The organism is Pseudomonas sp. HMSC063H08 (assembly GCF_001813645.1).
In the GTDB taxonomy this organism is placed as follows: Bacteria; Pseudomonadota; Gammaproteobacteria; order Pseudomonadales; family Pseudomonadaceae; genus Pseudomonas; species Pseudomonas aeruginosa.
This window is the reverse complement of record NZ_KV813372.1, coordinates 1-56,817: the sequence shown is the minus strand read 5'-3', so window position 1 is coordinate 56,817 and position 56,817 is coordinate 1. Positions and strand designations below refer to the sequence as shown.

Below are 56,817 nucleotides of genomic sequence, written 5' to 3'. Positions count from 1 at the left end.
CTCGACCGTGGTGATCGCCCTGATCCTCCTCGGCAAGTACCTGGAAAGCCGCGCCAAGCGCCAGACCGCCAGCGCCATCCGCGCCCTCGAGGCGTTGCGCCCGGAGCGCGCGGTGCGCCTGCGCGACGGTCGCGAGGAAGAGGTGGCGATCGCCGAGTTGCGCCTCGGCGACGAGGTGGTGGTGCGTCCCGGCGAACGCTTCCCGGTGGACGGCGAGGTGCTCGACGGCAGCAGCCACGCCGACGAGGCGCTGATCACCGGCGAGAGCCTGCCGGTGCCCAAGGCTCCCGGCGACAAGGTCACCGGCGGCGCGATCAACGGCGAAGGCCGCCTGCTCCTGCGCACCACCGCGCTCGGCGGGGAAACGGTGCTGGCGAAGATCATCCGCCTGGTGGAAGACGCCCAGGCCGCCAAAGCGCCGATCCAGAAGCTGGTGGACAAGGTCAGCCAGGTCTTCGTCCCGGTGGTGATCCTCATCGCGCTGGTCACCCTCGGCGCCTGGCTGGTCGCCGGGGTCGGCCTGGAGCAGGCCCTGGTTAACGCCGTGGCGGTGCTGGTGATCGCCTGCCCCTGCGCCCTCGGCCTGGCCACCCCGACCGCGATCATGGCCGGCACCGGCGTGGCCGCACGCCACGGCATCCTGATCAAGGACGCCGAGTCCCTGGAAGTCGCCCATGCGGTCACCAGCGTGGCCTTCGACAAGACCGGCACCCTGACCTCCGGGCGACCGCAGATCATCCACCTCGGCGGCGACGACCAGGAGCAGCTGCTCAGGCTCGCCGGCGCCCTACAACGCGGCAGCGAGCACCCGCTGGCCAAGGCCGTGCTCGAGCGCTGCGCCGAGCGCGACCTGGAGGTTCCGCCGGTGAACGCCAGCCAGGCCCTCAGCGGTCGCGGCATCCAGGGCGAGGTCGAGGGTCGCCGGCTGGCCCTGGGCAACCGCCGCCTGCTCGACGAGCAGGAACTCAAGCCCGGCGCGCTGGCGAGTGCCGCCGCGGACTGGGAGGCCGAGGGCCGCACCCTGTCCTGGCTGCTGGAACTGGCTCCGGAGAAACGCGTGCTCGGCCTGTTCGCCTTCGGCGACAGCCTCAAGGACGGCGCCGCCGAAGCGGTGGAGGCCCTGCGCGAACGGGATATCCACAGCCACCTGATCACCGGCGACAACCGCGGCAGCGCGGCGGTGGTGGCCAAGGCCCTGGGCATCGACGACGTACACGCGGAAGTGCTGCCGGCGGACAAGGCCGCCACGGTCGCCGAGCTGAAAGGCCGGGGCCGGGTGGTGGCGATGGTCGGCGACGGCATCAACGACGCCCCGGCGCTGGCCGCCGCAGACGTCGGCATCGCCATGGGTGGCGGCACCGACGTGGCCATGCACGCCGCCGGCATCACCCTGATGCGCGGCGACCCGCGCCTGGTGCCGGCGGCGCTGGACATCTCGCGGCGGACCTACGCGAAGATCCGCCAGAACCTGTTCTGGGCGTTCATCTACAACGTGATCGGCATCCCGCTGGCGGCCTTCGGCCTGCTCAACCCGATGGTGGCGGGCGCGGCGATGGCCTTCTCCAGCGTCAGCGTGGTCGGCAACGCCCTGCTCCTGCGACGCTGGAAGCCCTGAGCCAGCACGCCAGGCACATGGGGTGGCGCGCCTAGCGCAACAACCCCATGTGCTTGGCCCGCGCCACCGCCTGGGTGCGGCGCTCGACGCCGAGCTTGTCGTTGATATGGCGGGCGTGGCTCTTCACCGTATGCAGCGAGATGAACAGCCGCTCGCTGATCTCCTGGTTGGACAACCCCTGGGCGATCAGCTCCAGCACCGCCAGTTCGCGCCCGCTGAGCACCTCGCCCGCACTGCCCGCGGGCTCGGCGGGCGGCTCCGGCAACAGCGCGCGCATGCGCTGGGCGCCGGGACAGGCAGGGAAGCGCTGCAACTGTTCGCGCAACCATTCCGGCTGCTGCACGAGCAATTCGTGGAGCGGCAGCAAGGCTCCGCCGACTGCGCCCTCCATGGCCTGTTGCAGGGTCGCCAGCGCCTCGCGCTCGCGGCCCTGCTCCAGGTGCAGCGCAGCCAGTTGGCCGAGGGCCAGGCGAGCCGGCAGCAACGCGCCGTTCTCCCGCGTCGAGCGGGCCAGCCGGTCCAGGCGCCGGGCGGCTTCCTCCGGGCGTCCTTCGCGGCGCTCCAGGCCGGCCTGGAGCAACTCCACATGCAGCGGCAGCAGCGGACTGCATTCCGGCGGCGTGGCCGCCTGCCCGCCGTAGGTGCCGCCCAGGCGCTGTAGCCAGACGCCGGCCAGTTCGGTCTGGCCCTGGGCCAGCCAGAGTTCGCACTTGATCAGGGTGATCGCCGCCAGGTAGTAGATCGGCGGGATATCCCAGGCATGCATCAACCGCTCGACGTCGCCAAGCCGGGCGAACGCCGCCGCGTAGTTGCCCAGGCGCCCTTCCAGGCTGGCCAGGACGCAATAGCCGATCACCAGGCTGACATCCCGGCAGCTGCGGGTTTCCTCGATTCCCTGCTTGATCCACTTGCGCGCTTCGTCCGGCTGCAGCGCCAGGCTGCGCAGGTAGCCGCGGTACAGCAGGAGCCGCCCGCGCACCGCGTAGCGGCGTTGCGCCGGCAGGTGCTGGAGGCGTTCCAGGCCCTGGCGCACCTCCTCCTCGGCGCGCGCCACCTCGCCGCGCGCCTGGAGGACGCGGGCGCGGTCGTAATGGACCAGTGCCTCGAACAGCGGGTTGCCGTAGCGCTGGGCGAACTCCAGGGCGTCGCGGTTGTAGTTGCGCGCCTGCCAGAAGTCGCCACGGGTCACCGCCAGGTTGCTCAGCGTCGACAGGCATTGCAGGCGGGTGCCATAGCGCTCCCCGGCGAGGTCCTGCAAGGCCTCGCGGCAGTGCGCCTCGGCCTTGTCGATATCGCCGCGGCCGCGCGCGATCACCCCGCTCAGGGCCTGCCACTGGGCCAGCAGGTCGCGCTGCGCGGACTCGTCCGGCGCCGGCAGGAAACGCGCCAGTTGGCCGGCCAGTTCTTCCGCGGCATCCAACTGGCAGGCCAGCGCCAGCGCCCAGCCGTACAGCAGGATCAGGCGCGGCGTGCTCGCCAGGAGGCTGTCCGGCAGGTCCATCTTCCAGCGCAGCAGGGTGGCGATGTTCTGCTCCGCCAGCAGTTGCTCTTCCGACAGGTTCTGCACCAGGCTCGCCGCCACGTCCGGCTGGCCGGCGCGCAGCGCCTGCTCCACCGCCTGGTCGAGCAGGCCATGGCGGCTGAACCAGCCGCAGGCGCGCAGGTGCAGGGAGCCGGCGGACGGACCGAAGTCGGGCAAGGGACGCGCCAGCAGCAGGTCGGAGAACAGGTGGTGGTAGCGGAACCACTGGCCGTTTTCGTCCAGCGGCACGAGGAAGACCTGGTGCTGCTGCAGGTGGTCGAGGATCGCCGCGCTGTCGCCGGCCTCGCGCACGGTATCGCAGAGTTCGGCGCAGAAGCGCTCGAAGCGCGCGGTCTGGGCGAGGAACGCCTGGACCTCGGGCGGCTGCCGCTCGATCACCTCCTCCAGCAGGTAGTCGCGGATCAGCTCGTCGGCGCCGTGTACCCCGGGACTGACCTGCTCCTCTGGATCGCCGCGCGCCAGCAGCCAGAGGCGCAGCCCGGCGACCCAGCCTTCGCTGCGCTCGAGCAGCGCGTCCAGCGCGTCCTCGTCGAGTTCGAGGCCGCTGGCGGCCATCAGCGCCCCGCTCTCCTCGGCGGTCAGGCGCAGGTCCTGTTCGCTGAGTTCGAGCAATTGCCGCGACAGGCGCAGGCGCGCCAGGTGCCAGTCCGGCCGCTGCCGGCTGGTGACCAGCAGCACCAGGCCCTCGGGCAGGTGATTGAGGAGGAATTGCAGGCAACGGTCGAGCACCGCGCCCTGGGCCAGGTGGTAGTCGTCCAGCACCAGTAGCAGGGGACGCTGCGGGTCCAGGCAGGGGGCGAGTTCGTCGAGCAGGTCGTCGAGCCAGGTCTCGAAGGCGAACGGCTGGTGGCGCTGGCGCATCTTCAGCAGGCCGAGGGCCTCTTCGCCCAGGGTCGGGTGGTACTGTCGCAAGCCATCGAGCAGGCGTTCGAGGAAACGTCCGGGATCGCTCTCGCGGCTGCTCAGTCCCAGCCAGAGGCTCTGCCAGCGCGGGTCGAGGCTTTCGCAGAACTCGATGGCCAGGGAACTCTTGCCAAATCCGGCGGGCGCGGCGATCAGCAGCAGGCGACCGTCCAGTCCGTCGCGCAGTCGACGGCAAAGACGCGGGCGCGCCACATGGGCCGACGGCAGCGGGGGGCGGAAAAAGCGGTTGGCCGTCGGCAGGACGGCGGATGGAGTGCCCGAGAAGGTACGCGAGAAGTCAGTCATCACCCGGTTTCTTGGTTTATGTATGGGGCGTGAACGCTCCGGAGACTAACCACAAGTGATGGCTATTTGAAGCACTATCCATCGGCTCGGACGAAATAGCGCACCGGCGCTTCAGCTCGATAACCAAGGAAAGACCGGTTTCCCGGCGCGGTCCAGGCGCGGCAAACGTTTCCCGGCCACACAGGTGCCCGCCGGGAGGATGGCGACGACGGAATCCGCGGGCGAGGTGGGAAAACACTTTGTAATGAATTGACGGCCGGAGCGGCAGCGCCACCCGCGAAAACGAAGAAACCGGCACAAGGCCGGTTTCTTCGTGGCTAGGAACGCCGTTTCTCAGCGTACCCCTTCCTGGCGCAGCGCCGCCGGGGTGTAGTCGCTTTCCGAAGCGCTGTAGTTGAAGTCGTAGGCCTGTTTCTCCTCGTTCTTCATGCCCAGCGCCAGGTAGCGGCCGGAGAGCAGGTCGTAGAGGGTTTCCACCGCGTACCAGGGCACCTGCTTGTCGTAGTACTGCTCGGCATGCGCCTCGGCCACGCGCCACAGGGTGCCGCGACCGTCGTAATGGTCGATCTCGGCGGCCTGCCAGGTGTCCTCGTCGATGTAGAAGTCACGCTTGGCGTAGATGTGCCGCTCGCCCGGCTTCAGGGTCGCGACCACATGCCAGACGCGGTGCAGCTCGTAGCGGGTCAGGTCCTGGTTGATGTGGCCGGCCTTGACGATTTCGCTGTACTTGATCTTCGGATCGTCGAGCTTGTAGCTGTTGTAGGGAATGTAGATTTCCTTCTTGCCTTCCAGCTTCCAGTCGTAGCGGTCCGGCGCACCGTTGTACATGTCGAAGTTGTCCGAGGTGCGCAGGCCGTCGGCGGCGGTGCCGGGACCGTCGTAGGACACCTGCGGAGCCCGCCGCACGCGGCGCTGGCCGGCGTTGTAGAGCCACGCCAGGCGCGGCTCCTTGACCTGGTTGAGGGTCTCGTGGACCAGCAGCACGTTACCGGCCAGGCGCGAGGGCGCGGTGACCCGCTGCTTGAAGTAGAACAGCACGTTGCTCGGCTTGTTCGGGTTGTAGTCCTTCAGGTTGGTACGGAAGGTGAAGGCATCCTGGAAGTAGACCAGCTGGTAGGAGCCGTTGACCTGCGGAGTGGCCTGGGTCACCAGGCGCCGGACGCTGCCGCCGCGATAGCGGGTGATGTGGTTCCAGATCACCTCCAGGCCGTTCTGCGGGATCGGGAACGGGTTGGCGGTATCGAAGTTCTCCAGGCCGTTGCCGCCTTCCACCAGCTTGGTGGTGGTGGCGTTGCGCTTGGCCGCCTCCTGCACCGCCGCCGGGACGGTGGCGCTGCGGTGGGTCTTGTATACCGGGATCTTGTAGGTATCCGGGTAGCGCTTGAACATGGCCAGTTGGCCGGGAGTCAGCTTGTCCTTGTACTGGTCGACGTTCTGCGCGGTGATGGTGAACAGCGGTTGCTCGCTGGCATAGGGGTTGGCGAGGAAGCCACGGCTGTCGACGCTGCCGGCGTTGGTCGCCAGGCCGCCGTCCCAGGCGGGGATGCTGCCGTCGGCGTTGCCGGCCTTCTCCGCCCCCAACGGAGTCAGGCTGGTGCCGAGCTTGGCCGCCTCGTCGGCGGATACCGCCGCCATCACCTGGGTGGCCAGCAGGCTCAGGGCCAGTACACCGGTATGCAGAAGAATCTTCGTTGTTTTCATTCGCTCGTCGTCCTCGTTAAGTCCTGCTCGCCGGCCCGGTTCGCACCGGGCCGGCGTACATCAGAAGTTCATGCCGAAGCTGAGCGCGACGAAGTCGCGATCGTCCACGGTGGTGTACTTGCCGTCGAAGAAGTTGGTGTAGGAGAGGCTCGCGGTGTAGGTGTTCTGGTACTCCGCGTCCACCCCCAGGCTGACCGCCTTGCGGCCTTCCTCGAAGTTGGCGCCGGGGCCGGGCGAATAGCCATCGACGTCGTGCGACCAGGCCACACTGGGCTTGAGGTTCACGCCCATGAACACGTCGTTGTAGTCCCAGATCGCACGGGCGCGATAACCCCAGGCGTCCGAGGTGGTATAGCCATCGTTCTCGCAGTAGCGGCTGACGTTGTTCGCTTCGGCGGTGCCCAGCGTGCTGATGTTCAGCGCCTGGCAGCTGGCCAGGCCGGAGATGGTCCCCGGCAGCGGCCCCGGTCCGAAGACCGGGTCACGCCCGTAGCGTGCCTTGGAGGTGCTTTCCAGGCCGCCGACGTGGGTCCAGCCGATCTCGCCCACCAGGGTCAGGCGCTCGGCGCCCATCACCTGGTCGAAGAAGTGCGTCAGGGTGGTCTGCAGTTGGGTGATCTCCTTGCGCCGATAGCCGTGCAGGTCCTGCCCGGCCTGGCCGTTCAGCACCGAGGCGTTGTCGTAGGGGCGGTTGCCGCCGATGCTCACCGGGTCGAGGCCGGCGAAGAGGATGTCGGTGGTGTTCAGCTGCACCGGCGCGTTGGGCCGGTAGCTGACTTCGCCGCTCCACGCGGTGCCGTTGGGCAACGTGGTGGAGAAGCTCAGGCCGAACATGCGGATATCTTCCGGGTACTCGATGAAGTAGCTGGAGTTGCCGGCGGTGGCCGCCGCCGCGGCCTGGGCGGCCAGTGCCGGGTTGATCGCGGCGAGGCGGGTGGCGAGGTCATTGATCGCCGCCATGGTGCTGGCCGAGGCGCCCTGGCCGCTGAAGATCGGCAGGCGGCTGTGGTAGTTCATGTAGTAGGCGCCGAACTCGGTGTTCAGTTCGTCGGCGAAGTAGCGCAGGGCGAAGCCGTACTGGCCGCTGTCGCGAGCGTCGCGGTCCGGCCCGCGGCGGACCAGGATGCCCTCGTCCCAGGGCGACGGGGTAACGCTCAGGCCAGCCCCGGCGAGCACGTTGTTGAGCAGGTTGATGGAGGCCTTGTTGTTGGTCAGCACCGCCAGGTTCTGGTCGCAGCCATCGGCCACCACGTCCGGCTGGGAGAAGAAGGTGCCGCAGTTGTCGACCACCGTCTGGTCCCACTCGATCTGGTAGAAGCCTTCGGCGGACAGGTTGTCGGTGAGGTTCTGCGACAGGTAGAACATGTTCACCGGGATCAGGCCTTCCTTGATCTCCGAGCCGGGCCGGCGGAAGGCGGTGACGTCGATCGGGTTGATGGCGCTGATGCCGTTCTGGATGAAGGTGCTCTCGCCCCAGTTCACCACCTGCTTGCCCAGGCGCACGCTGCCCGGCAGATCGCCGATGGCATAGTTGTGGTAGATGAAGGCGTCGAGCAGTTCGGCGCCGGAGGACTTGGCCAGGGTCTTGCGGCCGCTGTCGTCGATGTCCTTGAACTCGCGGTGCTCGTCCTTCAGTTCGAAGTCGTACCAGTACTTGCCGCGCAGGAACACACCGGTATCGCCGTACTTCAGTTCGAGGTCATGGATGCCCTTGAAGACCTTCGAGAACGTTTCCCCACGCTTGAAGTTCAAGTGGCTGTCGTCGGAGGTCTGGAAAAGTCCCTTGCCGCCGTTGTTCACACCGATCAGGTTCTTGTTCGGCTTGGCGGTCGACCAACTGGCCCCGACCGACAACGCCGAGTCGAAGGAACCTTCGATTTCCCCGATGTTGAAGGTCACCCCAAAGGCCGGAGCCGCCAGCGAGGAAGCCAGGCTGACGGCCAACGGCAACCGGGCCCGACGCGAGAACGGATTACGGGTTGTCATCGACGCTACTCCATGTGTGTTTTTTGTTATGAGTGCGTGGACTATAGCTAGCGCTGCCTGCCGCTTGATCCCTCGAAAGTGTGATTTGCGCGGCGCAACCACTCTGGCTCGCGCCTTTGCGGCGGATGGAGAATGACCGGGCGGTCGCGAAAACGCGGAGACCAAGCGTTTGCTTGGCCTCCGGGCGTTTCAGCGGTGTAGGAAAGCCCCGTCAGACGGTCGACAGGAAGGCGCTGCCGGCTTCCTGCCACTGGGCGATCTCGATACGGATGCGCTTCTTGTCCAGCTTGCCGACGCTGGTCTTGGGAATATCGGTAACAACCGCGATCTGCGAGGGGATCGCCCACTTGTTGATGTTGCCCTGCTCGACGAAAGGCTTGAGGTGCTCCTTCAGACCCCGGGCGTCCAGTTGCTGGCCCTCGCGCACCACCAGCAGGGCGAACGGGCGCTCGCCCCATTGCGGATCGGGCACCCCGACCACCGCCACTTCGCGTACCGCCGGATGGCGGCTGATCAGGTCTTCCAGCTCCAGGGAGGACAGCCACTCGCCGCCGGTCTTGATCACGTCCTTGATGCGGTCGCGGATCTCGATGAAGCCCATGCCGTCCAGGGTCGCCACGTCGCCGGTATGCATCCAGCCGCCGCGCCACAACTCCTCGCCGCGCTCGGGTTCGCGGAAATACCCCTGGGTCAGCCATGGCGAGCGCAACACCAGCTCGCCCTGGGACTCGCCGTCGGCCGGGAGGAAGCGGCCCTGTTCGTCCATGATCGCCGCATCCACCAGCGGCACCGGCACGCCGGCCTTGATCCGGTAGGTGGTGCGCTCGTCCTCGCTTCCGGCCAGCAGTTCGTCGTTGAGGTAGGCGCAGGAAATCAGCGGACAGGTCTCCGACATGCCGTAGGCGGCGGTCAGTTGGATGCCGCGCGCCTTGGCCGCCTCGTAGAGCGAGCGGTTCAGCGCGCTCCCGCCGATGATCACCTTCCAGCCCTTGAAGTCCACGCCCTGGGCAGCCCTGGCGTTCATCACCATCTGCAGGATGGTCGGCACGCAGTGGGAGAAGGTGACCTTCTCGCGCTTCCACAGTTCGACCAGCAGTTCCGGATCGTAACGCCCGGGATAGACCTGCTTGACCCCGAGCATGGTCGCCACGTACGGAGTGCCCCAGGCGTGGACATGGAACATCGGGGTGATCGGCATGTACACGTCGCTGGTACCGAGCAGGCGGATGCTGTCCAGGCTGCCGATGGTCGAAGCCATCGCCAGGGTGTGCAGGACCAGTTGCCGGTGGCTGAAATACACACCTTTCGGATTGCCGGTGGTGCCGGTGGTGTAGAAGGTGGTGGCGATGGAGTTCTCGTCGAAATCGGGGAAGTCGTAGCGCGGGCTGGCCGCGGCCAGCAGCGACTCGTATTCGCCGACCAGGCCGGGCAGTTCCGCGCTCTTCTCCGCGCCGTCGGTGAGCAGGATGGTCCGCTCCACCGTGGCCAGCTGCCCCGCCACCGCCTAGTAGAGCGGGACGAACTCGCTGTTCACCAGCACGAAGCGATCCTCGGCGTGGTTCATGGTGTAGAGGATCTGCTCCGGGGAGAGGCGGATATTGATGGTATGCAGCACCGCCCCGATCATCGGGATGGCGAACATGCATTCCAGGTAGCGATGGCTGTCCCAGTCCATCACCGCCACCGTGTCGCCGGCCTTCACCCCGGCCTCGCTGAGTACGTTGGCCAGGCGCGCGACGCGCTCGTTGAAGGTGGCGTAGCTGTAGCGCACCTGGTCGCGGTAGACGATTTCATGACTCTTTTCGTAACGACGGCCGGAAAGCATCAGGCTCTTGATCAGCAACGGATACTGATAAGCGCCGGCGGCGGCCGGGATGAGACGGGTCTTCAGCATGGGGCGTACACCTGGGAGCGGGTTCGTTGTCAGGATGAGGCCGACTCTAGAGCCGTCGGCGGGCTTTGTTCATCAGTCAAAAGAGTGATTTGCCCCGTGACCTTTCGGAGCCTCCCGGTCACAAGATAGAATCCGCCCACTGAATCGTTCAGACCCTATCCAGAACAAGAGGTAACGTTCCATGTCCGATATCGTCATCGTCGCCGGCGCCCGTACTCCCATGGGCGGCTTCCAGGGCAGCCTGGCCGGCGTTTCCGCGGTCGACCTGGGTGCCGTCGTGATCCGCGAAGCGGTGCAGCGCGCCGGCATCGCCGCCGAGGACGTACAGGAAGTGATCATGGGTTGCGTCCTGCCCGCCGGCCTGAAGCAAGGCCCGGCCCGCCAGGCCGCGCTGGCGGCCGGCCTGCCCGCCGCCACCGGCTGCACCACCATCAACAAGCTGTGCGGCTCGGGGATGAAGGCGGTGATGCTGGCCCACGACCTGCTCAAGGCTGGCACCAACCAGGTGATGGTCGCCGGTGGCATGGAAAGCATGTCCAACGCGCCCTATGTCCTGGAGAAAGCCCGCAGCGGCCTGCGCATGGGCCACGGCGAGATCAAGGACCACATGTTCCTCGACGGCCTAGAGGACGCCCGTACCGGCCGTTTGATGGGTTCGTTCGCCCAGGAGACCGCCGACAAGTACGGCGTGACCCGCGAGGAGATGGACGCCTATGCCATCGAATCGCTCAAGCGCGCCCAGGCCGCCATCGCCGATGGCTCGCTGGCGGCGGAAATCGTCCCGGTCACCGTCACCAGCCGCAAGGGCGAGAGCGTGGTGAAGGACGACGAGCAACCGCTGACCGCCAACCTGGAGAAGATCCCCAGCCTCAAGCCGGCGTTCCGCAAGGACGGCACCATCACCGCCGCCAATGCCAGCTCGATCTCCGACGGCGCCTCCGCGCTGGTCCTGATGACCGCCGAGGAAGCCCAGCGCCGTGGCCTGAAGCCGCTGGCGCGAATCGTCGGCCATGCCACCCAGAGCCAGGACCCGAGCGAGTTCACCCTGGCGCCGATCGGCGCGATGACCAACCTGTTCGCCAGGACCGGCTGGAGCAAGGACGACGTCGACCTGTTCGAGATCAACGAAGCCTTCGCCATGGTCACCATGCTCGCCATGCGCGAACACGGCCTCGATCATGCCAAGGTCAATGTCTATGGCGGCGCCTGCGCCCAGGGCCATCCGGTCGGCTCCACCGGCTCGCGGATCATCCTCACCCTGATCAACGCCCTGCGCCAGAAAGGCGGCAAGCGCGGCGTCGCCTCGCTGTGCATCGGCGGCGGCGAAGCCACCGCCGTGGCGCTCGAACTGCTCTGATACGGCGTTGAGCCATCGGCGCCCGGCCGGCTCGCACTGTCCGGGCGCCCTCTTCCTCAGGTGCCCACCGCGGCGCTGCGCGCCGGACGCGGAAACACCAGCGCCGCGGCGAAGGTCAGCGCGGCGAAGCCCGCCAGTACCAGGTACAACCCCAGCAGCCCCTGCCGTGGCTCCAGGTAGGCGATCATCGGGATCGCCGCCGCGCTGGCGCCGAACGACAGGAAATAGCGCAGGGCGAAGACCCGCGCCTGCCACTGCGGCGCGACGAAGTGGGCGACCATCGCGTCGTTCACCGTCACCTGGCCGAACACCGCGAACATGAACAGCGCGCCGAACAGTACCACCGCGCTGCCGTGGCCGTAGGCCAGGGCCAGCAGCAGCGGCACCTGGCAGAAGGTGAGGAAGACGAACGGCAACTTCAGGTTCAGGCGATCGATCAGGCGGCCCATGATCAGTTGCGCCACCGCGCCGAAGGCATAGGCCAGGCTGACCACCACGCCAAGGGTCTGCGGCGACGCCAGCAAGTCGCTCAGGCGCTCCTGGAACAGCTTCGGGTAGGTCACGGTGCTGGCGTTGAACCCCACCCCGCCGGTGGCGGTGACCAGCGCCAGCACGCCGAACACCCGGCGCATCGACAGACCCTCGCTGTCCTCGCCACGCGCCGCGGCCTTGGCCGACAGGTGCGGCGATGGCTCCTCGCGCACGCAGAAGAAAAAGCCGATGCCGAGCAGGATGGCCACCCCGCCGGGCAGGATGAACGCCGCACGCCAACCGAAGTGCGCGGTGAGAAAGCCGGTAAGCAGCGCGGCGAAGGCGACCCCGAGGTTACCCCACATACCGTTGATGCCGATCTCGCGGCCGCGGTTCTCCGCGTGTGCCACCAGCATCGCGGTGCCGACCGGGTGGTAGATCGCGGCGAATACCCCGATCAGGGTCAGCCCGGTCACCAGCATCGGTACGCTGCCAGCCAGCCCGGTGAGCAGTGCGGCGGCGCCGATACCGAAGAAGAACAGCAGCATCATCCGCCGCCGGCTCCAGGTATCGCCCAGCCAGCCGGCCGGCAGCGAACAGGCGCCGAAGGCGATGAAACCGCCCAGCGACAGGCCGATCAGACCGGCGTAGTCGAGGTCGAAGCTGCCGGCCATGCCGAGCACGGCGGCGGGGAAGATCAGCATGAACATGTGGTCGATGACATGCGCGGCGTTGATGAAGCGGATAACGGTTCGAGGTCGGTTCATGGCGTGCGGTCTGAATGGTCGGTGAGGAATGGGCGTCATGACCCGGGCATGATAGGTTGACCGAAAAGCGCAGACAGGACAGCGAGGTCATCGAAACGGACATGCTGATCGAGCACCGCCCGGACGGCCTGCTGGCCGCCATCTCCCTCGACTTCCCCGACGGCCATCACCTGGGGCGGCATTTCCACCCGCAGGCGCAGTTCCTCTACGCCGCTCGCGGCCTGATGCGCCTGGCCACCCACCACGGCGCCTGGGTGATCCCGCCGACCCGCGCGGTATGGATTCCGCCCCGGGTGGAGCACGAGATATTCATGTCCGGCGAGGTGCACATGCGCACCCTGTTCATCGAGCCACCCGAAACGCCGACACCGCTAAGCGACTGTTGCGTACTGGCGGTGACGCCGCTGCTGCGGGAAATGATCCTGCGCGCCATCCACCTCGAGAGCCAGCCGCGCCTGGACGACTTCCGCCAGCGCCTGCAAGGGCTGATCCTCAGCGAGATCGCCAACCTCGAACGGATGCCGCTGTACCTGCCGATGCCCCGCGACCGCCGCTTGCAGGCGATCTGCCAGGCATTGCTGAAACAGCCGGAACTGGGGCTGACCCTCGATGACTGGGGCCTGCGGGTCGGCGCCAGCTCACGCACCCTGGCGCGGCTGTTCGCCCAGGAACTGCAGATGAGCTTCCATGAGTGGCGCCAGCAACTGCGCCTGACCGAAGCCCTGCCGCGCCTGCTGGCCGGCGACAGCGTGCAGGTGGTCGCCCGCGACCTCGGCTACGGCAGTACGCGGGCCTTCAGCAGCATGTTCCGCCGCCTGCTCGGCGAAACCCCGCGCGACTACCTGGGGCGACTGGAGCAACTGGCACGGGTCAGGGGCCGCGAGGACTGATGCCCCACGGCGCAACGCCAAGCAATGGCAATTCGGCGGATAACGCCTGCGGCGTCATTCGCCCTACCAAGGCGCCGCTAGGGCGCATCCGCCGCATCGCCCGACCCAAGGCTCCCGTAGGGCGCATAACCGCAGCGCGGTTATCCGCCGAACCGGCCTGGATGGTGCAAGGCGGGAACGCGAGGATTGACGCCCTACGGCGCAACACCGAGCACTGGCGGATCGGCGGACAAAAAGAAGCCCTCCAGCGGAGGGCTCTCGGAAAAGGGCGCCGGAGCGCCCGGATGGGATCGTCGATCAGTGCGGGACGCCCAGCCCCGCCGCGCTCATGAACAGGCGCATCAGCCAGGCGGCGACGCCCAGGGCCAGCACGCTGGCGGTCCAGATGCCCGCCAACCAGGCCAGGCGTCGCCAGAGCGGTGGTTTGGCCGCGTTATCTCGTTCGGGATGACTCGGCGTACGGACCATATGCGGCGCCTCCTCAGTGATAGCCATCGCCGTGCTTCACCTTGCCGCGGAACACGTAGTAGCTCCAGGCGGTGTAGCCGAGGATGAAGGGAATGATGAACAGCGCGCCGACCAGCATGAAGCCCTGGCTCTGCGGCGGCGCCGAGGCCTCCCAGATGCTCACCGCCGGCGGGATGATGTTCGGCCACAGGCTGATCCCCAGGCCGCTGTAGCCGAGGAAGATCAACACCAGGGTGAGCACGAACGGCTTCACGTGGTCGTTGTTGGCCACCGAGCGCAGCAGCGCATAGAAGGTCACCAGGACCAGGATCGGCACCGGCAGGAACCAGAACAGGTTCGGCAGGCTGAACCAGCGTGCGGCGATCTCGGCATGGGCCAGCGGCGTCCACAGGCTGACCACCCCGATGATCGCCAGCAGCACCAGCGCCAGCGGGCGCGCCAGGTCGTGCATGCGCTCCTGCAGGCGGCCTTCGGTCTTCATGATCAGCCAGGTGCAGCCGAGCAGGGTGTAGGCAACGATCAGGGCCAGGCCGCAGAACAGCGGGAACGGCGCGATCCAGTCCAGCGAACCGCCGGCGAAGCTGCGGTTCTCCACCGGGATGCCTTCGATGAAGGCGCCCAGCGCCACGCCCTGGAAGAAGGTCGCCACCAGCGAACCGCCGATGAACGCCTTGTCCCAGATGTGCTGCTTGGCCGGCTTGGCCTTGAAGCGGAACTCGAAGGCGACGCCGCGGAAGATCAGCCCGACGAGCATGAAGATCAACGGCAGGTAGAGCGCCGACAGGACCACCGCGTAGGCCAGCGGGAAGGCCCCGAACAGCGCCGCGCCGCCCAGCACCAGCCAGGTCTCGTTGCCGTCCCAGACTGGCGCCACGGTGTTCATCATCACATCGCGGTCGCCGCTGTCCTTGAAGAACGGATAGAGCATGCCGATGCCCAGGTCGAAGCCGTCCATCACCACGTACATCATGATGCCGAAGATGATGATGACCGCCCAGATGAGGGGAAGATCGATACCCATGTCTCAGTTCCTCTTGTCCTGGTCGCGGTCGGCCGCTTGCGCGTGGCCGTCGTGCTCTTCGTCGAAACCTTCGCCGGCGGCCGACAACGGCCGTGCCGGCGTGCGCTTCTGCCCGGCGCCTCCCGGGTTGGTCTCGCGTCCCTCATGGGTGACCGGGCCCTTGCGCACCAGGCGCATCATGTAGCCGATACCGACGCCGAACAGCGAGAAGTACACCACCACGAAGGTCAGCAGGGTCAGGCTCATCTGCGTCACGCTCTGCGCCGAGGAGGCGTCGGCGGTGCGCATCAGTCCGTAGACCACCCAGGGCTGGCGGCCCATCTCGGTGGTGAACCAGCCGGCGAGGATCGCGATCAGGCCGGACGGTCCCATCAGCAGGGTCAGGCGCAGGAAGGCCTTCGAGTTGAACAGCTTGTCCTGGCCGCGCCAGCGCAGCCACAGGCTCCAGACGCCGACCAGGATCATCAGCATGCCGAGGCCGGCCATGATCCGGAACGACCAGAACACCACGGTGGAGTTCGGCCGGTCTTCCGGCGGGAAGTCCTTCAGCGCCGGGATCGGCTCGGTCAGGCTGTGCTTGAGGATCAGGCTGCCGAGCACCGGGATCTCCACCTTGAAGCGGGTTTCCTCGCGCTGCATGTCCGGCCAGCCGAACAGGATCAGCGGGGTCGGCTCGCCGCTGCTGTTGTCCCAGTGGCCTTCCATCGCGGCGATCTTCGCCGGCTGGTGCTCCAGGGTATTGAGGCCATGGGCGTCGCCGATCAGCGCCTGTACCGGGGCGACGATCAGCGCCATCCACATGGCCATCGAGAGCATCTTGCGGATCGCCGGGTTGTCGCGCCCGCGCAGCAGGTGCCAGGCGGCCGAGGCGCCGACGAAGAAGGCGGTGGCGAGGAACGCGGCGACCGACATGTGCAGCAGGCGGTAGGGGAACGACGGGTTGAAGATCACCGCCACCCAGTCCACCGGGATCACCCGGCCGTCGACGATCTCGAAGCCCTGCGGGGTCTGCATCCAGCTGTTGGAAGCGAGGATCCAGAACGTCGAGATCAGCGTGCCGATCGCCACCATCACCGTGGCGAAGAAATGCAGGCCCGGTCCCACGCGGTTCCAGCCGAACAGCATGACACCGAGGAAACCGGCCTCGAGGAAGAACGCGGTGAGCACCTCGTAGGTCAGCAGCGGACCGGTGATGGACCCGGCGAAGTCGGAGAAATGGCTCCAGTTGGTGCCGAACTGGTACGCCATGACCAGCCCGGACACCACGCCCATGCCGAAGTTGACCGCGAAAATCTTCGACCAGAAATGATAGAGGTCGCGGTAGACCTCTTCGTTCGTTTTCAGCCAGAGGCCTTCCAGTACGGCCAGGTAGCTGGCCAACCCGATGGTGATCGCCGGGAAGATGATGTGGAAGGACACGGTGAACGCGAACTGGATGCGGGCAAGGTCGATAGCCTCCAATCCGAACATGGCAACTCCTCTTCAGGTTCTCGGCCCTTCCGGCTTACGTGCGGATTCGGCCGTGCTTCCTCACGCGCAACGCTACGCAAGGTTTTGGAACACATCCTTCAGCTATCGTTCTTGTCATTGGAAAGCGACCGCAGCCCTGGATGGCAGGAATGCGGGAAGGGTCGCAAGCAGATTCCCGGACCACCCGCCTTGATGCAGAGCAATTCGGTATGAAAATCTTACCCGTTAGCCTAGACCGTCCTACTGTGGTCGGTTGTCGCGAGACAAATTGCCTCAGCCCTCGCATATTCATTCATGGAATATAAAAATAAACAAATAATATTTTTATGGAATAAAAAGAGTCGCTACTCTCCCCTTCAAGCCGCCCCTCGCGTGTTGGCGCCCCTCCTTCACCGCCCTGCGCGCAGCGGCGGACAGCGCCCTACAAGGATCGAAGAATGAAAAAACTGCTCCTGCTGACTGCCCTGGCCTCCGTCATCAGCGTTTCCGCCAGCGCCGCGGAAAAGCTCATCGTCGCCGCCACGCCGATCCCTCACGCGGAAATCCTTGAGCTGATCAAGCCGACCCTGGCGAAGGAAGGCGTCGACCTGCAGATCAAGGTGTTCACCGACTACGTGCAGCCCAACGTGCAGGTCGCCGAGAAGCGTCTGGACGCCAACTACTTCCAGACCCTGCCGTACCTGGAGAACTTCAACAAAGGCAAGGGCACCAACCTGGTCACCGTGGTCGGCGTACACGTCGAACCCTTCGGTGGCTATTCGAGGAAATACAAGTCGCTGGCCGAGCTGCCCGACGGCGCCACCGTCGCCATCCCCAACGAAGGCAGCAACAGCGGGCGCGCCCTGCTGCTGTTGCAGAAGGCCGGCCTGCTCAAGCTGAAGGACCCGAACAACGCCCTGGCCACGCCCAAGGACATCGCCGAGAACCCGAAGAACCTGAAGTTCAAGGAACTCGAATCGGCCCTGTTGCCGCGCGTGCTGGACCAGGTCGACCTGGACCTTATCAACACCAACTACGCGCTGGAGGCCAAGCTCAACCCGGCCAAGGACGCGCTGGTCCTGGAAGACCGCGACTCGCCCTATGTGAACTACCTGGTGGCGCGTCCGGACAACAAGGACAGCGACGCCCTGAAGAAGCTTTCCGCCGCGCTGACCAGCCCGGAAGTGAAAGCCTTCATCGAGAAGAAATATGCCGGCGCGGTGGTCCCGGCCTTCTGACCCCAGCCCGTCCCGACTCCCACGCTGGGCGCCGTTGCAGCGCCCCTTGTTCACGCCGGTGTCGCATGGCTTGCACCGGCGTTTCTTTTTCCGCAACGGCCCCCGCCCGCAGCCGTCCCGGTCCGTCGTCGCGGCGCAGGCGCTGGAGGCGCCCCGTGCCGTCAAGGAGTTACCCATGAGCGAGAAACCACGCCCCGCGCCGTTGACCTTCCCCGACGCCGACCGCAGTCCGCTGAGCATCCGCGCCAAGGCCCTGGTGTTCTTCGACCCACGCTCGCACCGGGTCCGCGAAGAACTCGAGCGCCTCGCGCCGCAGGGCCAGCCGGTGCTGATCGAAGGCGAGACCGGCACCGGCAAGGAGCTGCTCGCCCGGCAGATCCACCGCCACAGCGAACGCGCCGGTCTGTTCGTCGCGGTCAGTTGCAGCGCCCTCAGTCGCAACCACGCCGAAGCCGAGCTGTTCGGCTACGCCCCCGGCGCCCACAACGGCCCGGTCGGCAGCCGCGCCGGCTGGTTCGGTTCGGCCAATGGCGGCACCCTGTACCTGGACGAGATCGGCGACCTGCCGCTGACGTTGCAGGCCAGGCTGCTACAGACGCTGGAGGAACGCGAGGTGCTGCGGGTCGGCGCGCAGCAGCCGATTCCCCATGACGTGCGCCTGGTCACCGCCACCAGCGTCGACCTGGACCAGGCGGTGCGCGCCGGCAAGTTCCTGGCCGGCCTGCAGCAGTACCTGCACGACGGCCGCCTGAGCCTGCCGCCATTGCGCGAACGTCCGGGAGACATCCTGCCGCTGGCGGAATACTTCGTCGGTGTCTATGCCCAGCGCCTGGACCTGCCGGTGCCGGCCATCGGCGTGGAGACCCAGCGGATCCTCGAGAGCTATCCCTGGCCAGGCAACATCCGCGAACTGGAAAACGTCGTCCACTTCGCCCTGCTGGTCAGCGACAAGGAAGAAATCCTGCCGCAGCATCTGAATTTTGGCGGGGCAACGCCAGACCCATCGTTGGCCGGTCTGCGGCGCCTGCTCGGCCAAGCCGGAGCGCCGTCGCTGGAGCAGGTACAGGCCCTGCTCCTGCAACTGGCCACCGAGCAGGCAGGCGGCGACGAGAAGGTGGGAAGGCGGCGCCTGGGACTGGCGGCGAACTGAAGGAATCCTTCGGCGAACGTGCGGGAAAAGCGCGGCGCCGAAGGCTTCCATACGTCCGAAGGATTGGCTCCCGAGCCCTTGATCGTGTTTATATTGAACGCTTGATCAAATTAAGGACGAGGAGACCAGCCTGTTTTGACTGACGCACAATCGCCCTCCGCCACCCCCTCCGCCCCCACGCCCATCCGCATGAATCCCCCGGTGTTCTACGGTGCGGCGATCCTGATCCTGCTGTTCGCCGCGGTGGTCATCGGCTTCCCCCAGCGCGCCGGCGAATGGTTGCTGGCCGCACAGACCTGGGCCTCGCAGACCGTCGGCTGGTACTACCTGCTGGCGATGACGCTGTACCTGATCTTCGTGGTGGTCACCGCGCTTTCCGGCTACGGCAAGATCAAGCTCGGTGCCGACCACGACGAGCCGGAATTCAGCTACCTGTCCTGGGCCGGCATGCTGTTCGCCGCCGGCATCAGCATCACCCTGTTCTTCTTTTGCGTATCCGAGCCGTTGACCCACTTCCTCCAGCCGCCGCAAGGCGAGGCCGGTACCCAGGAAGCCGCGCGGCAGGCCATGGAACTGCTGTTCCTGCACTGGGGCCTGCACGGCTGGGGCGTGTTCGCCCTGGTGGCGATGGCCCTGGCCTACTTCGCCTACCGCCACAACCTGCCACTGGCCCTGCGCTCGGCGCTCTACCCGTTGATCGGCAAGCGCATCAACGGGCCGGTCGGCTACACGGTGGACTGCTTCGGCATCATCGCCACGGTGTTCGGCCTCGGCGCCGACATGGGCTTCGGCGTGCTCCAGCTCAACTCCGGGCTGGACTACCTGTACGCCATCCCGCATACCCACCCGGTGCAGATGGCGCTCATCGTGCTGATGATGGGCGCGGCGATCTCGGTGGCGGTCTCCGGGGTCGACAAGGGCATCCGCATCCTCTCCGACATCAACATGCTGCTGGCCTGCAGCCTGCTGCTGTTCGTGCTGTTCGCCGGTCCGACCCAGCACCTGCTCAACACCCTGGTGCAGAACGTCGGCGACTACCTCGGCCACCTGCCGGGCAAGAGCTTCGACCTCTACGCCTACGGCGGTCCCAGCGACTGGCTGGGCTCGTGGACGGTGTTCTACTGGGCCTGGTGGATCGCCTGGGCGCCCTTCGTCGGCCTGTTCATCGCGCGCATCTCGCGCGGCCGGACGATCCGCGAATTCGTCTTCGGCGTGCTGTTCATCCCGCTCGGCTTCACCCTGGCGTGGATGTCGATCTTCGGCAACAGCGCCCTGGAGCAGGCCCTCGGCGGCGCCAGCGAACTCGGCCGGGTGGCCATCGAGCAGCCGTCGATGGCCCTCTACCAGATGCTCCAGAACTACCCCTGGAGCCGCGCGGTGATCACCGTCACTGTGCTGGTCAGCTTCGTCTTCTTCGTCACCTCGGCGGACTCCGGCACCGTGGTCCTCTCCACCCTCTCCGCCCACGGCGGCAGCGCCGACGACGACGGACCGAAGTGGCTGCGGGTGTTCTGGGGCTCGGTCACCGCGCTGGTCACCGGAGGGCTGCTGTTCGCCGGCAGCATCGACGCGCTGAAGTCGGCGGTGGTGCTGACCTCCCTGCCCTTCTCGCTGATCCTGCTATTGATGATGTGGGGCCTGCACAAGGCCTTCTACATGGAGTCGCAGCGCCAGCGGGCGCGGAGCCACTCCCTGGCGCCGCTGATGAGCGGCAACGGCAAGCGCTCCGGCGGCTGGAAGCGACGCCTGTCGCAGGCCGTGCACTTCCCCTCGCGGGACGAGGTGTACCGCTTCATGAACGATGTGGTGCGCCCGGCGATCAGCGAGGTTTCCGAGGTGTTCCGCGAGAAGGGCCTGGCGGTGGACGCCCAGCTCGACCCGGGCAACGCCTCGCTGAGCCTGGAGATCGGTCATGGCGAGCAGCATCGGTTCCTCTACCAGGTGCTGATGCGCGGCTACTTCACGCCGTCCTTCGCGCGTGCCGGCATGGGCGGCCTGCACCTGAAGAATCGCCGCTACTTCCGTGCCGAGGTGCATCTCGCCGAAGGTAGCCAGGACTACGATCTGATGGGCTACACCAAGGAGCAGATCATCAACGACATGCTCGACCAGTACGAGCGGCACCTGCAGTTCCTGCACCTGGTGCGTTGAGTGCAGGAAAAGGGGGCGCGCAGGGCGCCCCTTCCCTCATCCTCCGTCCCTGACCGCAGGGAATGACGCTAGCGGCAACATCCCCTCCCCGTGCAGCCACGAATCCCTCAGCGCGCCAGCACTCGCCGGTAGAACAGCACGCAGATCGCGACGAATACCACCAGTCCCAGCCATTGGGCGATGCCCGCGAAGCCGGCGCCGGCCAGCGCCAGCGGCGCGTCCTCGCCGGTGGCGCCGATCACCCCGGCGAGCAGGATGCCCATCAGGCTCTCGCCGACGATCAGCCCCGAGGCCAGCAGCACGCCGCGTCGCTTCGGCTCTTCGGCATAGGTCTCTTCGTCGACCCCGGCTGCCGCCGCGCGCTTCTTCAGGGCATTTTCCAGCAGCCAGGAAATCAGCGCGCCGACCACCAGGGTCATGCCGATGGTCGGCGGCAGGTAGATCCCCAGGCCCACCGCCAGCACCGGCAGGCAGGCCTTGCCGGTACGGCGCAGGAGCAGGTCGACGAGGATCAGGGCGATGCCCAGGGCGACGCCGATGAGAATCATGTTCCAGTTCAACGCGTCGTGGAAAATCCCGCTGGCGATCGCCGTCATCAGGGTCGCCTGCGGCGCGGCCAGGGCCTGGCCGGGGTCCATTCCCTCGCGCGGCAGGGCCCCAGTGAAGCCGTAGGCGCTGTAGAGCAGTTCCAGTACCGGCGGGATCACCAGCGCGCCGACGATGCAGCCGACGATCAGCGCGACCTGCTGGCGCCAGGGCGTGGCGCCGACCAGGTAGCCGGTCTTGAGGTCCTGCAGGTTGTCGTTGGAGATCGCCGCGATGGCCAGCACCACCGAGGTGGTGAACAGCGCCAGGGCGATCGCCAGCTTGCCGTTCTGGCGGTCCAGCAGGCCGCCCTCGATGCTGCCGAAGCCGAGTATCAGCAACGACACCAGGATGACCGCGATGATTCCGATCCCCGAGATCGGACTGCTCGACGAACCGACCAGGCCGGCCATGTAGCCGCAGGCGGCGGCGATCAGGAAGCCGAAGAAGAAGGCGAACACCACGCATACCGCCACCAGGCTCCAGAACTGCGGGCTGGCCATGTCCGGCGCAGCGGCACCGAGGAAGTGGCTGAAGACCACGAACAGCGAGACCAGCAGTATCCCGGCGATCAGCAGGATCCACTTGGCCGGCATATCCAGCTCGGTGCGCAGGCTGTTCGCCTGGCTATTGCCGCGCACTGCCCCGAGGGAGGCCCAGACGCCCCGCACCATCGGCTTGAACAGGGTCGCCAGGGTCCACAGCGCGGCCACGCCGATGGTGCCGGCGCCGAGGAAGCGCACCTGCGAACTCCACAGTTGGGTGGCTAGGTCCGACAGGCTCTGGCCGTCGGCCGGCACGCTGTTGACGGTCAGCAACGGCACCGCGACGCCCCAGGAGATCACCACGCCGATGAGGATCGCGATGCCGGCGGTGATGCCCATCAGGTAGCCGGCACCGACCAGCGCCAGGGAAAAACCGGTGGAAAGGCGGAACGCCGCCTGCCCGGCACTGAGCCAGACGCTGAAGCCTTCGGCGAGAACCTTGAAGCCGCTGCTCCAGAGGCTGAACAGCGCCGCCACCAGGCCGCCGCCGAGGATGTCGTAGAGCCCCGGCGCGTTACCGGCGGCACGCGGCGCGCGGGCGTCTTCCTCGTCCTCGGCGCCGTCGCTGCCGACCCGGAGGATTTCCGCCGCCGCCACCCCTTCCGGATACGGCAGTTCGCTCTGCACCACCATCACCCGGCGCAGCGGAATGGTATAGAGCACCCCGAGAATGCCGCCGATGGAGCAGATCGCCGCGGTCTGCCAGAACGGGAAGCCACTCCAGTAGCCGATCATCAGCAGGCCGGGAAGGATGAAGATGATCGAGGACAGGGTGCCGGCCGCCGAGGCCTGGGTCTGCACCATGTTGTTCTCGAGGATGTTGGCGCCGGAGAAGTAGCGCAGGACGGCCATCGAGATCACCGCCGCCGGGATCGACGAGGCGAAGGTCAGGCCGACCTTCAGACCGAGGTAGACGTTGGAGGCGGTGAAGACCACGGTGATCAGCGCACCGAGGATCAGGCCACGCAGGGTGAGCTCTGGCAGGGTCAGCTCATCCGGGATGCGTTCTTGCATGGATGAAAACTCTCGAAACAATTGGACCCGCCAAGCTTAGGCGAGAGCGGCACGCCGGGACACGACAGCGAATGTCGCAGAGGCGACCTTTTCGAGAGCAAAAGCTGGCGGAACGGACAGTTGCCGGCGCGGGCCGCCGGAGGAAGCCCGCGCGCGGCGTCGTCAGAAGGGCTTGTCGCCGAGGATGGTGGCGCGATGCATGACCCGCCGCTGTGGCCGGTAATCGTCCACCGCGTAGTGCTGGGTCACGCGGTTGTCCCAGAACGCCACGTCGTTTTCCTGCCAGCGCCAGCGCACGGTGAATTCAGGTCGCGTGGCATGGGCGAAGAGGAACTTCAGCAGCGCATCGCTCTCGGCCGGCTCCAGTTCGTTGATGCGGGTGGTAAAGCCATCGCTGACGAACAGGCCCTTGCGCCCGGTGACCGGATGGGTGCGCACCACCGGATGCGAGCGCGGCGGATTCTTCAGGCGGGCCTCCTCCAGGCGCGCCAGGTCGGCCTCGGTGACGCCGAAGCGCTCGCGGGGGAAGGACTTGCCGATGTCGTGGGTCGCCGTGAGGCCGTCCAGCAGGCGCCGCAGCGGCGCCGACAGCGCCTCGTAGGCCGCCGTGCTGCTCGCCCAGAGGGTGTCGCCGCCGTACGGCGGCAATTGCTTGGCGGCGAGCACCGCCCCCAGCGCCGGGGTCTCGAGGAAGGTCACGTCGGTGTGCCAGATGGCATTGTCGCGCACGTCGGTGACCGCGGTGTCGAGGACGATGACCTCCGGCTGCTCCGGCACGCTGGGGTAGATCGGATGGATGTGCAGGTCGCCGAAGCGGGCGGCGAAGCGCGCCTGGCTCCTGGGTTCCAGCGACTGGTCGCGGAAGAACAGCACCTGGTGTTCGAGCAGGGCCTGCTCGATGGCCCGCTGGCCGGTGTCGTCCAGCGGCGCGCCGAGGTCGATGCCGGAAACGATGGCGCCCAGGGCCGGGCTGATGGGTTGGATGGTCAGGCTCATGTCGTGCTACTCGTCGGGCAGGTTGCGGGCGCGTCCTGCGCGCCCTCGCTCCGGCCTTCGCCGCGAGGGTGAAGGTCGGTTCGGGAATGACTCGGGACTCTCGCGTTCAGCCCCAGGCGGCGAAGCGCCGCTGGACCCAGCGCAGCCCCAGTTCGAAGGCCAGGGCGATGGCGGCGATCAGCAGGATGCCGACCACCACCACGTCGGTGGCGAGGAATTGCGCGGCGGACTGGACCATGAAGCCGAGGCCGCGATTGGCCGCGATCAGTTCGGCAGCGACCAGGGTCGACCAGCCGACGCCGAGGGCGATGCGCAGGCCGGTGAGGACCTCCGGCAAGGCGCTCGGCAGGATCACGTAGCGCACCACCTGCCAGCGGCTGGCTCCCAGGCAGCGCACCGCCTGCACCCGCGATCGGTCGACGCGACGCACGCCGGCGGCGGTAGCGATCAGCAGCGGCGCGAACAGCGCCAGGTAGATCAGCAGCACCTTGCTCAGCTCGCCGATGCCGAACCAGATGACGATCAACGGCAGGTAGGCCAACGGCGGGATCGGCCGGTAGAACTCCACCAGCGGATCGAGGGCCGCTCCGGCCAAGGGGTTGAGGCCCATCAGCACGCCCAGCGGGATCGCCGTCAGCACCGCCGCGCCGAGCGCCAGGAGCACCCGCAGCAGACTGGTGCCGACGTGTTGCAGCAGGCTGGCATCGAGGTAGCCCTCCTGCCATAGCCGTTGCAGGGCTTCGAAGAGCTGTTCGGGCGCCGGCAGGAACAGCACGTCGACCCAGCCGAAACGGGTCGCCGCCCACCACAGCAGGGCCAGGGCCAGCACGCTGGCACCGGCGGCCCAGCGCCGACGGTCGCCGGGCAGGCGCCGCTTGCGCGGGACAGGATTGGCGACGGCGAGTCCGAGGGTATCAGTGGGCATGTTCGGCCTCCGCGACATCGAGGAATTCGTCCAGCAACGCCTGGCGCAAACGGCCGAACTCGGGATCGGACTTGATCGAACGCACCGTTTCGCCGGCGGCGTAGCGCCGCGCGAAGTCCACCGGCAGGCGCTTGACGATGCGCGCCGGCGGGCCGTCCATCACCACCAGGTCGGTAGCCAGGAACAGGGCTTCGTCGACGCTGTGGGTGATCAGGAAGAGGCCCTTGCCGGTCTGCTTCCACAGGTCCAGCAGGAGCACCTGCATGCGCTCGCGGGTCAGCGCGTCGAGCGCGCCGAACGGCTCGTCGAGCAGCAGGAAGTCCGGCTCGACCGCCAGCGCGCGTGCCAGCCCGAGGCGTTGCCGCTGGCCGCCGGAGAGCTGGGCGACGGACTGCTCGGCGTACTCCTGGAGGCCCACCAGTTGCAGGACCTGGCGCGCCCGCGCGGTGCGCTCGGCCTTGCCCAGGCCACGGATGCGCAGGCCCAGGGCGACGTTGTCGAGGGCGTTGAGCCAGGGCATCAGGGCGTCGTCCTGGAATACCACGCCGCGCTCGCCGCCAGGCCCTTCGAGTGTCCGGCCGTCGATCTGCACGCGTCCCTGGTCCGGCGTCTGGAAACCGGCGAGGATGTTCAGCAGTGTCGACTTGCCGCAGCCCGAAGGACCCAGCACCACCAGCGACTCGCCCTTGGCCAGGCCCAGGCTGAGATCGCGGAGGATGGCGCGGCGCTGGCCGCGCTGTTCGAATGAGAGGCTGATCGCCTCGGCCGTCAGACGGCTCATGTGTTCTGCCCTCCGTAGGGTAAGAAAGCCTCCGCTCCGACAGGCCGGAGCGGAGGCGCGGAATTCAGCGCTGGCCGACCTGGACCTGCTCCGCCTGGCGCACGAAGTCGGCGCTGACGTAGGGCGAGTAGTCGCCGAGGACGGCCGGCACGCGCTTCTGTTCCTTGAGGAATTCGGCAGTGCCGGCGATAGCCTTGGCGGTGCCGCCGCCGAGCAGGTCGGCGGACAGTTGCGCCTGGCTTTCCGGGAAGGTCGAGCCGGCCAGCAGTTCGGGGACGTCCCTGGGATCGGCGCCGGTCAGCCGGGCGATCTTCTTCACCGGCTCGGAGTCGGCGGTCCATTCGGCCTTGTGCGCGTTGTAGTCGGCGAAGGAATCGAGGCTGACGCGGGCGAAGCGGGCGACGATTTCAGGATGCTTCTCGGCGAAGTCCTTGCGCGCCACCCACACCTCGAAGGTCGGCGCACCCCACTGGCCGACTTCGGCGGCGTCGGTGAGGACCTTGCCGCTTTTCTTGATCTCGCCCAGCGCCGGCGACCAGACGAAGGCCCCGTCGATGTCGCCGCGACGCCAGGCGGCAGCGATCTCGGCCGGGTTGAGGTTGACGATCTTCACCTTGGACGGATCGATCTGCCAGTGCTTGAGGGCGCCGAGCAGGCTGTAGTGGGAGGTTGAAACGAACGGGGTAGCGATGGTCTTGCCGGCCAGGTCCTCGGGTTTCCCGATCCCGCTTCCATTGCGCACCACCAGCGCCTCGGCGGCGTTGATCTGCGCGGAAACGATGAAGGCGACGATCGGCAGCTTCCGCGAGGTCGCCGCTGCCAGCGGGCTGGACCCGATGTTGCCGAGTTGCAGGTCGCCGGAGGCGAGCGCGGCGATCACTTCCGGACCGCTGTTGAAGCGGCGCCAGTCGATCTTCTCGCCGATGGCTTTCTCGTACAGGCCATCGGCCTGGGGCACCTTGGTCGGGTCGATGCCGGTCTGGTAGCCGACCGTGATGTCGGCGGCCTGGGCGGCGACGGAAAGGCTGGCAAAGGCCAGGGCTGCCACCAGGCGGTGCAGGGAATTCGGGCGTTTCATCGGGCGAACCTCGGAGGCAACGGTGCCGCGCTCCGGAGGAGAACGGACCAGGGACGGGCAATGGGTGGCGACAGCGAGTCCGGTGGTCCGGTGCGATGCAGATTACAGATATAAAAAAAGCGATATAAATAATATTTTGGAATTAGTTTATGAGCGCGAACGCGCACCCGGATGCCCTTCCGCCCTTGCTCCATGCCCCCCGTCCCTACAGGGCCGCGCCCAGCAGACGGGCTTCCAGGGCCTGTCGGCGCAGGCAGGCGAGCAGCCCGGCGCGGGCCACCGCCTCCGCCTCGCTCGCCAGCAGCGACGCCGCCGCGCTTTCGCGGAATGTCAGCGCGCCGCCGCGGGCGAATGCCGCCTGGAAGGACTCCGCCGCCAGTTCGACAAGACGCAGCGCGAGGGCGAGGAGACGCGGCGCCTCTCCCTGCCCCGCCACCTCGCCCGGCACCCGCGCAGCCTGGCCCAGGTCGAGGTTGGCCTGGGCCAATCGGGTCAAGCCTTCGCGCAGTTGCCCGCACGGGGTCGGCGGCAGGCCGGGCGGCACCAGGATGTCCTCGGGATGCAGCCGCAGCCGCTGGTAATGCAGCCGCTGCCCGGCGGGCAAGAACAGCCCCGAGCCATCGGCGAGGCCGGAGATGTCGATGCCTGCCCGCCCCGTTTCGGCGACAGCGATCAGGTGAGCGCGGGAGGGCGCGTGCCAGGCTGAGATCAGCAAGCGATCCACGTCTTCCACGGCGAAGCAATCGCTACCCCGCCCACCCACCAGGAAACCGCCCCGCCAGTGCTCCTGCGCTTCGGGCTGGGCGCGCCGCAGATCGACCGCCTCGCTCCACAGCCAGCGACGCTCGACGCTGGCCGGCAACAGGCGGCGCTGCTGTTCAGGACTACCCAGCAGGCGAATGGAAGCGATCTGCAGATGATGCAGGGCCAGGCGCCGTGCCAGCTCGAGTTCCTGCTCGGCCAGGTGGCGGACGCCAGCGAAGATTTCCCCCCAGTCCCGCTCCATGCCGGCGAACACGCGCGGCACTGCCAGCGCCAGCAGTCCACTGTCGCGCAGGCTTGCCGCCCAACCGGCCATGGGTCGCGGTGTCCTGGGGTCGGGCGAGTGGAGCCGGGCTTCGCTCATGCGGCACCTCGAACGGGGAGCGAGGGCCAGGCGTTGGCGCGAGGTAAGCAGGCTCCGGTGATGGAAAGGGACGGGATGTCCTGCTTATAACCCTAATGGATGAAACCCTAACCTATAAATAACCAATAATCCTTAACTAAGAACCGGAGGCATGCGCCCCTGGCAGAACCATGAGGATGCGTCGGGCAACCGACGCCGGCATCATTCCGGACAGCCGCGAAAACCTCTGTAACGGCTCTGTCATGCGCGTCGTGCGAGGAAACAAATAAGCGGAGAAAAGGGAACCTTATTCGCGCCAAGCTGTTTAAAATCACGCCCGTTTCTGTGCGAGGCCCCTCGCGCAGTCTTTTACCAAGGAGCTACACCACCATGGCACTGACCAAAGACCAACTGATCCAGGACATCGCCGAAGCCATCGACGCGCAGAAGACCACCGTTCGCAGCGCGCTCGACCAGCTCGCCGAGATCGTCAAGGACGCCCTGGAGAACGATGGCGAAATCACCCTGCCGGGTATCGGCAAGCTGAAGGTCTCCGAGCGTCCCGCGCGCACCGGCCGCAACCCGCAGACCGGCAAGGCGATCGAGATCGCTGCCAAGCGTGTAGCCAAGTTCGTTCCGGCCAAGGCGCTGACCGACGCGATCAACGGCTGATAACGGCCGCCGCATCCCGCACGGATGCGCAGGAAAAAAGCGCAGGAGCCTGGCCTCCTGCGCTTTTTTCGTTTTCGGGGAGCCGCTGGCGCTGCCGCCCTCGAGGTTTTCCGCCGGATATTCCTACGGCGTTTGCAGTTGCTCGAGCAACGCATGGCAATCGGCAGCGTGCCAGTCGGCCAGCTCCGGCCAGGGGTTTTCCGGCAGGTTGACCAGCACCGTGCGACTACCCGCGGCGCGTCCGCAGTCGAGGTCGAAACGGTAGTCGCCGACCATCACCAGCTCCGCCGGCGTCACGTTCCAGCGTCGGGCGATGCGCAGCAAGCCATCAGGGTCCGGCTTGGGCCGCGCCTCGCCGCGCCCGAGGATGTGCTCGGTGGGGAAGCAGCCGCCCAGGCCGATCGCTTCGAGGGTGATCAGCGCCAACTGGTGGTCGTTGCGGGTCAGGATGCCCAGGCGCACGCCGCGCCGCTGCAACTCGCGCACCAGTTCCAGTGCGCCCGGCGCCGGCCGCGCGGCCTCGGCCAGGGCGCGCTCGTGTTCGAGCAGCCAGGCGTGCTTGGCCGCCGCCTCGGCCTCGGGCAGGGCGGCGAGGTGCAGCAGGATGTCGTCCTGCTCGGGGATGTCCAGCGCTCGGCGGATCGCCGGGAAGTCGTGCACGGCCCGGGTCAGGGTGCCGTCCATGTCGAACACCCAGTGGCGGATGTCGGCCAGCCTCACGCCCAGTCCTCACGCTTGCGGATCAGGCCTTCCTGGCTCGACGAGGCGACCAGCTGGCCGCTCTGGTTGAAGATGCTGCCGCGCACGAAACCGCGTGCGTTGCCGGCCCAGGGGCTGTCGATGGCGTAGAGCAGCCACTCGTCCGCGCGCAGGTCGCGGTGGAACCACAGGGCGTGGTCGAGGCTGGCGACCTGCATGGTCTTCTGCCACACCGAAACGGCATGGGGCTGCATCGAGGTGGTAAGGAAACCGAAATCCGAGGCGTAGGCCAGCAGGTACTTGTGCAGCGCCGGGACGTCCGGCAGCTTGCCGTCGGCACGGAACCAGAGGTACTTCACCGGTTCGTCGGGCTGCGGGTCGTAGGGGTCGTGCTGGGTGACCGGACGAATCTCGATGGGCTTCGGATACAGCAGCTTGTCGCGGATGCGCTCGGGAATCCGCTCGGCGCGCTGGCGGGTCAGCTCCAGTTCCGAAGGCAGATTATCCGGGCCAACCACCTCGGGCATCTCGATCTGGTGGTGGAAACCTTCCTCGTCGTACTGGAAGGAGCTGCTCAGGGTGAAGATCGGCTGGCCTTTCTGGATCGCGGTGACCCGGCGGGTGCTGAAGCTGCCGCCGTCGCGCACCCGGTCCACCTGGTAGACCACCGGCATGCTGGCGTCGCCGGGACGCAGGAAGTAGCCGTGCATGGAGTGTACGTGGCGATCGTCCTCCACCGTCTGGCTGGCCGCCGACAGCGCCTGCCCCAGGACCTGGCCGCCATAGAGCTGGCGGAAGCCGAGATCCTGGCTCATGCCCCGGAACAGGTTCTCCTCGATGGGTTCCAGGCTCAGCAAAGCCACCAGGTTGTCCAGTATCTGGGTCATGGGGTGTTTCCTCGAATTCGGGCTGTCGACGGGCTAGTCGCGGCGCAAGGCCGGGTACGCGGGCATGTTGCAAAGACGAGTGTCCCACACCGCGCGGCCGAGGGTGAAATGGTAGAGACTGGCCATGGACTCATCCGTTAGTCCAAGCAGCTCATGCACCAGGGGGTCGTAGTAGCAGCCGATACCCGTCCCAGACAGCCCAGCGGCCTCCGCCTCGAGGTAGAGCAACTGGCCGAGCTGCCCGCATTCCCAGTACAGCCGCGGATAGCACCAGGGGCCTTCTTCGAGCGCCGCGCCGAGATGGGCGAGCATGGCGAGCGCGACGCAGCCGTCGCCGGCGATGTCCTGCTGGCAGGAGAGATACGCCGACAGCGCGCGCGCATCGCCTTCCTGCAACAGGTACAGCGGCAACTCCGGATCGACGCGCTGCCAGAGGAAGTCCTCGCGCATCGGCGGCCGCCGCAGGCCGCTGCGATCCAGCCAGTACAACCCCGGCACCAGGCCCCGGACGCGATGGACGAACAGCAGTAGATCGACCCGCGCGGCCTCGCCGGTGACCGCGAAAGGCACCGGCGAGCGCTCCGGCAGCAGCCTGCGCAGCCAGGCCCGCAGCAGTTCGACATCGATGCCGGCGCGCCCGTCCATGCGCTGCGCGCTACGCCGCCGATGCAGCAGCGGTCGCAGCGGCAGGCCGGGGTTGTCGTTGCCGGGCTCGCCCGGTGCGACCCTCCACGGGCGTGCCGGCAGGCGCGGCGCCCGGCATAGCCCATGTATCCGCTGCAACTCCGGCCAGTCCCGGTACTCCCGCGACAGCCGGTTCGGTGCGCCGGCCAATGGCAGGGCCGCCAGCCCTTCGCACAGGCGCGGCGAAAGGGAAGGCTCCTGCGTGAGCGCCGGCCCGATCCAGAACAGTGCGTCGACGCTCTCGCACTCGGCGAAGCCGTCCCGGTCAAGGCCGAACAGGCCGTCCAGTGCGCTTTCGGCGACGCCGCGCAGCAGGCGCATCTCCCAGCCCTGGATCGCCGCGGCGATCGAGAGGCAGGCCAGCGCGTGGCCGAGGTCATGCTGGCAGTAGCGATAGGCTCGCTCACCGTATTTCCAGGCCTCGCGCCAGGGCACGCTGGTCAATGCCAGGAGGCAACCGCCGGCCGGCAAGCAGTCATCCAGCAGCGAAGCCAGCGGCGCCGGCAGTTCGCCGCGCACCTCCAGGGCATGCTTGTCGGGACGGTAGTGGGCGAGCAGTGGCGCCGGCTCCAGGGTACCGCCGGGAAGCAGCAGGTAGGCTTCGGTGGGATGCAGGTTGCCGCTCGACGGATTGACCCGTAGCGCCCAGCGAGTGCCGCCGGCCTCCTTCCAGGCCGACAGCGCCAATCCGTCGTAGAGCATCTGCGAGAGGCTGCGGCGATCGAGCCGGGAGGGCGCGGCCGCCGGCCCGGAAAACACCCCGTCGTAGGGTGGCGACTCCTCCAGCGGCCGATGCAGCAGTTCGACTTGCCGGCAGCCCCGGTACTGGCGGAACGGCGCCGGCTGGGTCGCCCAGTCCAGTCCGCCGGGACCGGGAGCGTAGCGCTCCGGGCGATGCATGCTGAGGCGATGGTAGGAGAGCACCTCGCCGCCGCCGTCGCCCATGTTCACCGCTCCGCCCAGCGGGCCGCGTCGACGCGATAGAGGATATGCCGGCGCATCGGGTGATCCGCTGCCAGGAGTGGGTGGTCGAAATCCTCGGCCGGATCGCGACGCATGCCCAGGCGCTCCATCAAGCCCCAGGAGCGGCGGTTGGGCGGCGTGGTGAAGGCCACCACCTCGGGCAGGCGCAGCCGCTCGAAGGCGAAGTCCAAGGCGGTTTCCGCCGCTTCGCGGGCGAATCCACGGCCCCAGTAGGCGGGCGCCAGGCGCCAGCCGATCTCCACGGTCGGGGCGAAGTGCACGTCCATGGTCACGTCGAACAGGCCGGTGAATCCGATGAACGCCGCCTCGCCCGGTAGCTCCAGGGCCCAGGGCCCGTAGCCACGCTCGGCAAAATGCGCCTGGACGCGATCGACCAAGGCGTCGCTCTGCGCGCGGTCGAGCACACTGGGGAAGAATTCCATTACCTGCGGGTCGGCGCACATCTCGGCGAACGCCTCGCGGTCGCTGTCGCGCCAGGCGCGCAGCAGCAGGCGCGGGCCATGCAGTTCGGAAATGGCGGAAGGGGGAAGGTTCGCGTTCATGGGAGGCCTTTTCGGAAACGGCCGACTCATCTGCGAAGCCAGTCCTCGCGCGTCAACCGGTACAGCACATGATGCCGCAAGCGGTGGCCGGGGGGCAGGTCGGGATGCTCGAAGTCGTCGGTGGGATCGCGATGCATCCCCAGGCGCTCCATCAGTCCCAGGGAGTTCTCGTTGGCCGGTACGGTGAAAGCCACCACCTGGTCCAGGCCAAGGGTATCGAAGGCGTAGCTCAGCGCCGCCTCGGCCGCCTCGTGGGCGAAGCCCTCCGCCCAATGCTCGGCGGCGAGACGCCAGCCGATGGCCACCGCGGGTACGAAGGGCGCATCGAAGTCCACGACCTCCAGCCCCACGTAGCCGATGAAAGGATCGCCGCCCTTGACCTGCAGCGCCCACCAGCCAAAACCGTGCTCGGCGAAGTGCGCGTCGATGCGGCGCAGCAACGCGTCGCTCTGGGCGCGATCCAGGCAGGACGGAAAGAACTCCATCACCCGCGGGTCGGCATTCAGCTCGGCGAACCTGGCTCGGTCCTGCACCAGCCAGGGCCGCAGGATCAGACGGTGGGTATACAGCCGTGGCGAGCGCAGATGCTCGATGCTCAGGCTGGTCAGGTCGGCCATCGCTTGGTTCCTTTCGTTCAACGCACTCCAGAAGGACTATCTGACCGCAGGAATCGGCTGGGGTGCCCGCGAGGGCGGTATTCCGATCTTTGGTCAGGCTTCGCGGAAAAGGCTACCCAACCGGAGTGTAGTCTTTTCCGCGTCTGGACATGCCCGATCCTCGGGCAAAGCGATGACGATTGGTTTACCGCCCGGGCAACGGGCGCAAGCCACGTCAATCCGTGCACTCTTCCACCAGACTCTCGTCCAGGGCGAGGATCGCCAGTTTCACCCCAACGGCGCACTCCTCCACCCAGGCGAACGAGGCGTTCGGGCTGAGGCAGGCATCCTCGAGGCGCCGGCAGCTTTCCACCAGTTGCTCGCCACGCACCACCCTCGCCGCGCCCTTGATCCGATGCGCCAGCTCGGCCAGTTCGCCGGTCTCCTGGCGTTGCACCAGTCCCTCGAGGGTCTCCAGGTCCTTGCGGTTGCTGGTCAGCAGTTCATCGAGCAGCCGCCTGAGCATCGTCGGCTCGCCGCCGGTCAGCGCATGCAGGGAATCCAGGTCGTAGAGACGGGGGTCCGACGGTATCGCGACGGGTTCGGCGTCGATGGTGACGGGCAGGTCGTCGTCGGCAAAGCCCAGGGCCAGAAGACGCTCCTCGAGAACATCGAGACCGATGGGCTTGATCAGGCATTCGTTCATTCCAGCCTGGATGCAGCGCTCGATCTCCTCCGGCTGGGCGTCCGCGGTGAGGCCGATGATGACCACCGGTTCCTCGCCATTCTCGCGCTCCTCCTGGCGGATCGAGCGGGCGAGGTCGGAGCCGCTCATCAGCGGCATGTGGCAGTCGGTGATGACCATGTCGAACGGTTGCCCATGCCAGAGGTTGAGAGCGTTCAGGCCGTTCTCCGCTTCCTCCACGTCATGACCGAGGAAGCTCAGCTGTTGATGGAGGATCTGCCGGTTGACCGCATGATCGTCCACCACCAGCACCTGCAACCGCCGCGCCTGGCGACTGCCGAGCGGGATCGCCCGCACGTTCTCGACGATCGGTTCCAGCACCTGCAGGCGCAGCTCGACGTCGATCCGCGTACCCTGCCCCAGCTCGCTGCTCATCACCAGGCGCCCTCCCATCATTTCGCACAGCGAGCGCGAGATCACCAGGCCGAGCCCGGTGCCCTCGGTGTTCTGCAGGTTGCGGTTGACCTGGGCGAAAGGCCGGAACAACTGCTGCTGGTCGCCCAGGGAAATACCGATGCCGGTGTCTTCCACACAGAGATTGACCTGCAACAGCGACGGCTCCACCTGGCGGCCATCGATGCGGATGCGGATCGAGCCCTCGTCGGTGAACTTGATCGCGTTGCTGACCAGGTTGGAGAGGATCTGCTTGAAGCGCATGGCATCCAGCAGTACGTCGCCGTTGATGCTCGAGTCGATCTCCAGCACCAGGCTCAGGCGCTTTTGCCGGGCCAGGCCTTCGAACACCCGTGCCACCGATTCCACCAGCTCGCGCAGGTTGGCCCGTTTCGGCGACAGGCTGAGGCGACCGGACTCGATGCGGGCGATGTCGAGAATATCGCCGATCAGCTCCAGCAGGCTCTTCGCCGAGGCATAGGCGATCTCGATGCTGGAACGGTCCACCCGACCGGTCTCGGCACGCTTGAGCGCCAGTTCGAGGATGCCGATCACCGCATTCATCGGCGTGCGTATCTCGTGGCTCATGGTCGCCAGGAAGGTGGTCTTGGCCCGGCTCGCTTCGTCGGCCAGGTTCTTCGCCTCTTCCAGCTCATCGATCAACTGGCGGTGCTCGGTGATGTCCAGCCAGCCACAGATGACACCGCGGATGGTCCCGCTGGAATCGCGGAACGGCTGGATCCAGTGGTCGATCCAGCGCTCCCGGCCGCCCAGCGCCACCGGGTAGACCGCCTCGATGGTCCTGCCCTCGCGCATGGCCATCAGGTAGCTGCGATGGAACTCCGGAGCGGTCTCGAAGTTTTCCATGGGCAGCTCGAGCACGGTGCGGTTCATCACCTCATCGGAACTCAGGCCGACGCTCTGCAAGTAGCTGCGGTTGCAAGACAGCATCCGTCCGTTGACATCGCGCACATACAGCGGCGGGGGCATGCAGTCGGTCAGGGCCTCGACGAACCGCAACTGGTCGCTGAGCGCCTGTTCGACCCGCGCGCGCGCCCTGATCTGCCGGCGCTGATAAGTGACCCAGCCCAGGCAGAACAGCAGCAAGGCCGCTGCGATCGCCAGGATCTCGGTGATCACCAGGATGTAGTCGACCCAGGTCTGGCCACTCATCCCCGGCGGCGAGCGCCAGCGATTGACGATATCGCTCAGGTCGTCCGGCGAGATGCTCAGCAAGGCCTTGTCGAGAATCGACTGGAGTTCGGCGTCGCCACGGCGAACGGCGAAGTGGGCGGTGGCCGCGCCGATGGGAACCAGGTCGGCGATCGCCAGCCTCTCGCGGAACAACCGGACGATGTAGTAGCGAGCGGTGACCAGCGGCACCACCGCCGCGTCGGCCCGCCCTTCGTAGACCAGGTTCATGGCATCCAGCGCGACGCCGACCTCCACCATCGAGGCCTGCGGATAGCGCTCGCGCACCTGTTGCATGCCCACATGGCCGGCGGGAATCGCTATGCGCTTGCCGTCGAGGCTTCCGGGGCTCTCCGCGCGTCCCTTGTCGTCCGCCCGGGTGACGAGGACGTACGAGGTGGACAGGAACGAGCGGGTGAAACGCAGCATTTCCTCGCGCTTGCTGCTGCGGCTCATGATCGCCAGGTCCGCCTCCTTCCTGGCCAATACGCCGATCTGCTCGGGGAAGCCGCCACTGCGAGGCGTGACCTGGAAATGCAGGCCGGTGCGGCGGGAAATCATGTCCAGCAGGTCGGAGGCGATGCCCGAGAAGGTCTCGTCGGAATTGAAGAAGGCCAGCGGCGCCAGGTCGTCGTTGATGACCAACCGCACCACTGGGTGGCGAGCGATCCAGCGACTCTCCTGCGGCGTCAGCGCGATACGCTGGCCCGTTGGCAGGGAACCGCTGCCGACCCAGCGCCTGGCGATGCTTTCGAGACGGTCCTGGTTGATCGCGCCGATCGCCGAGTTGACGACGCGCAACAGGTTCGTGTCGCCGCGACGAAGGAGGAAGCCGTAGCCCCCTTCCAGGCGGGCATCGGCAAACCGCTCGAACCTCACGTAGCCGTAATAGGACCGATTGATCCGGTGGTAGGCGCTGAGCACATCGTCGAGATACAGGTCGGTATGTCCGAAAGCCACCGCGGCAACGGCCTCGTCATGGCTGCCGAAGACCACGAAACGCGCCCGCGGGAAACGCTGGCGCAATTCCCCGACATGCTCCCGGGCCACCGCCACGCTGAGTCCGGCGAGATCCTCCGGCGAGTTGCGCTTTTCCCCCATCCGCTTGAACACCGCCAATCGATCACGGGCATAGGGTTGGCTGAGCACCAGGGAGGAATCACCCGCCGAGCTGTAATGGCTGCCAAGCAGGTCGATCTTTCCGGCAGCGAGCGCCGCCACGGCATCCGCATGGGTATCGAAGCTCACGACCTTGATGCGCATGCCGAGCAACTGCCCGACCAGCGTGGCGACGTCCGCCGTTATGCCTTCGTAGTTCTCGTCGTCGAGCCGGACGTTGAAGGGCGAGGTCTCGTCCAGCGCCGCGCCGAGCCTCAGGTGACCCTTGTGGCGCAGCCAGGCCCAGTCGTCCTCGGCGATCGCCATGTCCTCGTGCTCGATGCGCAACTGGCTGAACAGCGTCAGGGACGGATGCGCTTCGACGGCGAACAGGCGTCCGCCCGACAGCAGCAGGCAGAAGAACAGCAGGAATAGTTTTGATCGCATGAAAGGTCTGTGCGGCAGGGCCAGCAGTTGTATGGAAAGGAAACGCGTCCGGCGCGAGGCCCGGCGTTCGGCTAGCGGCAGCCGAGGCCAGGGCGGTGGCGTCAGGATCCGGAGCAATAGTCGAGAAAGTGCTGTTCCGGCATCGGCCGGGCGAACAGATAGCCCTGGGCTATGGAGCAACCGAGTTCGATCAGGCGTACCCGTTGTTCGTCGCTCTCCACCCCTTCCACCACCAGGGAAATTCCCAGCGCCTGCGCCAACGCCACGACACTGCTGATGACGGCGCAACTCCTGGGCTGGGTCTTCATCTTCTGGACGAAGGTTCTGTCCAGCTTGATCTGGCTGAAGGGAAACTCGCAGAGCCGGTCGAGGGACGAATAGCCGGCGCCGAAATCGTCCATCGCCAGGCCGCAGCCCATGATCCGCAGACGCACGAGGTTCTCCAGGCTGCTGGCAGGAGCGCTGATCAACCCGGTCTCGGTGATCTCGAACATCACCGAACTGGGCGGCAGGTGGAACTCGGTCAGCAACGCCGAGATGTTCTCGGCCAGCGCACGCGAACCCAGTTGCGAAGGATGGACGTTGAACGCCAGGTTGATCGGCTGCCCCAACTGCGCCAGCTTCCTGCGCGTCGCCAGACCCTGGCTGAACAGTTGCCAGAACAGCTTGTCGACCAGGTTGTAGGTTTCCATCACATAGAGGAAATGCGACGGCGGCAATACGCCGAGATGCGGGTGGTTCCAGCGTGCCAGGACCTCGGCGCCGATGAGGCCGCCGCCATCCAGGGCCACCTTGGGCTGGTAGTAGGCTTCGAACTCGCCGTTGTCGAGGCCGCGCACCACGTCCGCCACGGAGGGCAGCTCGGCGACTTCGATCTGTCGCGGCAGGTCCTGGCGACGAGCGTTGTAGCGGGTCAACAGGGCGGTGATCCGCTCCAGGCTGAATGGCTTGCCGAGGTCGCCGAGAAAATTGAGGCCCAGGCACTCGATCATCGAAATGGTGGCCTGGCGCAGGATGGGATCCACCTCGCTGCTGAGGATCACCGAATGGACCTTGCCGCTCAGGCTTGCGTGGCGAAGGAACGCCAGGCCATCCATGCCGCTCATCTGCAGGTCGCAGATGGCGATGTCGACGTGTCCGCAGGACTCCAGGATCGCCACCGCCTCCTTGCCGTCCGCCGCCTCGAGGATCGATCCGGGCACCACTTTCTTCAGGGCTGTGACGGCTACCAGGCGCTGAAAAGGCTCATCCTCCAACACCAGAACATTCAAATCATTCATCACGGTCCACACAGGGTTTCCAGGAAATACCGGCGATATACTGCTGTGTTTCCCTTACTAGACCTATGGGACAAGTCCCCATGTTTTGTGGGAATTTTCCTACTGATTTGGAGGTTCGGTTGGATTAGCATGGTTCCACATGAAAAACCGAATCGCCCCGCCTCAACAGGCTATTCTGGACGGCGATCTCGGTCTAGCGCCCAACATGGATGACCACCGGCGGCAGCGCCCGGGAAATCGAATCCCGACCCTGCCCCGGTCCCTCAAGGTAAATCGAATTTATGCATACCGTCCTGATCGTCGACGACCACCCCGTCATCCGCCTCGCCGTGCGCGTCCTGCTGGAAAAGCATGGTTTGCAGGTGGTGGCCGAGACGGACAATGGCGTGGATGCCATCCAGTTGGTCCGGGAGCACGAACCGGACGTGGTGATTCTCGACATCGGCATTCCCAAGCTCGACGGCCTGACCGTGATCTCGCGGATCAAGTCGCTGGAACTGCGCACCCAGGTGCTGGTACTCACTTCACAATCCGCAGAGGCGTTCTGCAAGCGCTGCATCCAGGTCGGCGCCCGTGGGTTCGTCAACAAGGAAGAAGACCTGAACAACCTGATCAACGCCCTGAACGCCGTGATCGCTGGCTACACGTTCTTTCCTTCGCTCACGTTCGATACCCTCGGCACCCCGCCGGAGCGCATTTCCGAAAGCGAGCTTATCGGCCTGCTCTCCGACCGCGAGATGATCGTCCTCCAGCATCTCGCCATGGGCTATTCGAACAAGGCCATCGGCGAGAAGCTGTTCCTCAGCAACAAGACCGTCAGCACCTACAAGACCCGCCTGCTGCAGAAGCTCGGCCTGGGTTCGCTGGTCGACCTCGCAGAGTTCGCCAAGCGCAATTCGCTGATCCACTGACCTGGCGCTTCGCTGTCGAAGCCCAGGCCTAGGCACCTTCGGGCAAGCGCGACCGGAAGTCGTTCCTGTCACGCGACGAGCATCGGCGGATTTCCACAAAGCATGTGGAACCGCCTGTGGATAAGGTGCGAAAAACGCTCCGTGCAGCGCATCGTGCCTGGCCTCCCGACGGTTGATCAGTTCCTGACCAGGCGCACGGCGAGCGGACCAGGTGGCATCGACAAGGCTCGGAGGCGGTCTTCGCCTCGGTTACACTGCACGCCGGTTTCCCCAGGTCTCGCTCGTCGTCCACATGCCCAGTCAAGCATCCTCCCCTTCCCCCCAGGTCGCCATCGTCGGCGGCGGTCCCGCAGGCCTGATGGCCGCGGAGGTCCTGAGCCAGGCGGGCGTACGCACGGAAGTGTTCGACGCCATGCCCTCGGTCGGCCGGAAATTCCTCCTCGCGGGCGTCGGCGGCATGAACATCACCCATGCCGAGGCCAGGGAACAATTCCTCGGCCGCTATGGCAGGCGCCAGAAGGAAATCGCCGCACTGCTCGGCGAATTCGACGCGGATGCGTTGCGCGCCTGGATCCACGGCCTGGGTATCGACACCTTCGTCGGCAGTTCCGGCCGGGTGTTCCCCTCCGACATGAAGGCCGCGCCGTTGCTCCGTGCCTGGCTCAAGCGCCTGCGCGAGCAAGGCGTGCTCATCCATACCCGCTGCCGTTGGCTGGGCTGGAACGCGGACGGTACGCTGGACATCCAGAGCGCCGCCGAGCGCCTGTCGATACGGGCCGACGCCGTGATCCTGGCGCTCGGTGGCGGCAGTTGGCAGCGCCTGGGCTCCGACGGCGCCTGGGTGCCCCTGCTGCGGGCCCGCGGCGTCGAGGTCGAGCCCCTGCGGCCAAGCAATTGCGGTTTCGAGATCGGCGGCTGGAGCGAGCTGTTTCGCGACAAGTTCTCCGGCGCTCCGGTCAAACCGGTGGCCATGGGACTGGCGGGCGAAACGCCGCGCCAGGGCGAATTCGTCGTGACCCGCGACGGTATCGAGGGCAGCCTGGTCTATGCCCTCTCCGCCGCCATCCGCGAACGGATCGAGGCACAGGGATCGGCCGAAGTATGGCTGGACTTGTTGCCGAACAGGCGTCGCGAGCAGATCGAGGCAGCCCTGGCTCGCCCGCGCGGTTCCAGGTCGATGGCCAATCACCTGCGCAGCCAGTTGGGCATCGATGGGGTTCGGGCCGGCCTCCTGCGTGAACTCACCCCCGCCGCCACCTATGCCGAGCCGGCCCTCCTGGCGGCGGCGATCAAGCGCCTGCCGCTGACGCTGCTGCGCCCGCGTCCGCTGGACGAAGCGATCAGCAGCGCCGGCGGCGTGCGCTTCGAGGCGCTCGACCGCAACCTGATGCTCGCTGGCCTGCCCGGTGTGTTCTGCGCCGGGGAAATGCTCGACTGGGAGGCGCCCACCGGCGGCTACCTGTTGACCGCCTGCTTCGCCAGCGGGCGCGTAGCCGGACTCGGCGCGCTGGCCTGGTTGCGCGGCAGGGGCTAGAGGCCAGTACGCCAGCGCCTCGCTATTTGCCGGATGGCCGCTTCTTCGGCTTGCCCGCCGCGCCCGCGCCGAAGCCCGGCGCCTTGCGCACCGCCTTGACCGTCGGCGCGCTGCTGTCGAACCAACTGCCCAAGTGGATCTTGCCGGGCTTGCCGGCGCTCTCCGCGGCCTTGGGTTTCTTCGGCTTCTTCGGTTTCTTCAGCACCACGCCGCCCGGTGCGGTCTGCGGCACCCGGTGCTCCGGCGCGAAGTCGGGCTCCTCGCGGCGCTGCAGGGTCTGCCCGATCAGTGTCTCGATCGCCGCCAGCAGCTCCACTTCGTCGGCGCAGACCAGCGACACCGCCTGGCCGGAGGCACCGGCACGGCCGGTACGGCCGATGCGATGCACGTAGTCCTCGGCGACGATCGGCAGGTCGAAGTTGACCACCAGCGGCATTTCCTCGATATCCAGGCCACGCGCGGCCACGTCGGTGGCTACCAGCAGGTCTACCTCGCCGGCCTTGAACCGCTGCAAGGCGCGCAGCCGCGCCGGCTGCGGCTTGTCGCCATGGATCGAGTCGGCGGCGATACCCTGGCGCTGCAACAGTCCGACCAGTTCCTCGACGCTCTTGCGGGTCTTGGCGAAGACCAGCGCCTGGCGCCAGCGATTGGCCTGCAACAGGTGGCAGAACAGCTCGGCCTTGCGCTTCTTGTCCACCGGCACCAGCCATTGCCTGACGCTCTTCGCCGCGGTATTGCGCGGACTGACCTCGATGGACAGCGGGTCGCGCAGCAGTTCGCGGGCCAGCGTGCGGATGGCGTCGGAGAAGGTCGCGGAAAACAGCAGGGTCTGGCGCTTGCGCGGCAGCGCGGCGAACAGCTCGTCCAACTCGCGGGCGAAACCGAGGTCGAGCATGCGATCGGCTTCGTCCAGCACCAGCGCCTGGAGCTGGGCGAACTTCACCGCGTTCTGCCGATACAGGTCGAGCAGCCGCCCGGGAGTGGCGACGAGGATATCCACCCCCTTGCGCAGCTTCATCATCTGCGGGTTGATGCTGACCCCACCGTAGGCCACCGCGGTACGCAGCGGCAGGTGCTGGCCGTAGTCGCGAATACTGGCATGGACCTGCTCGGCCAGTTCGCGGGTCGGAACCAGGACCAGTGCGCGCACCGAGTTGGCAGCGACCTGCGGCCCCTCCAGGGTCAGCCGCTGCAGCAACGGCAGGGCGAAACCGGCGGTCTTGCCGGTGCCAGTCTGTGCTGCGGCGAGCAGGTCGCGGCCCTTGAGCGCCGGAGGTATGGCCTGGGCCTGGATCGGCGTAGGCGTGCCGTGGCCGAGCCCTTCGAGGGCCTTGAGCAGGGGGTCGAGCAGACCGAGGGAAGCGAACGTCATGAGCGGCTCGGAAAAAAGGAAACGGACGGCATTCTAGCGGATTCGCCGTCTCCCATCGTCCTCTGGCGCGCGGCCGGTCAGCCCTTGAGCAGCAATCCGCCCTCGATCGGCACGTAGCGCGACGCCGCTCGGATCAGCGCGTTGGCGGTCAGGCCAGGCACCCCGTAGGCCGTAGCCACGACGCCGTGGGCGCGGATGACCTTCTCCAGCAGCAGATCGAAGTCGCCGTCACCGGAGAGCAGCACCACTTCGTCCACCCGCGGCGCGGCATCCAGTACGTCGATGGTGATGCCGACATCCCAGTCACCCTTGGCCGAGCCGTCGGCACGCTGGATGTAGGGCTTCAGCTTCACCGTGAAACCGAGGTTGCGCAGAATCTGCTGGAACTGCTGCTGACGCGGGTCGCCGCGGTCGATGGCGTAGGCATAGGCCTCGACGATGCTCCCGCCGCGAGCGATGTCTGCCCACAGGGCGGCGTAGTTGAGATGGCAGCCGTAGGCCTGGCGCACGGTGTAGTAGAGGTTCTGCACATCGGCGAAGACAGCGATCTTCTTCGCCGCGGGCGACTCGGGACGACTCAAGGGGAACTCCGGAACGACGGCAGTGGGCCACCATTATCGCAGCCCACGGCCCGCAACCCTAACGGTCAGGTGAACAAATCGTCGTCGCCGAGGAAGCTGGAGTCGTCGTTGAAGTCGCTATCGCTGAAATCGCCATCGGCGAAACCGCCGTCGGTGGGATAGTCGCTATCGGCGAAACGCTCGGTCGCCGGCTCGGGATCGGCAAACTGACTGGCGTCGAGGTTATCCACCGGGACGTCCTGGATCACCTCGACGATTTCCTGCGGTTGGCTGTGGCGGAACATGCCGGTGAGCAGGTCGGCCACCAGCATCCCGCCAGCGACCCCGGCGGCCGTCTGCAACGCGCCGCCGAGAAAACCGCTGGCCCGCGAAGGCGCGGCCGACGCGGCGGGCGCCATACCCGGACGCATGTCGCCGGCCCCCGCCGCCGGATTGGAGAAACGCGTCTCGCCCCAGCCCGCCGGGCGCCCCGGTTGGCTCGGCGCCGGCTCGTCGCGCGCGCCGCCACCGAACAGGCCGGAGAGGAAGCCGCCGCTGCTCGGACGGCTCTGCTGCAACTGGGCGACCTGCGCCTCGAGCTCCTTCACCCGTTGGTCGAGGCGCTTCAGCGCGGCTTCCTGGATCAGCACCACCTGCGCCATGTAGTACGGCGCCGCCGGCTGCCGCACCAGGTGCTGGTTGATCTGCGCCTCGGCCTCGGCGTCACGCGGAGCGGACTGCCCCTCGGCCTCGCGCAGGCGGCTGAACAGGCCGTCGATCAGGGTTTTCTCATCGGATTTCATCGCACGCCTCGACTGCATTTCGAGAAGGAAGGATGGATTGCACCAAAGGGAAATATTGGAGCACCCTGCACGATCTCAAGTTCCTCCGGTGAATTCCCGATGAATGACGATGCCCAGCGCTCCGCACGGTCCCAGGTCGCCCTGCTGATCGTCGACCTGCAACGCGGCATGCAGCGCCACGACCTGCCGCCGCGCAACAATCCCGGCGCCGAGGCGCGCATCGTCGAACTGCTTGCCGCCTGGCGCGCCGCCGGCTGGCCGGTGGTGCACGTCCGGCACATTTCCCGGCAGCCCGGCTCGCCCTTCGCGCCCGGCCAGCCCGGCGTGGAGTTCCAGCCAGCGCTGGCGCCGCGCGACGACGAGGCGGTGTTCGAGAAGAACGTTCCCGACGCCTTCATCAACAGCGGCCTGCAACGCTGGCTCCATGTCCGCGACATCCGCCAGGTGGCGCTCGTCGGGGTAGCCACGGAGAACTCGGTGGAAGCCAGCGCACGCAGCGCCGGCAACCTCGGCTTCCAGACCTGGGTAGTGGCCGACGCCTGCTTCACCTTCGCCAAGCCCGATTTCCATGGCACCCCACGCAGCGCCGACGAGGTACATGCGATGGCGTTGGCCAACCTGCACGGCGAGTACGCCGTGGTACTGCGCGCCGCCGAACTGTTGCAGCGCTTGCCGGCCTGACTGTCTGCCGGGCAACAGCGGGACAACAGGGCTGTCCGGCAGAAGACATGCCGGTTCCGCCATATCCCCCATAAGCCATTGATTCGAAAACATGAATCCGGGATGGCACGGTTCCTTCATAGACACCGGACCACGCCCCTACCCGGAGATACCCCCGATGAGCCAAGAGCAACAGCCGATCCGCTTCGCCTACTGGGTCCCCAACGTCAGCGGCGGCCTGGTGGTGAGCAAGATCGAGCAACGCACCAGCTGGGACATCGACTACAACCGCAAGCTGGCCCAGTTGGCGGAACGCAACGGCTTCGACTACGCCCTCTCGCAGATCCGCTTCACCGCCGGCTACGGCGCCGAGTACCAGCACGAGTCGGTGGCCATCAGCCACGCCCTGCTGGCGGCCACCGAGAAGCTCAAGGTGATCGCGGCGATCCTGCCTGGCCCCTGGCATCCTGCGGTGGTGGCCAAGCAACTGGCGACGATCGACCAACTGACCAATGGCCGGGTCGCGGTGAACATCGTCAGCGGCTGGTTCAAGGGAGAGTTCACCGGCATCGGCGAACCCTGGCTGGAGCACGACGAACGCTATCGGCGCTCCGAGGAGTTCATCCGCGTGCTGAAAGGCATCTGGACCGAGGAAAACTTCACCTTCAAGGGCGATTTCTATCGTTTCCACGACTACACCCTGAAACCCAAGCCGATCCAGCAGCCGCACCCGGAAATCTTCCAGGGCGGCAGCTCGCGGGCGGCGCGGGACATGGCCTCGCGCGTGTCCGACTGGTACTTCACCAACGGCAACAGCATCGACGGCATCCGCGCCCAGGTCGAGGACATCCGCGCCAAGGCGGCGGCCAACGGCCATTCGGTCAAGGTCGGAGTGAACGCCTTCATCATTGCCCGCGACACCGAGGAGGAAGCGCGGGCGGTGCTCGACGAGATCATCGCCAAGGCCGACTACGAGGCGGTGAACGCCTTCGGCGACGCGGTGAAACAGGCCGGCAAGGCCTCGCCGGAGGGCGATGGCAACTGGGCCAAATCCACCTTCGAAGACCTGGTGCAGTACAACGACGGCTTCAAGACCAACCTGATCGGCACGCCACGGCAGATCGCCGAGCGCATCGTCGCGCTGAAGGCGGCCGGGGTCGACCTGGTGCTGTCGGCCTTCCTGCACTTCCACGAAGAAGTGGAGTATTTCGGCAAGCACGTGTTGCCACTGGTCCGCGAACTGGAGCAGGCCCAGGCTCGCGAAGCCGCCTGAACGGCAACGGCGGCCGCCAGGCGTTGGCCTCGGCGGCCGGCTGGGTTAGAGTCGCGGGCTCGTATCCGATCTGCCGACCCGCGATGAATCCTCTGCTGCCGCTGCGTGACGCCTGGTTCTTCTTCACCCGCCACCTGACCACCCTGGTGCCGCTCTGCCTGCCCTGGATATTCCTCGAAAGCCTGCTCCAGCAGCAGATCGACGAAGCCGTCGGCCCCCAGCAGATGGGCGCCTGGAGCCTGGTCGCCGGACTGCTCTTCTACCCGCTCTACACCGCAGCCCTGATCCTGTTCATGGACGCGCGCGGGCGCGACGAGCGGCCTCGCGTCGGCCAGCTGTGGAGCGCCGCGCTGCGCCTGTGGCCAGCCTTCGCGCTACTCGCGGCGCTGACTTCGCTGCTGATCGTGCTCGGCCTGTCGCTGCTGATCCTGCCGGGCATCTTCGTCATGGTGAAGCTGTCCTTCGCCGAATTCTGCCTGGTGCTGCGCGGCCGTAGTCCGCTGCAGGCGCTGCGGGAAAGCTTCGAGTTCACCCGTGGGCGATTCTTCCTGATCCTCGCCTGTTCGCTGGTGATCCTGCTGCCGGTCTGGAGCCTGGAAGCCTGGCTCGCCGATTCGGCCGGCGACGCCGTCGTGCTGCGGGTCGCCCTGCATACGCTCAGCGGGTTCTTCCAGCTGCTGTTGACCATCGTCGCCTTCCGCATCTACAGCCTCGGTCCGGCGCCACGCAACGGGATGTGAACGGCGCCGCGCGCCGATTCGCCGCGCTGGCCTATGCTTGACGAGCCCTGCCTCGAGGAACGGACCATGAGCGACGAATCGGCCAACCCCAGCTGCATTTCCCACCTGTCCATCGGCACCAACGACTTTCCCCGTGCCCGAGCCTTCTACGACGCGGTGATGGCCGCCCTCGGCTGCAAGGTGATCCTCGAATACCCCGGCGCCGTGGCCTACGGCAAGCTCTATCCGGAGTTCTGGGTGCAGGCGCCGATCGACGGCCGTCCCGCCAGCGTCGGCAACGGCAGCCACGTCGGCCTCTTCGCCGACAGCAAGGCCCAGGTCGACGCCTTCCACGCCGCGGCCCTGGCCGCCGGCGCACGCGACGAGGGCGCGCCGGGCCCGCGTCCGCTGTACGGCGAGCCCTACTACGGGTGTTTCATCCGCGACCTCGACGGGCACAAGGTCGAGGCCTCCTACTGGGACATGAGCCAGGGCTTCGACGCCCACGACCACGCCCACTGAGCGCCGTCAGGGTTGCGGCTTGAGTCCCGACAGGCGCGGCACCAGCAGCTTTTCGAAGAGACGCGGAAAGAAGCGCGCCAGCAGCCGCGCCCGCCAGTTGACGTTGGACAGCACCAGCAGGCGCCGGCGCCGCGCGGCGCCCTGGAAGATCGCCTCGGCGACCTCCACCGGCGATGCCACCTGGCTGCCCAGCACTTGCACCGGCTGGCGAGTCACCGAGCCATCGCCGACCAGCGCGTTCTTGCGCAGGTCGGTGGCGGTGAATCCCGGGCAGGCCAGGGTCACGCTGACGCCGGTGCCTTCCAGCTCCATCCGCAGGGTATCGAACAGACCGTGCAAGGCATGCTTGCTGGCGTTGTAGGCGCTGCGGTAGAGCAACGGGGCGAAGCCGGTCAGCGAACTGAGCACGACGATCTGCCCGCGCCGTTCGAGCAGGCTCGGCAGCGCCGCGCGGGTGCAATGCACGGCGCCGAAGAAGTTCACCGCCATGACCTTGCGGAAAACCCCCAGGCCGGTTTCGGCGAAGGTACCGCGGTGGGTGATGCCGGCGTTGTTGACCAGCACGTCGATGCCGCCGAAGCGCTCCACCGCCAGCGCCACGGCACGCTCCACCGCATCGGCGTCGGCGACGTCGCAGCGCAGGCCGAGCGCCTCGCCGCCGAGATGGTCGCGCAGGTGCTGGACCAGGCTGTCCAGCGCCGCCTGGTCGAGGTCGAGGATCGCCAGTCGCGCACCGGCCCGGGCGAAACGCAGCGCCAGAGCGCGACCAATGCCGGAACAACCACCACTGACCAGCACCACCTTGTGGCGGTAGGCCTGGCTGCTGAATACCTTGCGCGGCATGCGATACCCTCCCGCTCGAAAAAACGCGAACCCTTGCGTCAATTCGACCGGCAAGGGTGAAATGCGCGGCGGCAAGCTCTATGCTCTGGTCCTTTCCAGCATAGTCTCGATTGCGATGTCACTGCCCCGTCTACGCAACCTGCTGTTCGTCGGCCTGCTCCTGCTGGTCGGCGGTGCCCTGCTCGCCAGCTACCTGCTGAGCTGGCAACCCGCCGATCGCGAAGCCGCGCCCCTGCATTGCCAGGGCGCCGCGCCGGCGCTGAAGCCGGGGCAGGCCCTGAAGGTGATGACCTGGAACATCCAGTACCTGGCCGGCAAGCGCTACGTCTTCTGGGACGACCTGCCGGATGCCACCGGCCCGGACCAGCGTCCCACCGCCGAAGACCTGGCGTTCACCCTCGACGAGGTGGTCCGGGTGATCCGCGACGAGCAGCCGGACCTGGTCCTGCTCCAGGAGATCGACGACGGCTCCAGCGCCACCGACGATCAGGACCAACTGGCGCTGATCCAGGAGCGCATCAACGATCTCTACCATTGCAGCGCCCAGGCCTACGAGTGGAAGTCGGCCTTCGTGCCGACGCCGCACATCTTCGGCAGCGTCGGCCGCAAGCAGGCCACTCTGAGCCGCTATCGCATCGATAGCGCCGAGCGGCGCCAGTTGCCGCCACGCGACGGCGGGCTGTTCGACCGCCTGTTCGGGCCGCGCCCGGCGATCCTGGTCAGCCACCTGCCGATCGACGGCGGCGGCGAGCTGGCCGTGCTCAACGCCCGCTTCGACCGCCCGCAGGCGAACGACGACACCCTCGAGCGCCAGGTCGAGACCACCCGTACGCTGCTCGACGAACTGCAGGCCAGGCGCACGCCCTGGCTGCTCGGCGGCGACCTCAACCTGCTGCCGCCCGGCCAGTATCCCTACCTGCTGGCGCCGCTGCGCGCGCCCTACCGGGAAGACAGCGAACTGGCCATCCTGAGCGGGCGCTTCCCGATGGTGCCGTCGCTGGAAGAGGCCAGTGGCGTCGACCAGGTTCGCTGGTACACGCACTTCCCCAACGACCCACGGGTCCAGGGGCCGGATCGGACCCTCGACTACCTGTTCCACAGCCCCTCGCTGACCCGTCTCGATGCCCGGGTCCGGCGCAGCGATACGCTGCAGATCTCCAACCACCTGCCGCTCGCCGCGCGCTTCCTGCTGCCCCATTGACCGGGCGCGCGCCGGGCTGGACAAGCGGCCCGGCGCGCCGCATGCTTCGCCCCCATTCATAACAACAAAAAACGGCAAGGCCGCACACCATGCCCCTACGCACCACAACGCCCCTGCTCGCGCTGCTGGCGTTCGCCCTGCTGGCCGCCCCGCAGCTCCATGCGCAGGACGCAAGGCCGTCGTTGAACGTCGGCTACTACGAATTCCCCCCCTACATCTATACCGCCCGGGATGGCCACGCCGCCGGTTCCGGCGCCCGCCTGGTCCGCCTGCTGCTGGAGCGGGCCGGCTATCGTCCGGCGTTCCGCGCCCTGCCCAGCGCGCGCCTGTACCTGGGGCTGCAGGATGGCAGCGTGGCGCTGTGGGCCGGCGCGGCCAAGCCGGAGCTGGCCGCCGACACCCTCCAGGCGCGGCGCGTGCTCGGCCACGTCAGCCTGAACCTGTACTACCCGGCGCACCAGCCGGCACCGCGGGTTCCCCAGGACCTGGCCGGACGCCGGCTGATCCTGATCAGCGGCTACAGCTACTGGAAACCGGTCACCGACTTCATCCAGGACCCCAACCTGCACCTGCGCCTGTACCGCACCGGCACCCACCACGCCGCCTTGCGCATGCTCGAACTCGGGCGCGGCGACTACCTGCTCGACTACCAGGCGCCGGTGGAAGCGGCCAGCCGCCAGGCGTTGGCAAGCCAGGAACTGTACCGCCTGCCGCTGCGGATGATCGTCTCGCGCCACATTCCCGGCGCCGAGGCGCTGCGCGACCGCCTGGACCAGGCCTACGACCAGTTGCGGAGCGACGGCGCCGACCTGTCCCTGCTGTGAACCGACCCCGGAGGAGGAGCCCGATGCATACCGCCATCCCCTGCTGCACGATCAACGGCGAACAGCCCGCCCTGCGCGGACAGGTCTGCCAGTCGCTGCTGATCCAGGAATGGTGGTGGGAAGGCCGTCCGGCCGATCCGGTGAACGTGGTCTACCTGCAGTTCGAGCAACGCTGGTATCGCCTCTACTTCGAGGGCGAGACGGTGTTCTGGCGCAGCGGCGAAGCGCCGCGGCCCTGCGAGAACGACGAAGGCCCGGGCGAGTACCGCCTGCACGACCTCGGCCGGCAGCGCGGCCTGGTCGGTGTGCGCCTGCTGGCCCTGGAGTTCGTCCTCAACGGCCCGACCCTGGACAGCCACTTCGACTTCGCCGACGGCCAGCGCCTGAGTTTCCGGCACTTCCTCGACGACGACCTGACCCGGGTGCTCTGAGCGCCGTCGACTACTTGCGTGGCTTGGCCCGGGCAGTGGCCTCGGCCACCAGCGGGTCGTCCGGCCAATAATGTGAGCTATCAAATTACGTTCCTTCGATTGACACCGCCAAATCGCCCGTAATCCCTACCTATGATGCTATTTCGGCGACTCCCCATTGACCGTCAAACTCACCCCCATTGATTGACAAAAACTGACGCCAATCAAGAGAAGGTTTGACAGGTGTACCAGAGCACGTCAGGTCTTACAGCACAAAATGTTTGACACTGAACATTCGGCCCACTACTCCCGAATGCAATCAAACAGAGTTTGAACCTGCGTCCCTGAGCGCCCGCCATGCCCAGATCTTTTCTTCAGCGCCCCTTGAAAGGGTGACGCACGTCCCCATTTCTCTGTGAACGCCCCCGCAACCTCTTCGCAAGGGAATGCTCACCATCATGACTACTGGGAAGTTGATCGATCGCTTTGAAGGGCCGTCAGGCCGCGCCGTTCTTGAGGAAGTACTGCTTGAGCAGAAGCTGGTACTCGGAAATCAAGACCTAGCACGCCGCCTCGCAGAGGTAGGAACGCTGGAGGAGATCGCTAAGGATGCTGTGCTCATTACCGAGGACGCGGAGGACTCCGAGGTTTATTTCATCATCACAGGGCATTTCCAGGTGAAGGTCCATGATCGTGAAGTCGCAACACGAGGGGGCGGCGATCACGTCGGAGAAATGGCTGCTCTGGTCCCAACAGCGAAGCGCTCTGCTACTGTACTGGCCACCGAGCCCTCGATTGTCTTGAAGGTCAGCGCGGCAGACTTCAAGTCCATTGCGGACGCGTATCCCTCGGTTTGGCGACAGGTCACTCGGCAACTGGTCGATCGACTACACCAGCGAAACGACATGGTGCTTCCTGCCCATCAGTCATCCCACGTATTCATCATTTGCTCGGTCGAGGCACTCCCTATTGCCCGGGCAATCGAGAATAACCTTGAGCACGACAAGTTCTTCGTAAAGACCTGGACACAAGGCGTTTTCCGCGCATCGCAGTACGCCCTTGAAAGCCTCGAAGAGCAACTGGACGAGTGCGATTTTGCCATCGCAATCGCACAGCCGGACGACTCCGTCACAATGCGCGAGGAAACCAAGAATACGCCGCGCGACAACGTCATTTTCGAGCTTGGCCTGTTCGTAGGACGACTTGGCAGGGCACGAACCTTCCTTCTTGAGCCTAGGGGTGACGAGGTACATCTGCCGTCAGATCTGAAAGGGCTGACAACCATCGGATATCGCCTAACGAAAAGTGAAGACCAGCTGCCCTCCAGCCTATCTCCAGCCTGCAATCAGCTACGCACCATTTTCAACAAGCTAGGACCGAAGTAACGGATATCTGTCAACAAGCAAATTTGGCATGCGCTTGCCTACCGCATTGCAGCGCGCCCAATCACCCGAAGGAGTGATCGATGAGCAAGAGCTGGAACCATGATCGCGCTGCAAAACACATAGACCAGAAGATCGCTGATGTTGAGGAAATCACCATCAAGGATTACGTGCGCGACATGTCGTTGGAATCGATTCCTACCAGTACCGCGTACCGCGTGGATGGGGTCCACATGTATGCGGACATCATGAATCTCGAGGACATGCTGAACATCACTGCAGTCGAGGGCACAGAGTGTCACAAGCGCACGCTGCGCTTTCTTGACCAGCACTACCGGGCAGTCAAGCGAATTCTCAACAAGGTTGATGCGCGCCGCGTCGACTTCCACAGTCAGCGGCTGCACTCCCTTTTCACTAAGCCGTACAACACTGAGTCCGGCGCTGAGACCAAGCGTGTTCAACGCGCCGTTGCGACTGCGCAATTGATCATTGACGTGCTTGCAGAGACGGGCGACGACGATGAGCAAATCCCAGCAGCCAAGGTTCGAATTGGCATCGATACCGGCCTAGCTCTTGCTGTAAACAATGGCCACAGCGGGTACCGCGAACCCTTGTTCCTGGGCGATCCAGCGAACCATGCCGCGAAACTGGCCAGTAATAACAAGGCCAGGGGTATCTATCTGACCAACAATGCTCGTAAGGCCATCGGCCTTGCGGAAAGCGATGAGCCGGAAAAATCTGCCCTAACCGCGATAGAGATCAAGGCATGTCAGGATGCGGCCAAGCTGGATGTCACGTCCGACGAGATCGTCGAGGAGTGGCGTGAGGATCTGAAAAAGAACCCCATTGGCGGTTACCAGTTTTCCCGCCAAACCCCACCCCTGCGTGATATGGACATTTACTCGCTGACTCCGGCCAACTCGAAGCGACAGGAGATGGTGAGCCTCTACGCCGATATTGATGGCTTCACAGCCTACGTGGCCGATCACATCAACGAGAAGACCGACGATGTCGTGCGGACTTTGCATGTCATCCGCTCCGAGCTGGAGCGGGTCGTGACTTCCGACTTCGAAGGGCGCCGGGTGCGCTTCATCGGAGACTGCGTGCAAGCCCTATCCTGTGACGGCACCGCGCATACTACTGACGAAGAGAAGTCAGTATCCGAGGCCACACGGCTAGCAGGTGCACTGCGCAGCAGCTTCAATCTCGCAATTGAGCGGCTGAACGCCGAAGGTATTGAAACCGGCGACCTCGGCCTCGCGATTGGCTTCGATCTGGGCCCAATAGCCGTCACGCGCCTGGGCGCCAAGGGTAATAGAGTTAGGTGCGCTATCGGGCGTAGCGTGATCGAGTCTGAGAAACGCCAATGCGCGTGTTCGGGGGTGGAAACCGCGATCGGGCAAGTAGCTTACGACGCAGCATCGAAAGCTGTGCAGAACCTGTTTGGGAAGAGTCGTAAGACATCACACCTGGACTACAACGAAGCTACCGAAGCCCTGGCAGATGATGGGGACGCATCTGCGAAGCAAGCTCGCTCGGAAGCCTATGCGGGTTCCGCCGCCATCATTCGCGCAGATGAGCGTCAGGTGCAGCCCCACTCCCGCCAGAAAGTAGACGGCAGCCGTTGAGCACAGCGCTCGACCTGATTGCACAGGTCGCCCCAGATTTCGGGGGTACCTGTGTAACATCCGTTCCGCAGACAGCAACGCTTGATCTTCCGATTCGGCTGGTGGACGGGAGAACGCTCCCCTACAAGCTGCATTTACGCCAAGACGGTGAATGGATAGAAGCACGCGAAAGCACACCACATCACTTGCCAGGCTTTTGCCCGGAACGGCACATCAATTATGATGGTACGTTCTGTCTGTTTTACGCGGGCGCCAATCCGCTTCCTGTCTCAGACGAGCCGTCCGCTCGTGCCTGGCTTGAGACAATCTACAAATACCTAAAGCTTCAAGAGCGCGCTCGCACTCTGCGCAGATGGCCGAATGGTTCCGCGTGGGCACACGGCGACGCAGCTCGACATCAACTGCGAGCGCAGAAGGCTGCGAGCGCAATCAGTGGCAAAATCGCTAACGATCTTGCGGTAAATCAGCTAGGGCTCAAGCGCAGAAAGTCCAAAGAGCGACCTATCTTGGATGTGATCTCCGGAACAGTGCCTTTGTTTAGCGTGTGGGAAAAGTCCCGGCGGGTAATCAACCAAAAAAGGCGCTGCTTCTGCGGCCTGTATGGACGCCGCCGTCCTAAACGAATTCGACGCTGCCATGACCATGCAAAGCAGGCTACCGAACTGGCTTTCGCATTGCGGGACTGGGAAGAGGCTGAGCGGCAATATTGGGACTCCATGCACGGCAAGCCTTGCTGTGGTTCCTGCGATAGCTGCCCACTCAGCCCATAAGTCCCGGTGTAATTCGGGCTGGTCCCCAGGCGAGTCGGCATCTGGACTAGCAGCCCGCCGCTCATACCGGGGACGTTTCGTCTGATCAGGCAACTGGCAGGAGCAACAACAGGATCTTAACCCTGAGCAGTCGAAGGCCATGATGACCGGCCGGTACCCCGTTTTTAGTACTTGGCAGAAGTAACGGCCAGGCCACGGGGGCCTACCTCAAGATGCTCCTAAAAGAGAAAATAAATTAATGTACGCCAGGGCTTCCAGCCCCTCCCCTTCGAACATAACATCACGTCACGTTACAAACCTAAGCCAGGTGCCCATGCCTATGAAAACTAGCAATCGCGTTGTGATCGAGGTTGATCCTGCCCAAAAGCAGCAGATCTACGCCGCACTCAAGGCGCGTGGGTTGACCATGCGTGAGTGGTTTCTGCAGCAGGTGAGTCAGGAGCTTTCCATTCCGCAGCCCACCCCACCCTCCAGTCAGTCGAGCAACGATTAAGTATTTCTCAGGGAGTCGAGCAGATGCTCAAGACAGTCAAGCAGGCATGCACATTCAACCCCATCATTCGCGACTACCCAACTAGGCGAAGAGGAAGCCATCAAGCCCTACTGGGTCAATGGCCCTCGCGCGGTCGATCAGGCTGGCTGGAAGAAAATTATCGGGGACAAACCGACCCTGATCATGCTCGATGAGTTGCCGCCCTACCTTGAAAACGCGAGCACTACTGTCATCGGCGGCGGTACGCTGGCTACCGTGAGCACCTACACACTCAGCTGCCTGATGAGCGCCGCTCTGGAGTTACCGCGTTGCTGCATTGTGATTGCCAACCTATCCGGCAGCTATGTGGCTCAGACCAAGGCAATTGCCGAAGCAATCTCTAACCTCCAGCAAGAAGCCAGTCGCCAAGCGAGCACCATCACCCCCGTGCAGTTGGCGGGTACCTGTTCATCCCTAGCGCCTCTCCGCCTTGATGCTGGCAGATTCAGTCTGGCCTCGCGGTTCGACCTACCGAAATATCGGCGGTTACATTGTCCCCAGAGCTTCAGACCCGGCTGTTACCGGCCACGCCTGTCTGGGTAGGGAACGAGTGGTGGAACAGTCGGTTCCGTCGGGCGTTAACCTGCGGAACAGAAACCCATGCGACTTTCAGGTCGCACTGCCGAAATGGTGAGTCGGCCGCGGGAACTGCCCCCGCAGCCGCTCGCAGAACCGTACGTGACACTCTCGCGTCATACGGCTCCCGTTATCCAACCTTGCTGCCCGGTCACTCGCCAGTGATGAAACAGCCGGGGTACCACAGTCCGCATCTTGTCCAGCCATTGGCTAATGCGCCGCTTGCGCCTATGAAGGGCCTTGTATTTTCGTCGGGCCCAGCGTTCAAGCGCGCGGTCAATGTGCTGGAAGATGCCAAGCATGGCTGTCCGATAGAACGAGCCATAGTATTGCCACCACCCCTGTATCACTGGATTGTAGAGCCGAGCCACGTCGACCAGCGTCACGTGGGTTTGGCGATTGAGTCGCCACCTGCGTACCGCTTGCCGCATCCGCTTTAAGGCATCCGCACTCGCTCCCGGAAGGAAGCTCGTGAAGAGCTGGTCTTGTTTGCTGAGCGCCTTCCTCGGCCTAAAGGTGAAGCCGAGGAAGGTAAAGCTCACATGCGGATAACCTGCGCGACGGTTACTGTCCTTGCAGTACACGACTTTCGATTTCTCCGGGTGCATCGTCAAGCCACAGGCAGCCAGCCGTGAAGCAATGGAGCGCATCACGTACTCCGCTTGCTTTCGACTGCGGCAGTGCACCACCGCATCATCGGCGTAGCGGGCAAACGGGCAGTTGGGGCTGGTACGTTGCATCCAGGTGTCGAAGGCATAGTGCATGAACAGATTCATCAGGAGGGGACTGAGCACTCCACCTTGCGGGGTGCCGCGTTCGCGTGGGACGCGCATGCCGTCATCCGTTTCGAACGGCGCAACCAGCCACCGCTCGATGTACAGAAGTATCCAGTCCTCCTTGATGTGCAGGCGCACCGCCTTCATCAGCAACCCATGATTGATCTGATCGAAGGCTGCCTTGATATCAAACTCCACCACCCAGTCGTATCGCCAGCAGCGCTCACGCGTGATCGCCACCGCCTGCTTCGCTGATCGTCCCGGCCGGTACCCATAGGAGTCCGAGTGGAAGATCGAGTCCAGCTCCGGCTCGATGAGAAGCTTGACCACGGTTTGCGCGACACGATCACCAACCGTGGGCACTCCCAGCTTGCGCGTGCCTCCCGATGCCTTGGGAATTTCTACTTGCTTGACCGGAGGCGGGAAGTACGACCCCGACGACATCCGATTCCACAGCTTGTAGAGATTCTTAGACAGATCCCGCTCGAAATCGGCGATGGTTTCATCGTCGATGCCGGCAGCACCGCGGTTGGCCCTGACCTGCTGGTAGGCGTCCCATACCGTGCGTTTCGCTATGTCATAAGGTTTCGCCGAGCTCACGCCACTCATCCCCGGAGGTTGGCAACGCTCGTCGGCCGGATAACGCCGCCCCTTCGCTCCACCTCCATTACAGAGGCTTCATCGCTACTACGGGAAGCTCCGCCCCTCGTTCCAGCATCGGTATTCTTCCTCATGGTGTTGGCCATTTGTCATTTTCCTTCGCATCTGGAACAAGGTTCTCACGTTCCGTACCAAAGCCTGTATGAAGATCATGCCGCCTATACACCGGCTGCCATCGGGTCCGTAAGCAGGTAACGCCCCGACTTGTCCTGAAGCCAGTACTCCACCTCAGTTTCGGCAGCACCTTGGGCATAACGATGCGTCATCGGACGGTTTGCTTTCGCTCATCTTCTCCATACTCACCTGCCATCCTCAGGGATGACTTTTCCTCGGTCGCTCACCACCACACCTTTTGGATGCAGCAGCACCGGGTGGTTTGAAGTCCGCTCCTGCAAGCCGACTTCGGAAGGCCTACTTCCATCTTCGGCACAGCAGCACAGGTCATCTGACCTGTGTTCGTGACACACAATACTGGTTTCCCTTCTTGGTCTGGTGCATTTCCGGGTCGCGCTTGCCGTCCTTGTTCTTGGTCGAACTGGGCGCATTGATCAGCGTTGCATCGACGATGGTGCCCTGGCGCAGCGACAGGCCGCGGTCGCCCAGAGCCATTGATGACAGCGAGGATGCCGGCCGCCAGCTCGTGTTTCTCCAGCAAGCGGCGGAAGTTGAGAATGGTGGTTTCGTCGGGGATGCGCTCCAGGTTC

At 65.8% G+C, this 56,817-nt stretch carries 45 protein-coding genes and 3 pseudogenes (1 of these 48 only partly in view); 20 read left to right on the top strand and 28 right to left on the bottom strand.

Annotated features, from left to right (window positions below):
• Nucleotides 1-1,615: the 3' portion of a copper-translocating P-type ATPase CopA1 gene (gene copA1, locus HMPREF2924_RS07130; protein WP_003132619.1), read on the top strand. 764 nt of this gene lie to the left of the window's left edge; the window shows 1,615 of its 2,379 coding nt (coding positions 765-2,379); the start codon falls outside the window, past its left edge; its stop codon occupies nt 1,613-1,615.
• Between the two features lie 31 nt (nt 1,616-1,646).
• Here copA1 and HMPREF2924_RS07125 read toward each other — a convergent pair whose 3' ends face one another.
• The 4 genes and pseudogenes from HMPREF2924_RS07125 to HMPREF2924_RS07110 all read right to left on the bottom strand — a co-directional run bounded on the left by HMPREF2924_RS07125 (nt 1,647) and on the right by HMPREF2924_RS07110 (nt 9,948).
• Nucleotides 1,647-4,367, bottom strand: a complete 2,721-nt coding sequence (locus tag HMPREF2924_RS07125; RefSeq protein WP_003103006.1) for a winged helix-turn-helix domain-containing protein — start codon at nt 4,365-4,367, stop codon at nt 1,647-1,649.
• Nucleotides 4,368-4,700: 333 nt separating this feature from the next.
• Complete coding sequence (locus tag HMPREF2924_RS07120) at nt 4,701-6,068, bottom strand: DUF1329 domain-containing protein (RefSeq protein ID WP_003103009.1); 1,368 nt, start codon at nt 6,066-6,068, stop codon at nt 4,701-4,703.
• A gap of 60 nt (nt 6,069-6,128) precedes the next feature.
• Nucleotides 6,129-8,054, bottom strand: coding sequence for a DUF1302 domain-containing protein (locus HMPREF2924_RS07115; protein WP_033941250.1), 1,926 nt, complete (start codon nt 8,052-8,054; stop codon nt 6,129-6,131).
• A gap of 211 nt (nt 8,055-8,265) precedes the next feature.
• Nucleotides 8,266-9,948, bottom strand: a pseudogene (locus HMPREF2924_RS07110) (fatty acid--CoA ligase).
• A gap of 181 nt (nt 9,949-10,129) precedes the next feature.
• Here HMPREF2924_RS07110 and HMPREF2924_RS07105 point away from each other — a divergent pair.
• On the top strand, nt 10,130-11,305 hold the full coding sequence (locus tag HMPREF2924_RS07105) for an acetyl-CoA C-acyltransferase (RefSeq protein ID WP_003132617.1): 1,176 nt from the start codon (nt 10,130-10,132) through the stop codon (nt 11,303-11,305).
• Nucleotides 11,306-11,361: 56 nt separating this feature from the next.
• Here the strand turns inward: HMPREF2924_RS07105 and HMPREF2924_RS07100 are convergent, their stop codons facing one another.
• Nucleotides 11,362-12,543: an MFS transporter gene (locus HMPREF2924_RS07100; protein WP_070700428.1), complete on the bottom strand. Its 1,182-nt coding sequence runs from the start codon at nt 12,541-12,543 to the stop codon at nt 11,362-11,364.
• A gap of 101 nt (nt 12,544-12,644) precedes the next feature.
• Between HMPREF2924_RS07100 and HMPREF2924_RS07095 the strand changes: the two genes are divergently transcribed.
• Entirely contained in the window at nt 12,645-13,433 is a 789-nt protein-coding gene (locus HMPREF2924_RS07095; RefSeq protein ID WP_003132615.1) for an AraC family transcriptional regulator, read from the top strand.
• Between the two features lie 297 nt (nt 13,434-13,730).
• Here the strand turns inward: HMPREF2924_RS07095 and HMPREF2924_RS07090 are convergent, their stop codons facing one another.
• From HMPREF2924_RS07090 to cioA, 3 genes are read right to left on the bottom strand one after another with little or no spacing between them, the layout of a single operon-like run.
• Nucleotides 13,731-13,901, bottom strand: coding sequence for a DUF2474 domain-containing protein (locus HMPREF2924_RS07090; RefSeq protein WP_003132613.1), 171 nt, complete (start codon nt 13,899-13,901; stop codon nt 13,731-13,733).
• A 13-nt stretch (nt 13,902-13,914) separates the two neighbouring features.
• Nucleotides 13,915-14,922, bottom strand: a complete 1,008-nt coding sequence (gene cioB / locus HMPREF2924_RS07085; RefSeq protein WP_003093053.1) for a cyanide-insensitive cytochrome bd quinol oxidase subunit II — start codon at nt 14,920-14,922, stop codon at nt 13,915-13,917.
• Nucleotides 14,923-14,925: 3 nt separating this feature from the next.
• Nucleotides 14,926-16,392, bottom strand: coding sequence for a cyanide-insensitive cytochrome bd quinol oxidase subunit I (gene cioA, locus HMPREF2924_RS07080; RefSeq protein ID WP_003093054.1), 1,467 nt, complete (start codon nt 16,390-16,392; stop codon nt 14,926-14,928).
• Between the two features lie 437 nt (nt 16,393-16,829).
• Between cioA and HMPREF2924_RS07075 the strand changes: the two genes are divergently transcribed.
• The 3 genes from HMPREF2924_RS07075 (at nt 16,830) to betT (ending at nt 20,910) form a co-directional block, all read left to right on the top strand.
• Nucleotides 16,830-17,609, top strand: coding sequence for a MetQ/NlpA family ABC transporter substrate-binding protein (locus tag HMPREF2924_RS07075; RefSeq protein WP_003093057.1), 780 nt, complete (start codon nt 16,830-16,832; stop codon nt 17,607-17,609).
• Between the two features lie 175 nt (nt 17,610-17,784).
• The gene (locus tag HMPREF2924_RS07070) at nt 17,785-18,759 is read left to right on the top strand and encodes a sigma 54-interacting transcriptional regulator (RefSeq protein ID WP_003132612.1); all 975 of its coding nucleotides are present in this window, start codon (nt 17,785-17,787) and stop codon (nt 18,757-18,759) included.
• A gap of 189 nt (nt 18,760-18,948) precedes the next feature.
• Entirely contained in the window at nt 18,949-20,910 is a 1,962-nt protein-coding gene (gene betT / locus HMPREF2924_RS07065; protein ID WP_003132611.1) for a choline BCCT transporter BetT, read from the top strand.
• A gap of 107 nt (nt 20,911-21,017) precedes the next feature.
• Here the strand turns inward: betT and HMPREF2924_RS07060 are convergent, their stop codons facing one another.
• From HMPREF2924_RS07060 to HMPREF2924_RS07035, 6 genes are all read right to left on the bottom strand, one after another.
• The gene (locus HMPREF2924_RS07060) at nt 21,018-23,054 is read right to left on the bottom strand and encodes an OPT family oligopeptide transporter (RefSeq protein WP_003132610.1); all 2,037 of its coding nucleotides are present in this window, start codon (nt 23,052-23,054) and stop codon (nt 21,018-21,020) included.
• 162 nt (nt 23,055-23,216) lie between these two features.
• Nucleotides 23,217-24,050: a taurine dioxygenase gene (gene tauD, locus HMPREF2924_RS07055; protein WP_003114311.1), complete on the bottom strand. Its 834-nt coding sequence runs from the start codon at nt 24,048-24,050 to the stop codon at nt 23,217-23,219.
• Nucleotides 24,051-24,156: 106 nt separating this feature from the next.
• Complete coding sequence (locus HMPREF2924_RS07050; RefSeq protein WP_003114312.1) at nt 24,157-24,975, bottom strand: ABC transporter permease subunit; 819 nt, start codon at nt 24,973-24,975, stop codon at nt 24,157-24,159.
• On the bottom strand, nt 24,965-25,756 hold the full coding sequence (locus HMPREF2924_RS07045; RefSeq protein WP_009313396.1) for a taurine ABC transporter ATP-binding protein: 792 nt from the start codon (nt 25,754-25,756) through the stop codon (nt 24,965-24,967). Before HMPREF2924_RS07045 ends, HMPREF2924_RS07050 begins: the two co-directional genes overlap by 11 nt.
• 64 nt (nt 25,757-25,820) lie before the next feature.
• Nucleotides 25,821-26,834, bottom strand: coding sequence for a taurine ABC transporter substrate-binding protein (tauA, locus tag HMPREF2924_RS07040; protein WP_003110398.1), 1,014 nt, complete (start codon nt 26,832-26,834; stop codon nt 25,821-25,823).
• Nucleotides 26,835-27,039: 205 nt separating this feature from the next.
• Nucleotides 27,040-27,960 (bottom strand): acyl-CoA dehydrogenase family protein, encoded by a 921-nt coding sequence (locus tag HMPREF2924_RS07035; RefSeq protein ID WP_003132609.1) that lies wholly within the window; start codon nt 27,958-27,960, stop codon nt 27,040-27,042.
• 324 nt (nt 27,961-28,284) lie between these two features.
• Between HMPREF2924_RS07035 and HMPREF2924_RS07030 the strand changes: the two genes are divergently transcribed.
• A complete protein-coding gene (locus HMPREF2924_RS07030) occupies nt 28,285-28,611 on the top strand; it encodes an HU family DNA-binding protein (protein ID WP_223198316.1) in 327 nt (108 codons plus the stop codon).
• 123 nt (nt 28,612-28,734) lie between these two features.
• On the opposite strand, the gene HMPREF2924_RS07025 is transcribed toward HMPREF2924_RS07030, so the two are convergent.
• From HMPREF2924_RS07025 to rocR, 7 genes are all read right to left on the bottom strand, one after another.
• Nucleotides 28,735-29,331, bottom strand: a complete 597-nt coding sequence (locus HMPREF2924_RS07025) for an HAD family hydrolase (protein ID WP_003107576.1) — start codon at nt 29,329-29,331, stop codon at nt 28,735-28,737.
• The gene (tesB, locus tag HMPREF2924_RS07020; RefSeq protein ID WP_003093084.1) at nt 29,328-30,197 is read right to left on the bottom strand and encodes an acyl-CoA thioesterase II; all 870 of its coding nucleotides are present in this window, start codon (nt 30,195-30,197) and stop codon (nt 29,328-29,330) included. Before tesB ends, HMPREF2924_RS07025 begins: the two co-directional genes overlap by 4 nt.
• Before the next feature lie 33 nt (nt 30,198-30,230).
• The gene (locus HMPREF2924_RS07015; protein WP_009313394.1) at nt 30,231-31,826 is read right to left on the bottom strand and encodes a SagB/ThcOx family dehydrogenase; all 1,596 of its coding nucleotides are present in this window, start codon (nt 31,824-31,826) and stop codon (nt 30,231-30,233) included.
• Between the two features lie 2 nt (nt 31,827-31,828).
• The gene (locus tag HMPREF2924_RS07010) at nt 31,829-32,407 is read right to left on the bottom strand and encodes a GNAT family N-acetyltransferase (protein WP_003110395.1); all 579 of its coding nucleotides are present in this window, start codon (nt 32,405-32,407) and stop codon (nt 31,829-31,831) included.
• A gap of 26 nt (nt 32,408-32,433) precedes the next feature.
• The gene (locus HMPREF2924_RS07005; protein ID WP_003110394.1) at nt 32,434-33,024 is read right to left on the bottom strand and encodes a GNAT family N-acetyltransferase; all 591 of its coding nucleotides are present in this window, start codon (nt 33,022-33,024) and stop codon (nt 32,434-32,436) included.
• Nucleotides 33,025-33,238: 214 nt separating this feature from the next.
• Complete coding sequence (locus tag HMPREF2924_RS07000; RefSeq protein WP_009313393.1) at nt 33,239-36,877, bottom strand: transporter substrate-binding domain-containing protein; 3,639 nt, start codon at nt 36,875-36,877, stop codon at nt 33,239-33,241.
• A gap of 101 nt (nt 36,878-36,978) precedes the next feature.
• Complete coding sequence (rocR, locus tag HMPREF2924_RS06995) at nt 36,979-38,157, bottom strand: two-component system response regulator cyclic di-GMP-specific phosphodiesterase RocR (RefSeq protein ID WP_003106013.1); 1,179 nt, start codon at nt 38,155-38,157, stop codon at nt 36,979-36,981.
• Between the two features lie 281 nt (nt 38,158-38,438).
• Between rocR and HMPREF2924_RS06990 the strand changes: the two genes are divergently transcribed.
• Complete coding sequence (locus tag HMPREF2924_RS06990; protein ID WP_003093094.1) at nt 38,439-39,068, top strand: response regulator transcription factor; 630 nt, start codon at nt 38,439-38,441, stop codon at nt 39,066-39,068.
• Nucleotides 39,069-39,360: 292 nt separating this feature from the next.
• On the top strand, nt 39,361-40,602 hold the full coding sequence (locus HMPREF2924_RS06985) for a TIGR03862 family flavoprotein (protein WP_023094524.1): 1,242 nt from the start codon (nt 39,361-39,363) through the stop codon (nt 40,600-40,602).
• Nucleotides 40,603-40,624: 22 nt separating this feature from the next.
• On the opposite strand, the gene HMPREF2924_RS06980 is transcribed toward HMPREF2924_RS06985, so the two are convergent.
• The 3 genes from HMPREF2924_RS06980 to HMPREF2924_RS06970 form a co-directional block, all read right to left on the bottom strand.
• On the bottom strand, nt 40,625-41,974 hold the full coding sequence (locus HMPREF2924_RS06980) for an RNA helicase RhlE1 (RefSeq protein WP_019396680.1): 1,350 nt from the start codon (nt 41,972-41,974) through the stop codon (nt 40,625-40,627).
• 77 nt (nt 41,975-42,051) lie between these two features.
• Entirely contained in the window at nt 42,052-42,555 is a 504-nt protein-coding gene (locus HMPREF2924_RS06975) for a LabA-like NYN domain-containing protein (protein WP_003093104.1), read from the bottom strand.
• 65 nt (nt 42,556-42,620) lie between these two features.
• A complete protein-coding gene (locus HMPREF2924_RS06970; RefSeq protein ID WP_023094421.1) occupies nt 42,621-43,337 on the bottom strand; it encodes a DUF2076 domain-containing protein in 717 nt (238 codons plus the stop codon).
• Between the two features lie 99 nt (nt 43,338-43,436).
• Here HMPREF2924_RS06970 and HMPREF2924_RS06965 point away from each other — a divergent pair, with 99 nt between their 5' ends.
• The 4 genes from HMPREF2924_RS06965 (at nt 43,437) to HMPREF2924_RS06950 (ending at nt 46,511) form a co-directional block, all read left to right on the top strand.
• Nucleotides 43,437-44,018, top strand: a complete 582-nt coding sequence (locus HMPREF2924_RS06965; RefSeq protein ID WP_003132564.1) for a cysteine hydrolase family protein — start codon at nt 43,437-43,439, stop codon at nt 44,016-44,018.
• 157 nt (nt 44,019-44,175) lie between these two features.
• Entirely contained in the window at nt 44,176-45,270 is a 1,095-nt protein-coding gene (sfnG, locus tag HMPREF2924_RS06960) for a dimethylsulfone monooxygenase SfnG (protein ID WP_003093107.1), read from the top strand.
• A gap of 83 nt (nt 45,271-45,353) precedes the next feature.
• A complete protein-coding gene (locus HMPREF2924_RS06955) occupies nt 45,354-46,010 on the top strand; it encodes a DUF7847 domain-containing protein (RefSeq protein WP_003106831.1) in 657 nt (218 codons plus the stop codon).
• A 66-nt stretch (nt 46,011-46,076) separates the two neighbouring features.
• Nucleotides 46,077-46,511, top strand: a complete 435-nt coding sequence (locus HMPREF2924_RS06950; protein WP_003132561.1) for a VOC family protein — start codon at nt 46,077-46,079, stop codon at nt 46,509-46,511.
• Between the two features lie 6 nt (nt 46,512-46,517).
• Here HMPREF2924_RS06950 and HMPREF2924_RS06945 read toward each other — a convergent pair whose 3' ends face one another.
• Nucleotides 46,518-47,354, bottom strand: coding sequence for an SDR family oxidoreductase (locus HMPREF2924_RS06945; protein WP_003093110.1), 837 nt, complete (start codon nt 47,352-47,354; stop codon nt 46,518-46,520).
• A gap of 61 nt (nt 47,355-47,415) precedes the next feature.
• On the opposite strand from HMPREF2924_RS06945, the gene HMPREF2924_RS06940 reads away from it, so the two are divergent.
• The 3 genes from HMPREF2924_RS06940 (at nt 47,416) to HMPREF2924_RS06930 (ending at nt 49,810) form a co-directional block, all read left to right on the top strand.
• Nucleotides 47,416-48,555, top strand: coding sequence for an endonuclease/exonuclease/phosphatase family protein (locus HMPREF2924_RS06940; RefSeq protein ID WP_003106827.1), 1,140 nt, complete (start codon nt 47,416-47,418; stop codon nt 48,553-48,555).
• 89 nt (nt 48,556-48,644) lie between these two features.
• On the top strand, nt 48,645-49,379 hold the full coding sequence (locus HMPREF2924_RS06935; protein ID WP_003106825.1) for a substrate-binding periplasmic protein: 735 nt from the start codon (nt 48,645-48,647) through the stop codon (nt 49,377-49,379).
• Nucleotides 49,380-49,402: 23 nt separating this feature from the next.
• The gene (locus tag HMPREF2924_RS06930) at nt 49,403-49,810 is read left to right on the top strand and encodes a hypothetical protein (protein ID WP_003093113.1); all 408 of its coding nucleotides are present in this window, start codon (nt 49,403-49,405) and stop codon (nt 49,808-49,810) included.
• A gap of 10 nt (nt 49,811-49,820) precedes the next feature.
• On the opposite strand, the pseudogene HMPREF2924_RS36915 reads toward HMPREF2924_RS06930, so the two are convergent.
• Nucleotides 49,821-49,883: pseudogene (locus HMPREF2924_RS36915) on the bottom strand (hypothetical protein); the annotation flags it as partial.
• Between the two features lie 364 nt (nt 49,884-50,247).
• Here HMPREF2924_RS36915 and pycTIR point away from each other — a divergent pair.
• The 4 genes from pycTIR (at nt 50,248) to HMPREF2924_RS35825 (ending at nt 54,062) form a co-directional block, all read left to right on the top strand.
• A complete protein-coding gene (gene pycTIR / locus HMPREF2924_RS06925) occupies nt 50,248-51,174 on the top strand; it encodes a Pycsar phage resistance system effector protein PycTIR (protein ID WP_010562503.1) in 927 nt (308 codons plus the stop codon).
• An 80-nt stretch (nt 51,175-51,254) separates the two neighbouring features.
• The gene (gene pycC, locus HMPREF2924_RS06920; RefSeq protein WP_070700422.1) at nt 51,255-52,799 is read left to right on the top strand and encodes a Pycsar phage resistance system uridylate cyclase PycC; all 1,545 of its coding nucleotides are present in this window, start codon (nt 51,255-51,257) and stop codon (nt 52,797-52,799) included.
• On the top strand, nt 52,796-53,569 hold the full coding sequence (locus HMPREF2924_RS36910) for an E2 domain-associated cysteine-rich protein (RefSeq protein WP_073624886.1): 774 nt from the start codon (nt 52,796-52,798) through the stop codon (nt 53,567-53,569). Before pycC ends, HMPREF2924_RS36910 begins: the two co-directional genes overlap by 4 nt.
• A 319-nt stretch (nt 53,570-53,888) precedes the next feature.
• Nucleotides 53,889-54,062: a hypothetical protein gene (locus HMPREF2924_RS35825; protein ID WP_016712140.1), complete on the top strand. Its 174-nt coding sequence runs from the start codon at nt 53,889-53,891 to the stop codon at nt 54,060-54,062.
• A 731-nt stretch (nt 54,063-54,793) separates the two neighbouring features.
• On the opposite strand, the gene ltrA is transcribed toward HMPREF2924_RS35825, so the two are convergent.
• Both ltrA and HMPREF2924_RS34035 read right to left on the bottom strand, forming a co-directional pair.
• Nucleotides 54,794-56,062, bottom strand: coding sequence for a group II intron reverse transcriptase/maturase (gene ltrA / locus HMPREF2924_RS06915; protein ID WP_010562502.1), 1,269 nt, complete (start codon nt 56,060-56,062; stop codon nt 54,794-54,796).
• 519 nt (nt 56,063-56,581) lie between these two features.
• A pseudogene (locus HMPREF2924_RS34035) lies at nt 56,582-56,817 on the bottom strand (IS5/IS1182 family transposase); the annotation flags it as partial.

What these genes read in the sequence shown, in the direction of transcription:
- HMPREF2924_RS06930 (WP_003093113.1), top strand. Translation starts at nt 49,403, where the DNA reads ATGCATACCGCCATCCCCTGCTGCACGATCAACGGCGAACAGCCCGCC.
- HMPREF2924_RS07035 (WP_003132609.1), bottom strand. Translation starts at nt 27,960, where the DNA reads ATGAGCGAAGCCCGGCTCCACTCGCCCGACCCCAGGACACCGCGACCC.
- HMPREF2924_RS06970 (WP_023094421.1), bottom strand. Translation starts at nt 43,337, where the DNA reads ATGAAATCCGATGAGAAAACCCTGATCGACGGCCTGTTCAGCCGCCTG.
- cioA (WP_003093054.1), bottom strand. Translation starts at nt 16,392, where the DNA reads ATGTTCGGATTGGAGGCTATCGACCTTGCCCGCATCCAGTTCGCGTTC.
- HMPREF2924_RS07015 (WP_009313394.1), bottom strand. Translation starts at nt 31,826, where the DNA reads ATGGGCGACGGCGGCGGCGAGGTGCTCTCCTACCATCGCCTCAGCATG.
- HMPREF2924_RS07125 (WP_003103006.1), bottom strand. Translation starts at nt 4,367, where the DNA reads ATGACTGACTTCTCGCGTACCTTCTCGGGCACTCCATCCGCCGTCCTG.
- HMPREF2924_RS06935 (WP_003106825.1), top strand. Translation starts at nt 48,645, where the DNA reads ATGCCCCTACGCACCACAACGCCCCTGCTCGCGCTGCTGGCGTTCGCC.
- HMPREF2924_RS07095 (WP_003132615.1), top strand. Translation starts at nt 12,645, where the DNA reads ATGCTGATCGAGCACCGCCCGGACGGCCTGCTGGCCGCCATCTCCCTC.
- HMPREF2924_RS07050 (WP_003114312.1), bottom strand. Translation starts at nt 24,975, where the DNA reads ATGCCCACTGATACCCTCGGACTCGCCGTCGCCAATCCTGTCCCGCGC.
- HMPREF2924_RS07070 (WP_003132612.1), top strand. Translation starts at nt 17,785, where the DNA reads ATGAGCGAGAAACCACGCCCCGCGCCGTTGACCTTCCCCGACGCCGAC.
- HMPREF2924_RS07000 (WP_009313393.1), bottom strand. Translation starts at nt 36,877, where the DNA reads ATGCGATCAAAACTATTCCTGCTGTTCTTCTGCCTGCTGCTGTCGGGC.
- sfnG (WP_003093107.1), top strand. Translation starts at nt 44,176, where the DNA reads ATGAGCCAAGAGCAACAGCCGATCCGCTTCGCCTACTGGGTCCCCAAC.
- HMPREF2924_RS06985 (WP_023094524.1), top strand. Translation starts at nt 39,361, where the DNA reads ATGCCCAGTCAAGCATCCTCCCCTTCCCCCCAGGTCGCCATCGTCGGC.
- HMPREF2924_RS07115 (WP_033941250.1), bottom strand. Translation starts at nt 8,054, where the DNA reads ATGACAACCCGTAATCCGTTCTCGCGTCGGGCCCGGTTGCCGTTGGCC.
- HMPREF2924_RS06980 (WP_019396680.1), bottom strand. Translation starts at nt 41,974, where the DNA reads ATGACGTTCGCTTCCCTCGGTCTGCTCGACCCCCTGCTCAAGGCCCTC.
- cioB (WP_003093053.1), bottom strand. Translation starts at nt 14,922, where the DNA reads ATGGGTATCGATCTTCCCCTCATCTGGGCGGTCATCATCATCTTCGGC.
- pycTIR (WP_010562503.1), top strand. Translation starts at nt 50,248, where the DNA reads ATGACTACTGGGAAGTTGATCGATCGCTTTGAAGGGCCGTCAGGCCGC.
- HMPREF2924_RS06955 (WP_003106831.1), top strand. Translation starts at nt 45,354, where the DNA reads ATGAATCCTCTGCTGCCGCTGCGTGACGCCTGGTTCTTCTTCACCCGC.
- betT (WP_003132611.1), top strand. Translation starts at nt 18,949, where the DNA reads ATGAATCCCCCGGTGTTCTACGGTGCGGCGATCCTGATCCTGCTGTTC.
- rocR (WP_003106013.1), bottom strand. Translation starts at nt 38,157, where the DNA reads ATGAATGATTTGAATGTTCTGGTGTTGGAGGATGAGCCTTTTCAGCGC.
- pycC (WP_070700422.1), top strand. Translation starts at nt 51,255, where the DNA reads ATGAGCAAGAGCTGGAACCATGATCGCGCTGCAAAACACATAGACCAG.
- HMPREF2924_RS07075 (WP_003093057.1), top strand. Translation starts at nt 16,830, where the DNA reads ATGAAAAAACTGCTCCTGCTGACTGCCCTGGCCTCCGTCATCAGCGTT.
- HMPREF2924_RS07100 (WP_070700428.1), bottom strand. Translation starts at nt 12,543, where the DNA reads ATGAACCGACCTCGAACCGTTATCCGCTTCATCAACGCCGCGCATGTC.
- HMPREF2924_RS07005 (WP_003110394.1), bottom strand. Translation starts at nt 33,024, where the DNA reads ATGGCCGACCTGACCAGCCTGAGCATCGAGCATCTGCGCTCGCCACGG.
- HMPREF2924_RS06950 (WP_003132561.1), top strand. Translation starts at nt 46,077, where the DNA reads ATGAGCGACGAATCGGCCAACCCCAGCTGCATTTCCCACCTGTCCATC.
- HMPREF2924_RS06940 (WP_003106827.1), top strand. Translation starts at nt 47,416, where the DNA reads ATGCGCGGCGGCAAGCTCTATGCTCTGGTCCTTTCCAGCATAGTCTCG.
- HMPREF2924_RS06945 (WP_003093110.1), bottom strand. Translation starts at nt 47,354, where the DNA reads ATGCCGCGCAAGGTATTCAGCAGCCAGGCCTACCGCCACAAGGTGGTG.
- tesB (WP_003093084.1), bottom strand. Translation starts at nt 30,197, where the DNA reads ATGACCCAGATACTGGACAACCTGGTGGCTTTGCTGAGCCTGGAACCC.
- HMPREF2924_RS06965 (WP_003132564.1), top strand. Translation starts at nt 43,437, where the DNA reads ATGAATGACGATGCCCAGCGCTCCGCACGGTCCCAGGTCGCCCTGCTG.
- ltrA (WP_010562502.1), bottom strand. Translation starts at nt 56,062, where the DNA reads ATGAGTGGCGTGAGCTCGGCGAAACCTTATGACATAGCGAAACGCACG.
- HMPREF2924_RS07090 (WP_003132613.1), bottom strand. Translation starts at nt 13,901, where the DNA reads ATGGTCCGTACGCCGAGTCATCCCGAACGAGATAACGCGGCCAAACCA.
- HMPREF2924_RS07010 (WP_003110395.1), bottom strand. Translation starts at nt 32,407, where the DNA reads ATGAACGCGAACCTTCCCCCTTCCGCCATTTCCGAACTGCATGGCCCG.
- tauA (WP_003110398.1), bottom strand. Translation starts at nt 26,834, where the DNA reads ATGAAACGCCCGAATTCCCTGCACCGCCTGGTGGCAGCCCTGGCCTTT.
- HMPREF2924_RS06990 (WP_003093094.1), top strand. Translation starts at nt 38,439, where the DNA reads ATGCATACCGTCCTGATCGTCGACGACCACCCCGTCATCCGCCTCGCC.
- HMPREF2924_RS07120 (WP_003103009.1), bottom strand. Translation starts at nt 6,068, where the DNA reads ATGAAAACAACGAAGATTCTTCTGCATACCGGTGTACTGGCCCTGAGC.
- HMPREF2924_RS07045 (WP_009313396.1), bottom strand. Translation starts at nt 25,756, where the DNA reads ATGAGCCGTCTGACGGCCGAGGCGATCAGCCTCTCATTCGAACAGCGC.
- HMPREF2924_RS35825 (WP_016712140.1), top strand. Translation starts at nt 53,889, where the DNA reads ATGAAAACTAGCAATCGCGTTGTGATCGAGGTTGATCCTGCCCAAAAG.
- HMPREF2924_RS07105 (WP_003132617.1), top strand. Translation starts at nt 10,130, where the DNA reads ATGTCCGATATCGTCATCGTCGCCGGCGCCCGTACTCCCATGGGCGGC.
- HMPREF2924_RS07060 (WP_003132610.1), bottom strand. Translation starts at nt 23,054, where the DNA reads ATGCAAGAACGCATCCCGGATGAGCTGACCCTGCCAGAGCTCACCCTG.
- tauD (WP_003114311.1), bottom strand. Translation starts at nt 24,050, where the DNA reads ATGAGCCTGACCATCCAACCCATCAGCCCGGCCCTGGGCGCCATCGTT.